At 39.8% G+C, this 57,671-nt stretch carries 53 protein-coding genes and 1 pseudogene (2 of these 54 cut by a window edge); 25 read left to right on the top strand and 29 right to left on the bottom strand.

Going from position 1 to position 57,671, the window contains the following annotated elements; all coding sequences use genetic code 11:
• Positions 1 to 372, top strand: the 3' portion of a protein-coding gene (locus HYG93_RS04980) for an SOS response-associated peptidase family protein (protein WP_117007578.1). It extends 288 nt beyond the left edge of the window; the window shows 372 of its 660 coding nt (coding positions 289-660); the start codon falls outside the window, past its left edge; the stop codon is at positions 370 to 372.
• 25 nt (positions 373 to 397) lie between these two features.
• Here HYG93_RS04980 and HYG93_RS04985 read toward each other — a convergent pair whose 3' ends face one another.
• Entirely contained in the window at positions 398 to 862 is a 465-nt protein-coding gene (locus tag HYG93_RS04985; protein WP_106985782.1) for a MarR family winged helix-turn-helix transcriptional regulator, read from the bottom strand.
• A gap of 770 nt (positions 863 to 1,632) precedes the next feature.
• On the opposite strand from HYG93_RS04985, the gene HYG93_RS04990 reads away from it, so the two are divergent.
• Positions 1,633 to 3,153: a TerC family protein gene (locus HYG93_RS04990; protein WP_106986763.1), complete on the top strand. Its 1,521-nt coding sequence runs from the start codon at positions 1,633 to 1,635 to the stop codon at positions 3,151 to 3,153.
• A 286-nt stretch (positions 3,154 to 3,439) separates the two neighbouring features.
• Positions 3,440 to 4,171 carry a hypothetical protein gene (locus HYG93_RS04995; protein ID WP_117007579.1) on the top strand — a complete coding sequence of 244 codons (732 nt, stop codon included), beginning with the start codon at positions 3,440 to 3,442 and terminating at the stop codon, positions 4,169 to 4,171.
• A 76-nt stretch (positions 4,172 to 4,247) separates the two neighbouring features.
• On the opposite strand, the gene thiM is transcribed toward HYG93_RS04995, so the two are convergent.
• The 3 genes from thiM to HYG93_RS05010 all read right to left on the bottom strand — a co-directional run bounded on the left by thiM (position 4,248) and on the right by HYG93_RS05010 (position 6,799).
• A complete protein-coding gene (thiM, locus tag HYG93_RS05000) occupies positions 4,248 to 5,117 on the bottom strand; it encodes a hydroxyethylthiazole kinase (RefSeq protein WP_120363609.1) in 870 nt (289 codons plus the stop codon).
• A gap of 13 nt (positions 5,118 to 5,130) precedes the next feature.
• A complete protein-coding gene (locus tag HYG93_RS05005) occupies positions 5,131 to 6,288 on the bottom strand; it encodes a hypothetical protein (protein WP_178961929.1) in 1,158 nt (385 codons plus the stop codon).
• Positions 6,289 to 6,535: 247 nt separating this feature from the next.
• Complete coding sequence (locus HYG93_RS05010) at positions 6,536 to 6,799, bottom strand: hypothetical protein (RefSeq protein WP_106984926.1); 264 nt, start codon at positions 6,797 to 6,799, stop codon at positions 6,536 to 6,538.
• A gap of 684 nt (positions 6,800 to 7,483) precedes the next feature.
• Here HYG93_RS05010 and pepN point away from each other — a divergent pair.
• From pepN to HYG93_RS05025, 3 genes and pseudogenes are all read left to right on the top strand, one after another.
• Entirely contained in the window at positions 7,484 to 10,093 is a 2,610-nt protein-coding gene (gene pepN, locus HYG93_RS05015) for an aminopeptidase N (protein WP_121531277.1), read from the top strand.
• 327 nt (positions 10,094 to 10,420) lie between these two features.
• Positions 10,421 to 10,627, top strand: coding sequence for a hypothetical protein (locus tag HYG93_RS05020; RefSeq protein ID WP_106984924.1), 207 nt, complete (start codon positions 10,421 to 10,423; stop codon positions 10,625 to 10,627).
• Positions 10,628 to 10,751: 124 nt separating this feature from the next.
• A pseudogene (locus tag HYG93_RS05025) lies at positions 10,752 to 11,185 on the top strand (RDD family protein).
• 212 nt (positions 11,186 to 11,397) lie between these two features.
• Here HYG93_RS05025 and HYG93_RS05030 read toward each other — a convergent pair.
• The gene (locus tag HYG93_RS05030; RefSeq protein ID WP_106984922.1) at positions 11,398 to 11,844 is read right to left on the bottom strand and encodes a universal stress protein; all 447 of its coding nucleotides are present in this window, start codon (positions 11,842 to 11,844) and stop codon (positions 11,398 to 11,400) included.
• A gap of 117 nt (positions 11,845 to 11,961) precedes the next feature.
• Entirely contained in the window at positions 11,962 to 12,405 is a 444-nt protein-coding gene (locus tag HYG93_RS05035) for a universal stress protein (protein WP_106984921.1), read from the bottom strand.
• 254 nt (positions 12,406 to 12,659) lie between these two features.
• On the opposite strand from HYG93_RS05035, the gene HYG93_RS05040 reads away from it, so the two are divergent.
• From HYG93_RS05040 to HYG93_RS05050, 3 genes are all read left to right on the top strand, one after another.
• Complete coding sequence (locus tag HYG93_RS05040; protein WP_372658587.1) at positions 12,660 to 13,679, top strand: alpha/beta hydrolase; 1,020 nt, start codon at positions 12,660 to 12,662, stop codon at positions 13,677 to 13,679.
• A 108-nt stretch (positions 13,680 to 13,787) separates the two neighbouring features.
• A complete protein-coding gene (locus HYG93_RS05045; protein WP_117007584.1) occupies positions 13,788 to 14,132 on the top strand; it encodes an SMR family transporter in 345 nt (114 codons plus the stop codon).
• The gene (locus tag HYG93_RS05050; protein WP_120365467.1) at positions 14,132 to 14,695 is read left to right on the top strand and encodes a TetR/AcrR family transcriptional regulator; all 564 of its coding nucleotides are present in this window, start codon (positions 14,132 to 14,134) and stop codon (positions 14,693 to 14,695) included. The genes HYG93_RS05045 and HYG93_RS05050 overlap by 1 nt, the downstream gene beginning before the upstream one ends.
• 69 nt (positions 14,696 to 14,764) lie before the next feature.
• Here the strand turns inward: HYG93_RS05050 and leuE are convergent, their stop codons facing one another.
• From leuE to HYG93_RS05065, 3 genes are all read right to left on the bottom strand, one after another.
• A complete protein-coding gene (leuE, locus tag HYG93_RS05055) occupies positions 14,765 to 15,412 on the bottom strand; it encodes a leucine efflux protein LeuE (protein ID WP_178961930.1) in 648 nt (215 codons plus the stop codon).
• Between the two features lie 125 nt (positions 15,413 to 15,537).
• A complete protein-coding gene (tal, locus tag HYG93_RS05060) occupies positions 15,538 to 16,527 on the bottom strand; it encodes a transaldolase (protein WP_106984917.1) in 990 nt (329 codons plus the stop codon).
• An 89-nt stretch (positions 16,528 to 16,616) separates the two neighbouring features.
• On the bottom strand, positions 16,617 to 17,507 hold the full coding sequence (locus HYG93_RS05065) for a LysR family transcriptional regulator (RefSeq protein WP_120367794.1): 891 nt from the start codon (positions 17,505 to 17,507) through the stop codon (positions 16,617 to 16,619).
• Between the two features lie 125 nt (positions 17,508 to 17,632).
• Here HYG93_RS05065 and aceI point away from each other — a divergent pair, with 125 nt between their 5' ends.
• Entirely contained in the window at positions 17,633 to 18,064 is a 432-nt protein-coding gene (gene aceI / locus HYG93_RS05070; RefSeq protein WP_121594534.1) for a chlorhexidine efflux PACE transporter AceI, read from the top strand.
• Positions 18,065 to 18,155: 91 nt separating this feature from the next.
• On the opposite strand, the gene HYG93_RS05075 is transcribed toward aceI, so the two are convergent.
• Positions 18,156 to 19,679: an acetyl-CoA C-acetyltransferase gene (locus tag HYG93_RS05075; RefSeq protein ID WP_178961932.1), complete on the bottom strand. Its 1,524-nt coding sequence runs from the start codon at positions 19,677 to 19,679 to the stop codon at positions 18,156 to 18,158.
• A 241-nt stretch (positions 19,680 to 19,920) separates the two neighbouring features.
• On the opposite strand from HYG93_RS05075, the gene HYG93_RS05080 reads away from it, so the two are divergent.
• From HYG93_RS05080 to dnaX, 6 genes are all read left to right on the top strand, one after another.
• On the top strand, positions 19,921 to 21,312 hold the full coding sequence (locus HYG93_RS05080) for a 3-oxoacyl-ACP reductase (protein WP_106984913.1): 1,392 nt from the start codon (positions 19,921 to 19,923) through the stop codon (positions 21,310 to 21,312).
• Positions 21,313 to 21,467: 155 nt separating this feature from the next.
• Positions 21,468 to 22,322, top strand: coding sequence for a MaoC/PaaZ C-terminal domain-containing protein (locus HYG93_RS05085; protein WP_106984912.1), 855 nt, complete (start codon positions 21,468 to 21,470; stop codon positions 22,320 to 22,322).
• A 96-nt stretch (positions 22,323 to 22,418) separates the two neighbouring features.
• Positions 22,419 to 23,678 (top strand): serine hydrolase, encoded by a 1,260-nt coding sequence (locus tag HYG93_RS05090; protein WP_120365465.1) that lies wholly within the window; start codon positions 22,419 to 22,421, stop codon positions 23,676 to 23,678.
• Positions 23,679 to 23,761: 83 nt separating this feature from the next.
• Positions 23,762 to 24,220: a copper resistance protein NlpE N-terminal domain-containing protein gene (locus tag HYG93_RS05095; protein ID WP_120365464.1), complete on the top strand. Its 459-nt coding sequence runs from the start codon at positions 23,762 to 23,764 to the stop codon at positions 24,218 to 24,220.
• A 96-nt stretch (positions 24,221 to 24,316) separates the two neighbouring features.
• Positions 24,317 to 24,943 carry a hypothetical protein gene (locus HYG93_RS05100; RefSeq protein WP_120365463.1) on the top strand — a complete coding sequence of 209 codons (627 nt, stop codon included), beginning with the start codon at positions 24,317 to 24,319 and terminating at the stop codon, positions 24,941 to 24,943.
• Between the two features lie 182 nt (positions 24,944 to 25,125).
• A complete protein-coding gene (gene dnaX, locus HYG93_RS05105) occupies positions 25,126 to 27,351 on the top strand; it encodes a DNA polymerase III subunit gamma/tau (protein WP_178961934.1) in 2,226 nt (741 codons plus the stop codon).
• A 14-nt stretch (positions 27,352 to 27,365) separates the two neighbouring features.
• Here dnaX and HYG93_RS05110 read toward each other — a convergent pair whose 3' ends face one another.
• The 3 genes from HYG93_RS05110 to HYG93_RS05120 all read right to left on the bottom strand — a co-directional run bounded on the left by HYG93_RS05110 (position 27,366) and on the right by HYG93_RS05120 (position 30,247).
• On the bottom strand, positions 27,366 to 27,815 hold the full coding sequence (locus HYG93_RS05110; RefSeq protein ID WP_106984907.1) for a thioesterase family protein: 450 nt from the start codon (positions 27,813 to 27,815) through the stop codon (positions 27,366 to 27,368).
• Between the two features lie 148 nt (positions 27,816 to 27,963).
• On the bottom strand, positions 27,964 to 28,776 hold the full coding sequence (locus HYG93_RS05115; RefSeq protein WP_106984906.1) for an OmpW family protein: 813 nt from the start codon (positions 28,774 to 28,776) through the stop codon (positions 27,964 to 27,966).
• A gap of 310 nt (positions 28,777 to 29,086) precedes the next feature.
• A complete protein-coding gene (locus tag HYG93_RS05120) occupies positions 29,087 to 30,247 on the bottom strand; it encodes an iron-containing alcohol dehydrogenase (RefSeq protein ID WP_106984905.1) in 1,161 nt (386 codons plus the stop codon).
• 117 nt (positions 30,248 to 30,364) lie between these two features.
• Here HYG93_RS05120 and HYG93_RS05125 point away from each other — a divergent pair, with 117 nt between their 5' ends.
• Genes HYG93_RS05125 through HYG93_RS05140 form a run of 4 tightly spaced genes read left to right on the top strand, consistent with a single transcriptional unit; the run spans position 30,365 to position 34,104 of the window.
• Entirely contained in the window at positions 30,365 to 30,874 is a 510-nt protein-coding gene (locus HYG93_RS05125) for a low molecular weight protein-tyrosine-phosphatase (protein WP_106984904.1), read from the top strand.
• Between the two features lie 15 nt (positions 30,875 to 30,889).
• Positions 30,890 to 31,924, top strand: coding sequence for a UDP-N-acetylmuramate dehydrogenase (gene murB, locus HYG93_RS05130; protein WP_106984903.1), 1,035 nt, complete (start codon positions 30,890 to 30,892; stop codon positions 31,922 to 31,924).
• Between the two features lie 3 nt (positions 31,925 to 31,927).
• Positions 31,928 to 33,067 carry a YdcF family protein gene (locus tag HYG93_RS05135; protein ID WP_106984902.1) on the top strand — a complete coding sequence of 380 codons (1,140 nt, stop codon included), beginning with the start codon at positions 31,928 to 31,930 and terminating at the stop codon, positions 33,065 to 33,067.
• Entirely contained in the window at positions 33,067 to 34,104 is a 1,038-nt protein-coding gene (locus HYG93_RS05140) for an alpha/beta hydrolase (protein WP_106984901.1), read from the top strand. The genes HYG93_RS05135 and HYG93_RS05140 overlap by 1 nt, the downstream gene beginning before the upstream one ends.
• A gap of 85 nt (positions 34,105 to 34,189) precedes the next feature.
• Here HYG93_RS05140 and HYG93_RS05145 read toward each other — a convergent pair whose 3' ends face one another.
• Both HYG93_RS05145 and HYG93_RS05150 read right to left on the bottom strand, forming a co-directional pair.
• A complete protein-coding gene (locus HYG93_RS05145) occupies positions 34,190 to 35,860 on the bottom strand; it encodes an FMN-binding glutamate synthase family protein (RefSeq protein WP_106984900.1) in 1,671 nt (556 codons plus the stop codon).
• A gap of 565 nt (positions 35,861 to 36,425) precedes the next feature.
• Positions 36,426 to 37,427: a YafY family protein gene (locus HYG93_RS05150; RefSeq protein WP_106984899.1), complete on the bottom strand. Its 1,002-nt coding sequence runs from the start codon at positions 37,425 to 37,427 to the stop codon at positions 36,426 to 36,428.
• Between the two features lie 246 nt (positions 37,428 to 37,673).
• Here HYG93_RS05150 and HYG93_RS05155 point away from each other — a divergent pair, with 246 nt between their 5' ends.
• The 5 genes from HYG93_RS05155 (at position 37,674) to HYG93_RS05175 (ending at position 41,903) form a co-directional block, all read left to right on the top strand.
• Positions 37,674 to 39,215, top strand: coding sequence for a circularly permuted type 2 ATP-grasp protein (locus HYG93_RS05155; protein WP_106984898.1), 1,542 nt, complete (start codon positions 37,674 to 37,676; stop codon positions 39,213 to 39,215).
• A 28-nt stretch (positions 39,216 to 39,243) separates the two neighbouring features.
• Positions 39,244 to 39,846, top strand: coding sequence for a hypothetical protein (locus tag HYG93_RS05160; protein WP_178961936.1), 603 nt, complete (start codon positions 39,244 to 39,246; stop codon positions 39,844 to 39,846).
• Positions 39,843 to 40,625, top strand: a complete 783-nt coding sequence (locus HYG93_RS05165) for a transglutaminase family protein (RefSeq protein WP_178961938.1) — start codon at positions 39,843 to 39,845, stop codon at positions 40,623 to 40,625. Before HYG93_RS05160 ends, HYG93_RS05165 begins: the two co-directional genes overlap by 4 nt.
• Before the next feature lie 18 nt (positions 40,626 to 40,643).
• Positions 40,644 to 41,378, top strand: coding sequence for a proteasome-type protease (locus HYG93_RS05170; protein ID WP_106984895.1), 735 nt, complete (start codon positions 40,644 to 40,646; stop codon positions 41,376 to 41,378).
• 102 nt (positions 41,379 to 41,480) lie between these two features.
• Positions 41,481 to 41,903, top strand: coding sequence for a BLUF domain-containing protein (locus tag HYG93_RS05175; RefSeq protein ID WP_121531253.1), 423 nt, complete (start codon positions 41,481 to 41,483; stop codon positions 41,901 to 41,903).
• Positions 41,904 to 41,969: 66 nt separating this feature from the next.
• Here the strand turns inward: HYG93_RS05175 and alr are convergent, their stop codons facing one another.
• The 14 genes from alr to ppsA form a co-directional block, all read right to left on the bottom strand.
• Positions 41,970 to 43,043 (bottom strand): alanine racemase, encoded by a 1,074-nt coding sequence (gene alr, locus HYG93_RS05180; RefSeq protein ID WP_121531251.1) that lies wholly within the window; start codon positions 43,041 to 43,043, stop codon positions 41,970 to 41,972.
• 289 nt (positions 43,044 to 43,332) lie between these two features.
• Positions 43,333 to 44,772, bottom strand: a complete 1,440-nt coding sequence (gene dnaB / locus HYG93_RS05185) for a replicative DNA helicase (protein ID WP_106984893.1) — start codon at positions 44,770 to 44,772, stop codon at positions 43,333 to 43,335.
• A 238-nt stretch (positions 44,773 to 45,010) separates the two neighbouring features.
• Entirely contained in the window at positions 45,011 to 45,457 is a 447-nt protein-coding gene (rplI, locus tag HYG93_RS05190; RefSeq protein WP_106984892.1) for a 50S ribosomal protein L9, read from the bottom strand.
• Between the two features lie 9 nt (positions 45,458 to 45,466).
• On the bottom strand, positions 45,467 to 45,694 hold the full coding sequence (gene rpsR, locus HYG93_RS05195; RefSeq protein ID WP_004278792.1) for a 30S ribosomal protein S18: 228 nt from the start codon (positions 45,692 to 45,694) through the stop codon (positions 45,467 to 45,469).
• 12 nt (positions 45,695 to 45,706) lie between these two features.
• Positions 45,707 to 46,093, bottom strand: a complete 387-nt coding sequence (gene rpsF, locus HYG93_RS05200; RefSeq protein ID WP_120365457.1) for a 30S ribosomal protein S6 — start codon at positions 46,091 to 46,093, stop codon at positions 45,707 to 45,709.
• Between the two features lie 244 nt (positions 46,094 to 46,337).
• Positions 46,338 to 47,087, bottom strand: coding sequence for a DUF3142 domain-containing protein (locus tag HYG93_RS05205; protein ID WP_121531249.1), 750 nt, complete (start codon positions 47,085 to 47,087; stop codon positions 46,338 to 46,340).
• A 6-nt stretch (positions 47,088 to 47,093) separates the two neighbouring features.
• Positions 47,094 to 49,208 (bottom strand): hypothetical protein, encoded by a 2,115-nt coding sequence (locus HYG93_RS05210; protein ID WP_171406609.1) that lies wholly within the window; start codon positions 49,206 to 49,208, stop codon positions 47,094 to 47,096.
• Positions 49,209 to 49,318: 110 nt separating this feature from the next.
• Positions 49,319 to 50,197, bottom strand: a complete 879-nt coding sequence (gene cyoE, locus HYG93_RS05215) for a heme o synthase (protein ID WP_121531247.1) — start codon at positions 50,195 to 50,197, stop codon at positions 49,319 to 49,321.
• A 10-nt stretch (positions 50,198 to 50,207) separates the two neighbouring features.
• Positions 50,208 to 50,537: a cytochrome o ubiquinol oxidase subunit IV gene (locus HYG93_RS05220; protein WP_171356355.1), complete on the bottom strand. Its 330-nt coding sequence runs from the start codon at positions 50,535 to 50,537 to the stop codon at positions 50,208 to 50,210.
• A complete protein-coding gene (cyoC, locus tag HYG93_RS05225) occupies positions 50,534 to 51,154 on the bottom strand; it encodes a cytochrome o ubiquinol oxidase subunit III (protein ID WP_106984886.1) in 621 nt (206 codons plus the stop codon). Before cyoC ends, HYG93_RS05220 begins: the two co-directional genes overlap by 4 nt.
• Positions 51,155 to 51,158: 4 nt before the next feature.
• Positions 51,159 to 53,147 carry a cytochrome o ubiquinol oxidase subunit I gene (gene cyoB, locus HYG93_RS05230; RefSeq protein WP_106984885.1) on the bottom strand — a complete coding sequence of 663 codons (1,989 nt, stop codon included), beginning with the start codon at positions 53,145 to 53,147 and terminating at the stop codon, positions 51,159 to 51,161.
• Positions 53,148 to 53,150: 3 nt separating this feature from the next.
• Positions 53,151 to 54,227 carry a ubiquinol oxidase subunit II gene (cyoA, locus tag HYG93_RS05235; protein WP_106984884.1) on the bottom strand — a complete coding sequence of 359 codons (1,077 nt, stop codon included), beginning with the start codon at positions 54,225 to 54,227 and terminating at the stop codon, positions 53,151 to 53,153.
• Positions 54,228 to 54,524: 297 nt separating this feature from the next.
• A complete protein-coding gene (locus tag HYG93_RS05240; protein WP_121531245.1) occupies positions 54,525 to 55,301 on the bottom strand; it encodes an RDD family protein in 777 nt (258 codons plus the stop codon).
• Positions 55,302 to 55,383: 82 nt separating this feature from the next.
• Positions 55,384 to 57,671, bottom strand: the 3' portion of a protein-coding gene (gene ppsA, locus HYG93_RS05245; protein WP_121531242.1) for a phosphoenolpyruvate synthase. 91 nt of this gene lie beyond the right edge of the window; only the last 2,288 of its 2,379 coding nucleotides appear in the window; the start codon falls outside the window, past its right edge — the gene reads right to left on this strand; its stop codon occupies positions 55,384 to 55,386.

The raw sequence follows: 57,671 nt of genomic DNA on the forward strand, positions 1-57,671 counted from the left end.
GCAGAGTTTTATGAATCAAAATATATCGATAATAAACCCCAGCGTTGGGGTGTGCGTCGTAAAGACGGGCAGGCATTTTATATTGCTGCGCTCTATGATATTTGTCAGCAAGGTTCTGAAGTTATACGGTCAAGTACAATGATCACAATGAATGCCATAGACCATCCTATGATGAAGGACTTTCATGAGCCTGGTGATGTAAAGCGTTCAGTTATAGTTATACCGCATGCACGTTTAGAAGAGTGGTTAAACTGGAAATCGCCGAATATCCAGAGTTTTGTGGAAGGCTTTCCAGTAGAAGAATTTGAATGTTCACACGTACCCAAAATAAAAGTCGAAAAAATTAGTCCCCAACTAAATTTTTTCGACTGATATTTGAGAATGTAGTGAGATATATTTAACGAGACAAGTTCTTAAATATATGACGTAGGCTTTCCATGGTTTTTTCAATTTGAAGGGGAGTAAGGCCTTCGAATGATTGCTCCAATACAATATTGGTTAAATCATTAATCTTTTGCGTCATTAGATTGCCTTTTTCAGTGAGTACAACGCGCGTAATACGTGCATCATCTTCACATGAATAAGTGTCTACTAATCCTTCATCTTTTAAGCGATAGACAATCTTGGTTGTGGTGGACATTTTAGACACCACCATTTCAGATAAATCCGATACGCTTGCATGTGGCTTAGACTTCAATGCAAGGAGAATACGTCGACGTGAGTTATCAACACCATACTTCTTAAGTGCATGATCTACATTAAGAACATATTGTGCATGAACCTGAGTTACCCAATAATATGGGAAATTTTCTAAGTTGAAGTCGTCAGTCGTTGGTAAAAATTTAGAATACTTTTTCGTCATGAAATGCCCCAAGTCAAATTTTTTGTAATTTTATTTAATCTGTCGTTATTCTAAGTAAAAAGTGTGTTCAATATCAATAGATATTTTTAGAATTCACAACAAGTAAAAGAAATTTAATCATTTGATTATAGTTAAATGATTTTTCAAATGATAGATGCACCAGAATATTCGGATAAATGGCTTTAAGTTTAACTGTTAAATCAGTTTTTTACTGTCCGTCATCTATAACAAATATTGATTTTATAATATATAGGTCATGAATAGTGTCAGAGTGATAGTTGGTTTCTAAGTAACTGTATATTTTAAATATTAGTATTAATCTTTGTTTTATTGGTTGAATACAAAGTTTTGTAGTATGTGTATATATGTGTTTGGATGATTTAATTTAAGTATTTATTTGAAAAATATTTTACATATATAAAATTGGATTTTTATAACGATTGATATAAATAAATATGAATAAATTAAATGTTTTATTGAGCTTGTAATAAATTATTAAGGTATTAAATTTTTCAATTTAAAGTCCAGTTTAGCCCAGCATACTTAATTTAGTTGTTTACACTACAGTAACTGAACACATATAAAGTAAGTTTTTACTCTGCGTGAAATTTGAGCTTTAACTCAAAAAAATTACAAAAAAATCATTACAAAATCTTAAGTTTGTGCATAATAAATTTATCTATAGTAACAAAGGCTTCAAATATGGATCCGTCGCCGTGCGCAGATCTGCTTAGTACCTACCAAACTCAATACTGCGGAGTAAATAACTAATGGAATTTTTTATGGATCCTGGGTTATGGGTTGGTTTAATTACATTAATCATTTTAGAAATTGTATTAGGTATTGATAACCTAGTCTTTATTGCCATTTTGGCAGAAAAACTTCCTCCTTCACAACGTGATAAAGCACGTGTACTTGGTTTAACGCTCGCATTGTTCATGCGTTTAGGCTTGTTGTTTGCTATTTCTTGGTTAGTCACCCTGACTGAACCTCTCATTAATATATTTGATCATCCTTTTTCTGGGCGAGACCTTATCCTGTTGGGTGGTGGTTTATTCCTTGTGTATAAAGCGGTTTCTGAATTACACGAAAAAATTGAAGGTAAGCCAGAAGTCAAAGTGTCGAATAATGTAGTCTATGCGAGCTTTGCTGCAGTTGTCGCGCAAATTGTCGTGTTAGATGCAGTGTTCTCTTTAGACTCTGTAATTACTGCTATTGGTATGGTGGATGATATCCGCATTATGATGGCAGCAATGATTGTCGCTATGGCAGTCATGTTATTGGCATCTAAACCTTTAACTGCATTTGTGAACCGTCATCAAACGGTGGTGATTTTGTGTTTGAGCTTCTTACTATTAATTGGTATCAGCTTAATTGCAGAAGGATTTGGTTTCCATATTCCTAAAGGTTATATCTATTCGGGTATTGGCGTAGCCATTGCGATTGAAGCTTTTAACCAATTTGGTCAACGTAATGTTGCCAAACATGCATCTAAAATTCCTTTGCGTCATCGGACTGCAGACTCCATTTTAAAATTAATGGGTGGTCGTGTTGAAACTACGGATGATCGTGTTGTCTTACAAGCACAAGAAGCATTTGCTGATGAAGAGCGTTATATGATTGGTGGGGTTTTAACCCTAGCAGAACGTTCAGTTGCATCAATTATGACACCGCGTAGCCAAATTTCGTGGGTCGATCTTGATGACACAGCAGAGCAAATTCGTGAAAAGGTTTTATCGGTACCACATAGTTTATTCCCTGTGTGTCGAGGTAGTTTAGATAAAGTCATTAGTGTGGTGCGCGCCAAGGATTTATTGGATGTACTTGATGACGAAACGGAACTCAAAGCTTTAATTAAACGCCACCGCCCAATTTATATTTTCGAAAAAATGAAAGTGATTGATGCGATTAATACTTTGAGAACTTCAAAAGGTTCTTTGGTGATGGTGAGTGATGAGTTTGGTAATGTGCAAGGCTTAGTTTCTCCACTGGACGTCTTTGAAGCAATCGCAGGGGAATTCCCTGATGCAGACGAGCAACTTGATTTAGTTAAATTAGATGAACACACATGGCGTGCTTCGGGCTTGCTAGATGTTTATCAGTTAGAACTTGAATTGGGCATGTTGGACTTGGTTGAAGAAGATGCAGGCTACATTAGTGTGTCTGGTTTAATTCTAGACAAGATGCAGGGTGTGGTCGATATTGGCACACAGCTTGAATATCAGGGCGTTGTATTTGAAGTCACTGAGATGGATGAAAATCGCATTAAAACGGTTCTAATACGTCATTAAACACGCTTCACATACTTATTTAAAAAGCTGGTAGTTATCTACCAGCTTTTTTTATAGGGCTTGAATGAAGATTTTTGTTATACGCTTAGGTATGATTTAGTTTTTTGTTCAATATGTACAGGGTAGATTGTCTATTGTATAAATAGCCCAAAAGTTCTGGATATTGGGTCATAGTTTTATGCGTGAAAGTTATTATGCTTAAGACAAATAGACTCATTAGAGTCATATATATTTTAAATTAAAAAAATATTTTTTATTATAAAGTTAAATGCAGTGAGTGCATCTTATGAAAATCACAGAACGAGTGACTGATTTTGTGCAGCTCTCTGTAGAGCAAAAGCATTTGTTTTTTCAACAAATTTGGGCATTTGATCAGCAAATTTTTCCACACACTGAAATTGAAAACTTATATCAATTTGTATATGACTTAGATGCCGTTTCAGTTCAAGTGGTTCAGTATTTTCACAAAAACATTTTGGTTGGGCAAAATATTATTGCCATTTTAAAATTAAAATTAGATCACCAGCCTATTTTTGTGGTGATGTCACGTGCTGGATTTTTAGCTCAGTATCGTCGTCGCAATTTATCTTTACGTTCTGCAATTCGAGTTGCATTTCATCATCGCTTACGTCATCCCAGTGTTCCATTATGGTTTGTCACTACGCTTATGCAACCTAAAGTCTATTCTCTATTTGCTTCGCGCTCGGTAAACTTTTATCCGCGTAATGGACGAAAAATGAGTTCAGATCATTTGAGAGTACTAAAAATGGTGATGTCGCGTAAATCACAAGTTGAGAAACGTGATGATGAGGTATTTACACATTATTGTGATATTCCAAAAATTACGCCTGAGCAATTGATTCGACTGCGTAATAAACAGGACACGCATCATCAATTTTTTATGCAACATGTGCCTGATTATTTTGATGGGATGGGCATGATGTGTGTATGTCAGTTAGATTTAAAAACCATTGTGGAAACGACGTTTAACCTAGCGATTGGGCGTAAGGTGCGTTAAGCATACTGGCTGGGTATGCTTATGCACGATTAAAAACCAAGTCGTTGATACATATTGCTTGGGTATTAAGCCTCACTTATAAGGCTGTTATGTATAGGTCTTGATATTGATGCAGGCTATCTGCATCTAAGCAATGTAGTTCATCTAAAAATGCAACATTAAAACTTCCAACCGTATTGGCACGTTCATAGGCTTTTTTACCTGCAATTGCAAAATGTATATGTGCGGCCACAGTGCCTACCGTAGCGTTACTGACTGCACAATAGGCAGCTGTTAATGCACCTAATGCGCAGCCTGATGCTGTAATTTTCGGTTGTAGGAAAGAACCGCCTTTAACTTGAATAACTGCATTCAGTTCTTTAGATAAAATATAATCTGACTCACCTGAAATGGCGATGCAACTTGCATATTCGAGTAATGATGTCGCTTGTAAATAAGCTTCAGCGCTGTCTAAGGTACTGTCTACACCTTTGGATTCGACTTGATTACCTGCAAGTGCACTAATTTCAGAAGCATTGCCTCGAATCACAGTTGGTGCATATTGAATCAGCTGATTGGTCATTTCTGAGCGCCAAGGCAGAGCAGGTCCATAACCAACTGGGTCAAGTACCCAAGGCTTTGCCATGTGTTGTGCCGTTTGTGCCGCAATTTGCATGGCTTGCATCTGCTCAGAAGTGGGCATGCCTAAATTTATATTTAAAGCACCCGCAATTCGTACAAAACTTTCTGCCTCGAAAGGGTTATCAATCATAGCTGGCGATGCGCCTGCAGCCAAAAGCACATTTGCAACATAATTATTGGCAACCCCATTGGTAATAATATGTACCAAAGGCTGTTGGGTTTGTAATTGTGTCCATGCTTCACAGACTTGCTCCATTAAGGGAGCGCTGAGGTCGCTTAAATGTTCAGTCGTGTTTAAGGGAAGCAAGGTTTCGAGTTGGTTCATGGGCTGATTGTCCCTAACGCGTGAAATAGTGATCTTGATGTTTACAATTGCGACAGAAAAGCGTGACATAATCAGAGGCATCGTAATCGACAGAGAGTTCTTCAGAGCCACAGTGGATGCAACGTTTGTTGGAATGGAAACTCAAGCGCGCTTCAATTTTTTTCCAAGAACGCCATACTGGCTGGAAAAAAATCCGTTCGTCATAGCCCAGAAAGCGGTAAAACAAAATTTGGCTCATTTTGCTCAATGGCATTTGGGGTGGGCGTGGCAGGGTGCTGGTTTCCCATTTTTCTGTCAGGCTACGCTCTCGATATTGCTGTAAGGTTTTTTTTAATAAGTTGGTATTAATAAAGTTTTCGTTACGCGCTTGCAGTGCATTTTTTTGATACAAGTATTCTAAGGCCGTTTGGATTAGGTAATAAATTTGTCCAATTGCTAGCCCATCCATTAATTGATAACAAAATGCACGGAAGGTTTTATTGCCCGCAATTTGGATTCCCCACGAGCGACAATAAAACTGCATAAATTGAATAATTTCTTGATACAAAACCGTGTAAAGAGCATCTTTCACTTCTTCGGCATTTTTAAATGGCACACCCATAGAGAGGTTTTCATAAAACCATAACCGTAATTGGTGCGTAATGCTAAATAGGCTTGGTTCTGAGTAGCCATCTAAGCGAATATTCAGGTAATACTGCTGTGCTTGGGCAGCAAAGTCTTTGCAGATTAATACTTGCTCTTTCACTAGATATTTAATAATTGAGTTCTGAAAGAGATAATTTGGCGTTATTGGGTAGTATTTGATTTGATCCCAATCAATAAACTCGTGATGTGTTGTATGTTCTTGCACTAGGTGATCTAAAAGCGCTAATAAAAACAGCTTTTGCATAAAGCTCAATTGACTGAGTTCATATTCATGCTGATCTTTTTGGCGTAGCTTACGTTGCTCCTGTAATCGGGATTCCGCCATCAGCTTTTTACGCTGTGCTAAGCATTTTTCACAGTGGCATGTGCGTTGTTGCTCTGGAAATATTTGGTGCTGACAGTGACTACATTCAAAATAATTGATTTCTTGATCGTATTGTTCGGCTTCCGTCCAAAACATTGCAGCATGGCAGAGTGGGCACGTTGTGCTCGCATCCAGCTGTTTTTGTAGAACGTTTAAAGTCATAACCTAAGTCATCAAATCAAAGAGAAAGTGAATTGATTATACACCGTTGTCATTCGGTGCTAAGGGTTAAATTTAAGCGCCTATAAAGGATGAATCCTGTATAAAGCGACGTATAAAAATCAGCTTTACACAGGGTATGCGTGGTTTAAGCGTACTAAGGTCATAGCATTAGATGTCCTTTAGCACTTTTCATATCTTGGCAATCCTTTATCTCCTGATCAGTTAGTAGAGACTGCTGTAACTGTTTTTAGTAAGCTGCAGGGCATGGTAATGATTCATCTTCCTCACCGAGTTGTTTTGCATCAATCAATGCTTGGACTTTCTTTGTGGGGATTTTTTTGCCTCCTAAATGCTCATAGCTATTTAATATTGCGCTAACTTCATAGGTTTGTAGGGGAATACCTTCGCAGCTCATAAACATAGCAATCACTTTGTGATCAATATTTGCTGCATCCAGTGCTTGTAGTGCTTTCACGTTTTCTACGCGTACAATGTGATCTTTTAAATACATGGTGCACCTCTTTTTTGTTTTCAGTAAATTTTATTGTGAACTTTGTTCAGCTAGATAAAAGCAATAACTGTGCACAAAATGTACGAATTAAGAAATTTAGCGTGAATTAATTTTAATTATGTTGCTAAGTTGTTTAAAAATAAAAACTATTTATTGGGTGATACTTTAAAATTCAACATTTTAAAGCTTTGGAATTTATAGGATTGAGTTTAAATGCTGGCTGAACTCCAGCAGCTTTGTCATCTAGATGCACCATGAAAAGAATAAAATGATATGGCTTGGTGCATGTACGGTGTTGCTATGAGCTTGCTTCAATCAGAGTAAATTTTGCCTAGAATTAGATACTAGATTTGCATGAAATTTGACCTGGATAACGTGTGTATTTTCCTAAAGTTTTAGTGAATTTGTTATTTAGGTGTATGTTCGCTGATAAAACTTAATTAGCGTGCTTAAGAGCTGTTGCGCTTACAATTGTATTGTGAGCTTGGTTTTTAATCTGCGCAAATATACAGCGGGCATCATAAATATTCAGCGAAAGCAATTGAAATGAGTGCGCTTTATTCCCATATACATTACAAATGAAATGCACAGACAGCTAGAAAAACTTATCGTATGATCTAATGCATTGCCCATTTTAAGAATCGTCAGCTGTCTAGACGTTTAAATAAAGGATTAGGACTCTATATGAATATTGCAGCACATCCAGTAGTTGAAGCAGACCAAACTGTTTATTTAAAAGATTATCAAAAGCCGTCTTTCCTTGTAGATTCTATTCAGCTAGATATTCAAGTCTTTGATGACAAAACGCATGTTTACGCCAAACTCGATATGCAACGCCAAACGGCAGGCGATCTTGTTCTTTTAGGCCGAGACTTGCAACTACAATCCATCAAAGTGAATGGTCAAGTTTTAGCAGAAAATGAATATCAACTCGACACAGAACAACTGTCAATTGCGAATGCACCTGAACATGCTGTAATTGAAACGCATGTCATTATTCATCCAGAATCGAATACACAACTTGAAGGTTTATATTTGGCGGGTGGTGATTTATTCGTTACCCAAAATGAGCCTGAAGGTTTCCGTAAAATTACCTTTTACCCAGACCGTCCAGATGTGTTGTCGGTATTTACCACACGCGTAGAGGCAGATAAAAAATTCCCTGTGCTTTTGGCTAATGGTAACTTGATTGAAGCTGGTGAGGCGGGTGAAGGTCGTCACTATACGGTATGGCAAGATCCAACCAAAAAACCTGCTTATTTATTTGCCTGCGTTATTGGTGATTTAGCTGTATTAAAAGACTCATACGTCACTTCTGAAGGGCGTAATGTTGCCTTAGAAATTTATGCAGAAGAAAAAGATATCGCGAAATGTCATATTGCGATGGAAGCCTTAAAGCACTCTATGCGTTGGGATGAAGAACACTACGGTCGTCCTTATGACTTAGATAACTATATGATTGTCGCGACTAGCGCTTTCAATATGGGCGCAATGGAAAATAAAGGCCTGAATATTTTTAATACTTCATGTGTATTGGCAGATGAAGAATATACAACGGATGCCGCCATTATGCGTGTGCAGTCTGTGATTGCGCATGAATACTTCCACAACTGGACAGGTAACCGTATTACTTGCCGTGACTGGTTCCAATTGTGCTTAAAAGAGGGTTTGACCGTTTTTCGTGACCAGTCTTTCTCTGAAGACCTACAATCAGCTGCGGTACAGCGTATTGATGATGTTGCTGTACTTAAAGCACATCAATTCCCAGAAGATTCAGGCCCGCTGTCACATCCGCCACGTCCTGACCATTTTGTTGAAATTAATAACTTTTATACGGCAACAGTCTATGAAAAAGGCGCTGAAATTAACCGCATGATGGCGACTTTGCTCGGCAAAGAAAAATTCCGTGCGGGTACAGATGAATACTTCAAGCGCCATGATGGCCAAGCAGTAACTGTCGAAGATTGGGTAGCTGCTTTAACTGCAGGTTCGGGTGTAGATTTATCAAGCTTCCTGATCTGGTATAACCAACCAGGTACACCAAAATTAGAAGCGCAGGGTGAATACGATGCAACTGCACAAACTTACCGTTTAAGCTTAAAGCAAAGCCTAAAAGCACATCCTAAATATCCAAATTTAAAAGCAGTGCCGATTCCTGTGGCGCTTGCACTCTTTAATAAAGCGTCTGGCGAGCAATTGGTGTTAAATTCTGATGCATTGTTTGAAAACGCCGTAAAAGATGGTGTGTATTTATTTGATCAAGATGAAGCTGTGATCGAATTTACAGGCGTAAAAGCACAACCTGTTGTTTCATTGCTACGTAGTTTCTCCGCGCCGGTAAATCTGGAATTCAACTATTCAGATGAAGAGCTTGCATTCCTTCTGCAGTATGAAACCAATGGCTTTAACCAATGGCAGGCGGCGCAGAGCCTGGTCGAAAACATTCTACTGAAAGATCATGATGCGCAAATTTATTTAGATGCGATCAGTTCGCCTAAGCTGCTGCCTCAATTGGTCTGCAAAGATCCGTTATTGGCTTCACGCTTGTTGGATGTTCCGGCTGAGGGCTATTTGGGCAGCCGTATTGATGAGAACTACAATCCAGCCATGATCCAAGAAAAGCGCAATGCTTTACTTACCGCTGTTGCGCTGTCATTTACCGGTTTTTGGAAAAATATTTATCAAACATTAGAAGCGCCTGCAGAGTTCAGTCAGGCAATGGGTGTGCGCGCGCTGAAAAATATCGCTTTGAATATGATGGCGCGTCAGGGGGATGAGTCAGTATTTGATTTAGCCTTTGAACAGTTTAAAACCACGCAAAATATGTCTGAACGTTTAGGCGCTTTAAAAGTGCTGGTTTGGAATGATGCGCCGCAAGCCAAAGAAGCATTGGCGGATTTCTATGCACGCTTTAAAGGTGAAGCGCTGTCGATGGATCAATGGTTCATGGTGCAGGCAGCGCATCCGAAAGCGACAGCTGAATCTATTCAGGCATTAACGCAGCATCCGGATTATGATTTGAAAGTGCCGAACCGTATCCGCGCAGTATCCGGCGGCTTGAATGCCAATCCTGTAAATACATGGAGCTTTGGCGTGCAGCATTTTATTGGGCTTGCGAAGTACCTTGATGAGAAAAACCCAATTGTCGGTTCACGTTTATTGCAAGCGTTGTCACGTTGGTACACTTTGGCAGAACCACAGCGCTCGGTGGTAAAAGCGGAATTGGAGGCTTTAAAACCTCAAGTAAAATCTAAAAACGTATCAGAAACTCTGAACAGTATGTTAAGCGTATAGTGTGAAAGGGTTAGCTTAAAGCCGGATGTTCGCATCCGGTTTTTTTATGTCTATTGTGTATATAAAGTTAATTTAAAGAATAAATTTAAACTTATGAAATAAAAAACATCTTGTAAAAATGATATTTTTTTAAATGAGGTATATTGAATAATTCATTGTTTTAATAATGCTAAATTATTAAACTTACGTGAAAAGTGTTATGTATTTCACATTTTAGGAGTACAATTATTTAAATACATTACATTTTATAGTGTCTGACTGTAATAAATGTATCAAGTGAAAGAGTTGATGAGACTCAGTTAGTGTGAGCGAAATTTTGAGGCTGTTATGTTAGTTAAAGTTGAAGATGGCTTTTATTTAAATACCCAACATATTATTGCAGTGCGAATTTCTAAGAGTCAAAGTGGCGGTTTTACCGTTGCAACAGAGTACACCCCAAACAGCGTGCAAAAAAATGCAGTATTCGAAAAGCATTTTGATACTGGCTTAGAAGCAGAAGTATTTTTGCAACATTTGCATAAAGCTATGAGTTAATTCAAATTTCAAGTGATATTAAAAATCCTTCAATAGAAGGATTTTTTTATACAAAATTACAATTTAGTCTGTAAATAGACTGCTTTATAGTAAGTGAATAAAACAAAAAACAAGGATAATTCACATGCTTCAGGAACCTTCTCAATATGCAGGATTTTGGATCCGTACAGGCGCGTGTATTATCGATTCCTGTATTTTATTGATTATCATGTTGTTTCTTCTTTTTTGGTTTTACCAAGGGGATTGGGATTTAATTTTAGATACGGGACGTTCTGAGCAATTATCCGTATTATGGTTTGATGTCACGATTAATTATATTTTACCTTTTATTTTAACTTTATTGGTCTGGCACATTTGGTCGGCATCGCCTGGGAAAATCCTTTTGGGGCTTAAAATTGTAGATGCCACCACAGGTGACAAAATAAAACCCTTACAATCGTTGATACGTTATTTGGGCTATTTCCCTTCATCCTTGGTATTTGGGTTGCATTTGATCAAAAGAAACAAGGTTGGCATGACAAAATGGCCAATACCGTTGTTATTAAAAGCAATGAATAAATTGTAGTTTGGTCAAAAAATGAATAAAACTTTGATTGAAATGAATCGCAATAAATTAATCTGCGGGATAGGATTATTGTAAGTCACTAGATTCTAAAAAAGCATTTTCTACATTGGCACGAGTAAAGCTTTAAATTTTATGCTGTTATTTAGATGTAAAAAGCCCAATCGAAAAGGATTGGGCTTTTTTTAATTATATTTTTTGCTTGAATTTAGACTTTGACAATTAGTACAGGAATTGGTGATTGGGTCAGAACATTTTGAGCCACACTGCCGAGCATAACTTTTTGAATACCTCTGCGACCATGAGACCCCATAATAATTAAGTCTGCATTGACTTCATCAGCCACTTGAATAATACCTTGTGAAGGAGATACCCCATGAATAAGTTTGATATTCACACTGAGGCCATCACGAACAAAAGATTGTTTTACATCTTCTAGGCGCTCTTTGGCATTCTTTTCTGCTTGCATAAAGTAGTCCGTAATTGCTGGGGCAACTTTATAAAAATCGACACCAACAAAGGGATCAATTGCAATCACGCTCATGATAGTGACTTGACTTTTTAGGTCTTGTGCCAAGCTTAAGGCTTGTTCTACAGCAGCATAAGCCATAGGGGATTCATCTAAAGCAACAAGAATGTGTGAATATGCGCTCATGTTAGACTCCTTAAGTCATCACATTATTATGGTTTTGAATTCATGAAAAATCGTGTGATTTCTGCATTATTATAAATCATGTAAAAACCGTGATTCATTTGTAGCTCATAGCAAATTTTAAGATTTTACAATCAGTACAGGTAATTCAGTATTACTTAATACATCTTGTGCAAAACTACCGAGCAAGATTTTTTGGAAACCTTTACGACCGTGTGAACCCATTACAATCAGATCGGCTTTGTATTGTTCGGCAGTTGCCACTACGCCTTCGGCAGAAACAAGACCTTTTACCACTTCTGTTGATGCATCTACGCCAAGATCTTTTGCAATTTGAGATGCTTCAAGCAATGCTTTTTCGGCATTTTCATAGGCTTGCACAAAGTAATCACGCATGATGGCAGTTGAGTAGTAGAAGTCAGCATCAGTAAATGGATCTTCTGCAACCAAGCTAATCAGCGTTAATTTACTATTGAAAGCAATAGCAAGTTGAGCTGCTTTTTTAACAGCAGAAAGAGAGATTTTTGAACCATCTACAGGGACTAAAATTTGTTGATAAGCCATGAGAAAAACTCCAATATTTATCTTTGCCAGTGTATTCTTTATACATAGCATATTGTGTGTGAAGGTTCAATTTTAAATAGAAAATAATATTTGAATTCATATAATTAAGTTTTTTTAAATGCCAATTGATTGGCAAATAATTCACAGTAAAAAGCTCAGCTTTTGACTAGATTGTTTTGGTTAGTCATTCAAATTAATTATTCTCTATTTAAAGGTATAATTTGTGTTTGGTATTATTTGTTGTGAGTGGAAGCATGCATAGAACTGGGATGGCAATTTTAAGTATTTTGTTGATGTTACAGTTGTCTGCATGTCAATCTACAAAGTCCAATGGCCGTGTAATTGCAGGTGTATTTAATGCATCGACTCAAATTCAAAAAAAATTCATTGATCGACACGCACCTCAACATATCAAGGTATATAACAATATTCCTTATATGCAAACACCAGAGCTTGGGCTTGATTTATATCATTCTGCTCATGTAGCGCAATTAGCACCACGCCCCGTCATTGTTTGGATACATGGCGGCGGTTGGATTTCTGGCGATAAAGAACATGCACGTGGCTATTTTAAACGTCTTGCAGATGCTGGTTATAACGTGGTGTCTGTACAATATCAATTTGCACCTGAAGCAATTTATCCCACACAGTTACATCAAATAAACCAAGCGATTGCTTATATTCAAAAGCATGCGACTCAATACCATTTAAATGCACAACAGATCTTTTTAGCTGGAGATTCGGCTGGGGCAAACATGGCTAGCCACTACGCCAGTTTTGTGAGTAATCCTGGATATGCACAATCTCAAAACTTTCAACCCGTTTTAGAACAAACAGATTTAAAAGGTCTGATTTTGCATTGTGGCATTTATGATTTAAGTGATTTTGTACACATGGCCCCAGAAGAAATTAAATTATTAGAATGGGGGATTGTCAATTTAGTACAAGCTTATACAGGGGATCGAATGCAGGATGTTGATTTCTTAGCCAGTATTTCACCACGTCAGCATTTGAGCGCAGCGTATCCGCCTGTCTTTATCAGCGGGGGAAATAAGGACTTTTTAACCCAAAGCCAATCCATGCCATTTGTGCAAAGTTTAAAACAGGTTAATGTTCCCGTAACTGAAGTTTTTTACCCAGAGAGCAAAGAATTATTGGTTCATGAATATCAATTTATGATGGGTAAAAAAGCAAGCCAACAAACTTTGCAAAAAACCTTTGAATTTTTAGCGCAATATGCGCCTGAAGATCATTTAGAAACCACATTAAAGTAGCCATCTTTACACGAAGTCGTGATTCACAGTTACACGTGTGGACTTGCATTATTTTTATAAAAATATAACATACCGACCATGCGGTATGTTTTGGTGAGTGTATATACAATGAATCCGATTTATATGGCTTATGCCATGCTGGCCTTAGCCATTATTACTGAGGTCACAGGTTCTACTTTTTTGGTAAAATCTGAAGGCTTTACAAAATTTTGGCCATCGATAGCTGTTGTTGTGCTGTTTTGTATTGCATTTTATTTACTGTCACAAGTAATTAAGGTTATTCCATTGGGCATTGCTTATGCCATTTGGGCGGGTGTGGGTATTATTTTAACTGCAGCAGTGGGCTATTTTATTTTTAAACAAAATTTGGACTTGCCTGCAATGCTGGGTATCGCACTGATTGTTTCAGGCGTATTGGTGATTAACTTATTTTCAAATTCAACGGGGCATTAATGGATAATCCTTACAAGCGGAAAAAAGAACCTGAGCGAGTCCGACAACGTATTTTAGATGTGGCTATTCAGCTGACAGCAGATAAAGGTTTATCTGGTGTTTCTTTGCAAGCTGTGGCTGATTTATCGGGTGTGACGAAAGGTGGGTTGCTACATCATTTTCCGAATAAACCCGCTTTAATACGTGCAGTCGTCAGTACTGTGCTACAAAGACTTGATCAGGCTTTTGATGAGTATATGGCACGCGATCCTGAGCCTTATGGACGGTTTACCCGTGCTTTTATTCATTTTACCTTACAGCGTGATGTGCAGGAAATTGGCAGTTTATGGACGGCTATTTCTATGGTCATGCTGACGGATCAGGCTTTTAATGCACAATGGATTGAATGGTTAAATGGACGTTTGGTTTTACATGCAGAGACAGACAGTGGCATTGAGTTGCAACTTTTACGCTGTGCGGCTGACGGTCTTTGGCTGACTATGTTTACAGGGGTAGATGATCCAGATGAAACACAGCGTTTAGAGTTGGAGATGATGCGCCGTACTTACCGCAATGCGCCATAATTTCAGTTAGGGACAAATGATTGTTGTTGTTAAAAGATCCCTAATTTATCTTCACTATGGCTTCAGTGTTTAGAGTGATGAAAATGCCAATTTCAGCCCAAAACCGCAAAATAAAATTCCCACACTTGCAACACAGCTGGCAGTTAAGCGTTTACGTGCAGTAAAGTAAGACGCCAATTTTGCGCCTGAAAAAATTAAAATAGTTAAATAGCTCATGCTAATGATTTGCAGAACGATAGCTAACATAATGAATGTTAAAGCAGGGTACGGGTAATTGGGATCTGCAAACTGTACGAAAAAAGACAGATAAAACAAAATTGCTTTGGGATTTAAAACGCTGATGGTGAGCGCAGTTCGGAAGGGCTTTAATGACGAAAGATCTTCTTTTTGCTGTACAGCTTGAGGTGCATCGGAAGTGCGCCAAGTGTCATAGGCAGCCTTTAAAAGCTTAATACCTAAGTAGCTTAGATATGTAGCGCCCACAATTTTTAATAAAATAAACAGCCAAGGAAATGCATGCAGTAAAGATGCTGCACCTAAAGCCGTTAAAATAATCAGAATTAAATCGCCACTATAAACACCAAAAGCACCTTTATAGCCAGCGCGAATACCGTAGCGTGAAGCGATGGTCATTACATAGATGGAATTTGGACCCGGAAGTAACACAATCAATGTTGTGCCAATAATAAAGGTCGTTAAGTCTGTAATGCCAAACACGTGATTTTGCCAATAAAAAACTGATGCCGTCAGTATAACAACATCAGTTTTAGAGTGGACAAGATATGTAGATAAATTGGAAAACTCACCTGATTTATAAAAGCTTCTATGCGAAAAGCAGAGAATTAAGCTTTAATTTCTTGTGATTCACCAAAAGCTTGGCGTAACAACTGGCTCAGCTGTTCGCGTGCTTTAATAAATCCGTCAATACCACCTTGCAGTAATTGGAATGACATTAAGTCTTTTTCCAGCTGTGCTTTAAATCCAGTTTCTGTGAGCGGACTGATTGGGTGTTCAGTGTGCGGATGTGTATGATCTGCAGAAAGTTGCGCTTCTACTGTACGTTGATCTTGCGCTAATGCATCTAATAGGTTCGGAGAGACGGTCAGTAAATCACATCCAGCTAAGCCTAGCACTTGATCGACGCTACGGAAGCTTGCCCCCATAATTTCAGTGCGGATGCCATGCTGTTTATAGTAGTGGTAGATTTGTTTTACAGACAATACGCCAGGATCTTTTTCAATCGGATAGCTGTCCACATTTTCTGCTTTTTTGTACCAGTCTAAAATACGACCTACAAAAGGCGAAATGAGCGTAACCTTTGCATCTGCACAGGCTTGAGCTTGGTGTAAGCCGAATAACAGCGTCAGGTTGCAGTGAATACCTTCAGCCTCTAATACTTTGGCTGCTTGTATGCCTTCCCATGTAGATGCAATTTTAATCAAAATACGGTTTTGGTCTACACCGTACTGTGCATAAAGTGCCAACAACTCTTTAGCTTTTGAAATTGTAGCTTCAGTGTCATAAGACAGCGCTGCATCAACTTCTGTTGATACGCGACCTTCGACCAGCTTTAAAATTTCCGCGCCAAATTTTACCGTTAAAATATCAATAGTACGCTCAATCAAAGCATCATGCTGTAAACCTTCTTGCTGTGCCTGCAGATAAGCGGCCTCAATTAAAGCCATATTTTCAGGTTGGTTTGCGGCCGCAGTAATTAAAGAAGGATTAGTTGTTGCATCCAGTGGACGGAATTTTTCAATCGCAGTTAAGTCACTGCTGTCTGCAACGATCGTTGTTAAATTTTTTAATTGAGTTAAAGCTGAATGTGTCATTTAAATCTAGTTCTTAAAGTTATTGCCCTTGATTTAGTTATATCATAAAGACTGTACAGCAAAAGTGCCTGTGGCTATTTTTAAGACATTTAAACGGTATTTTTACGCAGTTTTTTTACATAATCTATTAAAAAACGTGCAGCCGTGCCCTGAAGGCTTTCTCTATTCCATACTAAATCTACAAAATACTCAAACTTTGGGGTGAAATCTGAAAAGTTTAAAACTTTAAGTTGTTTTTTCAGAAATGGATTTTCATCCAGCATTTCGACAGGTAAAACTCCCCAGCCAAGGTTTTGTAAAATCATGGCACAGGCTGAGTGATGGTTGTCTGTACGCCAGTAATTTTTTGAAAATAAGAGTTCAGGCCGAATATTGCGGTCACGACTGGCAACGACAATTTGTCTACTTTGTAAAATTTGTTCAAAACTTTGCTGTGTAAATTGTGCAAGGGCGTAGTTCTTCGCTGCCACAGGAATTAAAGCTTGTTGTTTAAGTTCAATGAACTGCTCATTGCTTTCCAATTGTTCACGTTCAAACATCAATGCAAATTGAGCTGTACCATTAATCAGCATTTTTTGTGCATCTTCTTGGGGTGCTGTAAAGATATTAATTTGCAGTGTGGGAAATTGGGCTTCCAGTGCAGCAATATAATCCGTCCAGCGGGTGTGCAGTAACTCAGATACGACAACAATATTCAATTCAGATTCAAGTCCCGTGCTGAGCGACCGTGCAAGCTGTTTCCATTGATTCATTTCGATGAGTAGCTGTTCAGCTTTTTCATATAATATTTTTGCATGTGAAGTAGGGACTGGCTCACGGCCAATACGTTCAAACAGCTGCAGATTTAAATCAATTTCTAAGTTGGCAATGGACATGCTGACAGCAGAAGGTACTTTTCCTAAAGCACGCGCAGCGGCAGAAAAAGAACCTGTTTCCATGACTTTTTTAAAAATAATCAATTGTTCTTGGTTCAGATTCATAGGAATCTCTTGTGAAGCTAAATTAAAGTTAATCTATCAAAAAAAATGAAAGAATCTAACTCGATCAATCAAAATTATACAAATAAAATGGCTGAACCTTAAACAAACAAGCTGAGTAATTAAAAATGTTGATTTCCAAGAGAAGGATTGTTCATGCGCTAAGCTATGAAATCATCCTGTTGGTGATCATTGCAATTGCGCTGAGTTTTATTTTTAAAATGCCGATGGAAGTTACAGGCACTTTGGGTATTGCCATGGCTGTAACGTCGGTGATTTGGAATATGATTTTTAACCATTTTTTTGAAAAATTTGAAGCAAAACGTAAACTGAAAAGAACAGTAGGTGTCCGTGTTTTACACGCAATTGGGTTTGAAGGTGGCTTAATGCTTGCGACTATCCCTATGGTGGCGTATGCGTTGAATATGTCTTTAGCCCAAGCCTTTATCACTGATTTAGTACTTACAATGTGTATTTTGGTTTATACCTTTATTTTCCAATGGTGTTATGACTACATTGAAGCTCAATTAGGCTATCAGCCTGCGCATAGATCTTCATAATGGACAGCGCAAAATAGTGAGTACATCAAGAAATATTGTAAAAATAAAAAAGCACCTCAATTGAGGTGCTTTTTAAAATCTATTATGCAAATTATTTTTCTACAATTGCTGTTACGCCTTGGCCACCAGCAGCACAGATCGAGATTAATACGCGACCTGAACCTTTTTCATTTAGCAGTTTTGCAGCCGTTGCTAAAATACGTCCGCCAGTTGCAGCAAATGGATGACCTGCAGCAAGTGAAGAACCTTTAACGTTTAATTTAGTGCGGTCAATTGAACCTAATGGCGCATCTAGGCCTAAACGTTCTTTACAGAATTTAGGATCTTCCCAAGCTTTAAGTGTAGACAATACTTGAGATGCAAAAGCTTCATGAATTTCATAGTAGTCGAAATCTTGAAGGCTAATGCCAGCACGCTCAAGCATACGCGGTACTGCATAAGCAGGCGCCATCAATAGGCCTTCTTTCGTGCCAACAAAATCTACAGCAGCAGTTTCTTGGAAAGTTAAGTAAGCTAATACTTCGTGACCATTTGCTTTAGCCCATTCTTCAGAAGCTAAAAGAACACAAGATGCGCCGTCTGTTAATGGTGTAGAGTTACCCGCAGTCATTGTACGGCCGTCACCTTTACCGAATACTGGCTTAAGTTTCGCAAGTTTTTCTACAGATGAATCTGGGCGCAAGTTGTTGTCACGGTCTAAGCCTAGGAAAGGCGTGATCAAGTCATCGAAGAAACCTTCTTCGTATGCTTTCGCCATTTTTTGATGAGAAGTCGCAGCAAGTTCATCTTGAGCTTCGCGTGGAATACCCCATTCAAGCGCTGTAATCGCTTGGTGGTCACCCATAGAAAGGCCAGTACGCGGCTCACCATTCTTAGGTGCATCCATCAAATCTTTGACATTAATTTTAGTTAATGCTTTCAGGCGGTCTTTACCCGTTTTTGCAATGTTTAATTCAAGCAATGCTTTACGTAAGCCATCACCAAATGCGATTGGCGCATCAGATGTTGTATCTACACCGCCAGCAACGCCAACGTCAATTTGACCTAAAGCAATTTTGTTTGCTACAAGGAATGCAGCTTGCAAGCCAGTACCGCATGCTTGCTGAATATCGTAAGCAGGTGTTTCTGGAGCAAGTTCAGTATTTAACACGCATTCACGTGTCATGTTAAAGTCACGGCTGTGTTTTAACACTGCGCCTGCAACAACTTCGCCTAAGCGTTGACCTTGCAGGTTGAAACGTTCAACCAAGCCATTTAAAGCAGCTGTAAACATGTCAGTGTTAGAAGCTGTGAAAAAAGCGCCATTTGAACGTGCAAATGGAATGCGGTTACCGCCAATGATTGCTACGCGGCGAACTGTATTTTGGCTCATGTGTTTTTCCTGTTGAACAGAAGTTTGAGTTGTTTGTTTTGAAGCTGTAGTTTTAGACGCTGTACTTTTACTGCTGCTACGCGGCGCTGCTGAGCGTGTGCTGGCAGGTTTAGCGCTTGCTGCTGATTTGGCCGTTGTACTGGTTTTTCGAGCGGTGCGGCTAGATGCGGTTTTTGATGGTTTTGACACATCTTGTTCAGCAGAAGTTTCGACTGCTGGATTTTCTTGAGTAGTCTTGCTCATAAGGCTTTTCCAAGCATGTAAAAGTGTTTCTGAAGGCTACATTATCATAAACTCAGCAGTGCTGAATTGACTAGAATGACAGTGCCGAATACATTCAGGTCAAGTCATATCAGCATTAACTCAAGTATGATTCAATGGAAACTGGTGGATCTATTGAAATATAAGGCCAATAACATCATATTGAAGTTTAAAGGATATCTTCAAAGCCATCAAAAAATTAATTTATTCGAGAGATACAAACATGACTGACCAATACCAAGCATTTTCAAAATCTCCAATTGGTAAATTTGTCATTAAAAATTTAGGATTGCCAGCACCGACTTTCCTAGAGCGTTTTGAATCTGCTTCTCCTGTGGTGAAAGGCGCAATTTTAGTTGGCGCTGCGCCAAACAGCACCTTGGCTGGTTCTATTGCTCAAGTTTTGGCAAATGTGCATGCAAATGGCTATGCAGGCAACAATACTGAATTGCAGCAAGCTGCAGCAAAAGCAGGTTTGAACTTAAGCGCATTTAATGAAGGCGACAAAGAATCTAAATTTAAAGTTGTTGTTTTTGATGCATCAGGCATTGAAAACTCAGAGCAGCTTCATGAGCTATATGCATTCTTTAACCCTATTGCACGTCAGGTTCAAGCATCTGGCCGTGTTGTAGTTGTTGGTACAACACCAGAAACTGCAAAAACTGCAAAACAGGCTATTGCTCAGCGTGCGCTCGAAGGTTTTGTGAAATCTGTAGGTAAAGAATTTAAAAAAGGCATTGCGGCTAATCTTGTCTATGTAGATGCAGGCGCTGAAGCGAACCTTGAGTCTGCGCTTCGTTTCGCAATTTCACCGCGTTCAGCTTATGTTTCAGGTCAAGTGATCCGCGTGTCGAAAGCAGACACAGTAGATATTGACTGGACTAAGCCGCTTGCAGGTAAGACTGCTGTAGTGACAGGTGCAAGCCGCGGTATTGGTGAAGCGATTGCGCATGTGCTTTCTCGTGATGGCGCGCATGTGATTTGTTTAGACGTTCCGCAGCAGCAAGCTGACCTTGACCGTGTAGCTGGTGCAATTGGCGGTTCAACGCTTGCGATTGACATTACAGCAGGCGATGCTGGTGAAAAAATTAAAGCTGCGGCAGCTGCGCAAGGCGGTTTAGATATTATTGTGCATAACGCAGGTATTACACGTGACAAAACTTTGGCAAATATGAAGCCTGAGCTTTGGGACTTGGTAATTAACATCAACTTGTCTGCCATTGAACGTGTGAATGACTATTTGTTAGCGAATGACGGTTTTAATGCGAATGGCCGTATTGTTTGTGTATCGTCTATTTCAGGCATCGCAGGTAATTTGGGTCAAACTAACTATGCTGCTTCTAAAGCAGGTGTAATTGGTGTGGTTAAATTTACAGCACCTACACTAACTAATGGTGTGACCATTAATGCCGTTGCGCCAGGTTTCATTGAAACGCAAATGACCGCTGCTATTCCATTTGCAATCCGTGAAGCGGGTCGCCGTATGAACTCGATGAGTCAAGGCGGTTTGCCAGTCGATGTTGCAGAGACGATTGCATTGTTTGCTTCAACTGCATCTACAGGTCTAAATGGCAACGTAGTACGTGTTTGCGGTCAAAGCCTGTTAGGGGCTTAATGCATCCCTCTTAAAATTCCCTCTCCTTTAAGGAGAGGGCTAGGGAGAGGTAAAATTTACTATAAAGGGACATGAGGCTACCCTCATCCCAGCCTTCTCCCAGAGGGAGAAGGGGCTTTTAAGACATTGAAATAAAAACTTCTCAAAGGTTCAGTATGAATACTCGCCATTTTAGTCAACTTCCAAAACCTTATTTGGCTTATCCAAAAGTCATCCAAGGCTTGATTTTTAAAAAGCCGAAAGGTGAAAAAGTGCTGCCGCAAGTTGAATATGTGGTGGATTCATTTCAAGTCGATGCAAAACACTTAAAAGCGTATAACGAAGTTTGCGGTTTTAAAAACAACGGCTATATTCCTGCAATTTACTTGGCGGTGCTGTCGCAAAGCCTGCAAATGCACATGATGACTACCGAAGCATTTCCATTTGCAATTTTAGGCTTGGTGCACATTCGTAACCAAGTGAAGCAAACCCGTAAAGTCGGTGTAAATGAACAGCTAAGCCTGTCTTGCAAGTTTGGCGAATTAAAGCCGCATGATAAAGGCGTACAGTTTGACTTTATTACCACTGCAAAAGTAGGTAATGATGTTGTTGTAGAGTCGCTGACCACTTATTTAGCGCGTCAAAAAACCGATGTAAAAGCTGCAGCAAAAACGGCTGAGAGCAAAACACCAAACTATCAGCTGGTTGCGGAGTGGGGGGTTTCTGAAAATACAGGACGTCGTTATGCAATTACCTCTGGTGATTTTAACCTGATTCATATTCATGCTGTTACAGCAAAAGCATTTGGCTTTAAACAAGCCATTGCACATGGTATGTGGAGCAAAGCGAAAGCATTGGCGAATTTAAGCCTGCCAGATGCGTATGATGCAGATGTTTGGTTTAAACTGCCGATGTACCTGCCGTCAAAAGTAGAATTTTTAACTGCGGTGAATTCATCTGAAACAGACTTTATGATTCGTAGTGCAAAAAATAAAAAACCGCATGTGACGGGTACAGTCACAGCGCTATAAGCCAAAAAAGCCTGATGTCTTCATTGCATCAGGCTTTTTTTCTGTCCGAAAATATGTCATATCATTTATGCCTTATAGCATTGGAGTTCAAAGGATATGAACCAGCTCAAAGAAGTTTTATTTGCAAGTACTGATCATTATTCAGGTGAAGCTGATGCATCTTTTCAAGATGCAGCAAAGCTGTTTAGTCGCTTACAGGATGCGCGTAGCACGCAAGGTGGCGCTGCGCTATGTGTCTATTTTAAGGGGCGTAAAGTACTGGATATTTTTACAGGTCAAAAATCGGCAGATGAAAAATGGCAGTCAGATACACTTTCAATCTGCTATTCCACAGGTAAGGGTGTGCTCTCAACCTTGGCGCATATTTTAGTCAGTGAAGGCTTTATTGACTATGACGTACCAATTGCTAATTATTGGCCTGAATTTGCAAAAAATGGTAAATCTCATATAACGCTTAGACATATCTTGAGCCATCAAAGCGGTTTATATGACATCCGTAATAATATTGATCAGGCCGTTGAAATGGCAGATTGGCAACACATGCTCCAAGTAATGGAAAATATGACGCCACGTTTTGGTTTGGGTGAAGACATGGCATATCAGCCTCTAACCTTTGGCTGGCTGGTGGGTGGTGTACTGGAAAAAGCGACCAAGCGAAGTTTATCTGAGTTAATGCAACAGTATTTGGTCGGACCTTTGGCTTTGGACGGCGCGTATTTTGGTGTACCGCAGGATCAGTTTGAGCGCGTAGCTCGTCCATTGCCCAAAGCGCCACGTTCAAATGTAGCGCAGCCACAAAAATCTTCAGATCACTCGAAACAGCGTAAGACATCACCGATGGATAAGTTGATTGAGCTGAGTGGCCAGAATCCGCAAGATTTTCAGGATGCGATGATTCCTAAAGGCATGAAGCATTTTAGTTTCTTTAGTGATGAAGGCATGCAGGCCGTCATACCGGCAGCCAATGGCACTTTTACAGCAGGAAGTTTAGCTAAAATGTACGCCATGCTGGCAAATAATGGTGTGTGGAATGGTCAAAAGTTGATTAAACCAGAAGTGTATCGAGTCCTGAGTACAATCCAGAGTAAAAAGCGTGACCGAATTATGCCATTGCCGATGCATTGGAGACTGGGCTATCACCGAGTACTGAGTTTAGGAAAATCATCCAATGGTTTTGGTCATATTGGTTTTAATGGCTCAGGTGCATGGTGTGACCCAGAGCGTGATTTAAGCTTTGCATATACACATAACTTTCCAACAGGCTCACTGACGGGGGATTACCGTTTATGGGCGTTGACGCAGGAAACACTCCGCTGTGCAGACCGTGTGCTAAAAGGGCGGAAAGGCTGGCTTTAATTGCACATGCTGTACATTAATGGACGACGTATCGGTTTGTTTGTGCTATTTTTCCCGCCGAATGTATGACAGGCAGGCAACACATGAATAAGTCGATCTTAATTCCCTTAGTTTCTCTTTCTAGTTTGACTGTGACTGGTTTGGTGGGTTGCGAGCGTGCCTCCGAGACTGTAAAGCAAACAGAAGCTGTGCAGGTGAAACACATCGTCCCAGCTTGGGTTGGTAGTTATAGCGGGCATACGCCATGCATGAGTTGTAGCGCATTGTGTGAAGATTGTGAGGGAATGGCGGTTAAACTGACTTTAAATGCTGATATGACCTATACTTTAGACCGTCAAAGCATGAGTGGAAATGATGTATCTGAAATATTGACTGGTCGGATGCTCTTTAAAGATGAAGACAAAACTGAGCTGGAACTTGTTGGCGTAGCTAAGCGTAATCTTTTATTGGTGAATTCAGCAAAGCATGAAGTGGAGATTAGAATGGATCAAACAGCAAATCCTTATGCAATATCAGATGAATTTCTGTTAAGTCAAACCTAAAAACTAATTGTTATAAGTAACATGGATGAATTGTAAAGAATGCATTTTAATTTTTATAAGAAATTCATTAATTAATTGTTTAGTAAAGGGTGGTTTGTGAACTTTAAGAATCGTAAGTTGGGCTCGCAATTTTCTGGTTTTATTATTGCAGCTGTAATTGTCGGAAGTTTGTATTTTTTTTTCGCTGACAAAAATGTTAACCATTCTGTTGCATTAGAAAAATCATATTCATCTGTTGAAAATAAAGATCATCCAAATGCTTTAGAAAGTATAGAAAAAGATGATGAAAGACATAAGGCAGAGTTGAACAAAAATGCTCAACCTTTCGTCGCAAAAGTAATGATCCGTTATTCAGATAATGGTTCTGTTTTAGGGCCAGTGCAATTGAAAGCATCTAACAATAAAGATGCTGTTTTTATTGTTAGAAATAAATTGAGCAACGCAATTATGGCGATTGTACAGGTTCCAAGACAAAGCATTGAAAAAATTATGTTGCCAATTGGTGATTATTCAATTGAATTTGCACAAGGTGATAGCTTTTGGCAGGGGCTTGGTGAGTTTTGGGGGCCAAGTACAAAATTTCATAAAAGTACATTGGATCATTATGTAACCCAAGAATTTACTCAAACTGGTTCTAAGATAAGAGGTATTGGAATACAAGTAGGTACGGATGAGGGAACGATGTCGGAAAGAATTTCAAAAAAGCAATTCGTTAGTGAATAAATGATTTTTTAATAAACTTATCTTGCTGCTTGTAAAATAGCCAAATCAGAATGTTGAAAAACAAATCCAATATTAAAGTCGTTAAATTTGAAGAAATCGATCGAATTACTTCCACAGATTGAGATCTTCATTCACTCTTCGTCAAAAAAACAGTATCCTTATGCATGTGAAAAGGAGCATACATGTATCAAGTACTTGCGCGAAAATACCGTCCACGCAATTTTAATGAGTTGGTTGGCCAAAACCATGTCTCACGCGCATTAACCAGCGCTTTAGACCGTGGTCGCCTGCATCATGCCTATTTGTTTACAGGGACTCGCGGTGTAGGTAAAACCACAATTGCGCGTATTTTGGCGAAGTGCTTGAACTGTGAAACAGGGATTACTTCTACGCCATGTGAAGTTTGCGCGACCTGTAAGTCTGTCAATGAAGGGCGTTTTATCGACCTGATTGAAATTGATGCAGCATCGCGTACAAAAGTAGAAGATACACGCGAACTTTTAGATAATGTTCCTTATGCGCCTACGCAAGGACGCTTTAAGGTTTATCTGATTGACGAAGTGCACATGCTGTCTACGCATTCATTTAACGCACTTTTGAAAACGCTGGAAGAACCGCCTGAGCATGTAAAATTCCTGTTTGCGACGACAGATCCACAAAAATTGCCAATTACCGTCATTTCGCGTTGCTTGCAATTTACCTTACGTCCGCTGGCTGTAGATGAAATTACAACGCATTTAACTGATGTGTTACACAAAGAAAGCATCGAAGCAGAGCAGGATGCGATTTGGCAAATTGCAGAGTCTGCGCAAGGCTCACTTCGTGATGCGATGTCATTGACAGACCAAGCAATTGCTTATGGGCAGGGTGCTATTCATCACCAAGATGTCAAAGACATGTTGGGTCTGATTGATCGTACGATTATTTATGATTTGATTTTAGCGATACATCAAAATCAGCAAGCGCGGATTAGCCAGTTGTTAATGCAATTCCGCCAGCAAGCACTTGATGTTTCTATGGTGCTGGATCAATTGATTTCGACACTGCATGAATTGGCATTACTACAGTATTTGCCAGATTTAGCTTTAAAATACAGTGCTGAAATTAACCAAAAAATTATGCGTTTATCAGCGCAAGTCACAGCACAAGATTTGCAATTATATTATCAAATTGCTTGTAAAGGTCGAGCTGATCTACAGCTAGCAGTGACACAAGAGCAGGGTTTTGAGATGACCGTGCTACGTTTGCTTGCTTTCCGTCCAATTCAACCGAATGAAATATCTGCATCAGCACCAGTACAAACAGCTCAACCAGTTGCACATGTTGAACCAGCACCTGTAAGCGAAGCGCTAACACCACATAACAGTCAGGTGGAAGTAAATGCATCACCATTAGCAACAGATGCCCCTTTAACGCAGGATGAAAAAAACGAAGCGCTAAATTCTGATGGTTTCTTCTCTGATGAATATGATGATGAGCAAGGTGACTTTAGATCGCAAGCAACTGTGAATGAGCCTTCATCAGATGATTTTTTGGATGAAGCTGAATTTGAGCTGTCTCCAGAGCCTGAAGGTACGAAACTTCAGCTAGAGTCTGAGGTTCTAGTCGATGTTCAAATAAGCACTGAAGCACATACGCAAAATGCGGATTCATCTCAAATAGATCAAATACAGTCACCTGATCAAAATCAAATTATTTTTGACCCATCGAATGGTGAAACATTATTTGGTTTAGATGCTTTGGCAGGGGCAGATCAAGTTGTAGATCTAACACCTGATTATGCCTTTGAATCTATTGCTCCCTTAGAAACGGTTATTAAAAATAGCCCTGTAACTGAAGCGCAAGCTGAGCCAGATCAAGACGGTGCAGAGGCTGGTTTATTTGCACAAGACATGACAGTTGCAGCTGTAGTAGAAAGTTTTGTACAGGAAGAAATAGTACAGCAACCTCAAAACTCAGTCACGGTATCATCTGCATCTGTTAGCCATCTTATGCCACAGGATATTTTGAAACTGCCTGTACAAGACCTACAAGGTGAATGGACAGTCGATAAGTGGGAATACTGGTTCCGTCATAGTGATTTGTCACCTGCTGTACAGGAGTTAGCACAACATGGGGTGATGATTGGCACAATTGATGGTGAGAGCAACTTCCATATTCCTAAAAAATATGAACAGTTGCTGACTCAAATGCAACACCTGTTGGAGCAAGCATTACACAGTGCTTGGCCAGCAACACGCTTTAATGTGGTGTATGGCGATGTGAGTGAGCGTACGCCTTATGTGTTGTTAAATGCACGTAAAGAGCAAGCGTATGTTCGCGCCTCAGAGTTATTGCATAGTGAGCCTACCGTGAAATCTTTAATCCAAGCATTTAATGGTGAACTACATAATATTCAACTGAAATAATCAGGTGGAATACATTATTCTTCATTAATTAAATCAATTAGATAATGTTTTAAGGCATCTCGCATTTCTGGTGGAATCGGGGTGCTTTTTTTATATTCACGTTCAACAAAAACATGTACAAAATTACCTTGTGCAGCGGCGTGATTTTGTCCTTGTTTAAAAATTGCCAAGTCATAGCTTAAAGAGGAATTTCCAATTTTTTGAATGGCAACACCGACTTCAATAATCTCAGGGTAACTGAGTTCTTGCATAAAGTTGCAAGAAGAGCTCACCACTAGACCTATGATGGGAGAGTGGTGAATATTAAAGCCTGCTTTTTGAATTAATAAGGCATTGGCTGCTGTGTCAAAGTAACTATAATAGGTAACGTTATTGACATGCCCGTACAAGTCGTTATCTGCCCAGCGGGTTTGAATAGGAAATATAAAGCGATATTGATTGCGTTGTCTGATCGTTGGTTTCATTTGGGTCGGTATTGTTATCAAGCATCATGTGTTTTTACTTTGCTATGCCAGTTTATTCAAGTAAAAAAAAGCCATTCAAGCAATTTGAATGGCTATGGCAAAATGAAAGCTTAAAAATTAAAACAATAATTTTTTCTGTATTTTTGAGTTAGAAACGATAGCCAAGGCCTAAGTAGGTGACAACTGGATTGATTTCAATTTTACTTGATCCAAGTAACACCGTGTCACGGTCACCTGTGTTGCTATTACCAATGACATTAAGTTTTGCATCTGTCGAGAGATGAGCATAGCTGACAGACGCCGTACCAAACCAATTTTTAGTCAAATTCACATCAACACCTACCGTAGCAACGGGTGCAAAAGCATCATCGACTTTAATTTTGCCTAATTCAGGTTTAAGTAAACCACCTACAAGCGGATTATGCGTCTGTAGTTCTGTATTGATGGCAGGATCTGCTTTTACATTGCTGAAATGTGCGTACATTACACCTGCGCCCACATAAGGCCGAATACGGTTATTAATTGAGCCAAAGTGATAGCGTGCAGTGAAGGTTGGGGTATATGCATCTGTTGTTGCAATTTTATTAAATTGCTCTAAGTTTGCGACTGATCCAACAACTGGGAGGCTAATTTCACCTTTACCAGATAAATCCATTTTTGGCGGTGCACCTAAAACTAGTTCGAGAGAAACATTGTCATTAACAAAGTAATCAAGCATTAAGCCAGCAGTATCCGCATTTTGTACTTCAAAGCCAGCATTTGGAGAGGAGGCCTGTTGAGCGCCTAAAATAGGTGTTTTATCTGTTGTACTTCCTGAAACACCTTGCGCGCTACTTTGAGGCATGATGTGCAACCAACCTGCTGAAACAGCCCATGTTTTTCCATCAGATGTAGAGGCATGAACCAAAGGCATTGCACCACATAGTGCGACCAATAATGCTGATTTTTTAATATGATTCATTTGCTTTTCCTTAGTCTGTATTGCGTCATACCAATTCAAATCCTGAAGTGGTTTTAGATATAAGTGTATGCAGTTAATACATGAAAAAGCTTAATAAATAAGAAAAATTACAATGTAAATGAAGCTATTTTAAAATATAAAAGTAATAAAAAGTGTTTAAAAACAATATGGTTTTTGGTGATTGATTTTTAATCAACATCTAATGTGTTGAATTCGAATGTATAAATAAATCACCATTTCACTGATTTAATAAACAGTAAAAGTGTAGGAATGTCGAATTCATCACAGCTAGACAGTCATAAATTATTATTTAAGCGTAAATTGCGTTGTAAATCTGTAGAGCATCCTGTTGTTGTAAGGGGCGTGGGTTGTTTTGCAGGAGGCGAGTTTGCAACATAGCATCTGTAGCCAACTCAGTTAATTTGGTATGTGGAATATCGAGCTGTTGCAATTTAAGCGTTAGACCACTCTGATCTAGATGGTTTTGCATGTGATCAATAAATAAATCACATAAGCCTGCTGTACATCCAGTGCTATAAGGGTCAAGCCATTGCATAAGCTCTGCGTAATGGCCTTTGGCTTCTGGTGCGTTAAATTTTAGAACTTCAGTCAGTACTAAAGCATTGCTATGTCCATGTGAAATGTGAAAATGCCCACCAAGCGGATAGGCTAAGGCATGTACTGCACCTACGGGTGCATTCGCAAATGCTTGTCCAGCGAGCATTGAGCCAACCAGCATGTTTTGTCGTGCTTCAAGATTATTTCCATCGTTGAGTACCAACGGAAGATTTTTATTTAATAAGCGAAGCGCTTGCTTGGCCAACATATCTGCATAAGGATTTTTCTTTATTTTAGAAGTGTAAGCTTCGATGGCATGCACCATAGCATCTATACCTGTGGCAGCTGTAATTGAAGCAGGTAAATTTTGCGTAAAGTGAGCATCCAAAATAGCGACATCTGCATATAACACAGGCGAAACAATGCCAGTTTTGGTGGTTTCACCTGTGGTGACGATAGAAATAGGAGTAACTTCTGAACCGGTTCCTGCCGTGGTTGGAACTAAGATCAGAGGCAGGCGTGGTCGCTTGGCATTGCCTACACCGTATAGGTCTTGAATAGTTTGATGCTGTTGAGGGTGCGCTAAGATCGCAATCACTTTAGCCACATCTAAAGAACTACCGCCGCCAAAGCCAAGTACGAGATCAATTTTTTCATTTTGCGCAAATTGTACTGCATCGAGAACCAAATGCTCAGGAGGATCTGCTTGTACATTGGCATAAATTACATAGTCTTGTTTAAGCGTTTCCAATATTTCGACAATGGGTAAATGCAACTGATGAAGCAACATACCTGGATCAGTCACAATTAATACGCGCTTCGGTTTAAAGTCATTGAGCAGATTTTTAAGCTCAAGAATTGAACCCAACCCCGAAATAATATTACTCACCGTTTGAAACTGAAATTGGCTCATGACTTTATCCTTAATTTTTATATCTAAATGCGCATTATTGTTGAGGGTTGATATAGGATTCATCCTTTAAATAACTTAACATAAGATGCTTGAAATAAAAGTAACATTGAGGTTCTTATGTCATCCCAAACGCCCTATCAGGTGTTATGTGTTTGTCTAGGTAATATTTGCCGCTCTCCTACGGCTGAAGCTGTGTTCAGGCACTTATGTGATGAAGCGAACTTGAATGTTGCAATTGATTCTGCAGGTACCAGCAATTACCATCCTGGTAAGGCACCAGATTCTAGAAGCCAGCAACATGCTAAAAAGCGTGGCTATGATTTGTCTGCCTTACGTGCACGTCAGCTTAAAACTCAAGATTTTGTAGAATTCGATTTGATTCTTGCCATGGATTATGAAAACTTAGCGAATATTCAAGCTTTAAAGATCCAAGCACAGCAAGAATTTGGTGCAAATGCCTTACGTGCTGATATTGCACTCATGAGTCAGCATGATCCTGACTTTTTTGAACAAGCTGTTCCAGATCCGTATTATGGTGGTGCAAATGGTTTTGAGTTGGTACTTGACCAGTGTGAATCCAGCAGTCGTGCCTGGATTCAGGTTCTTCAGAAAAAATTAAAATATTAAGGTTTAAGATTCGATATGCATATCCAGACTCAAGTACAACTTAAGCCTTTTAATACGCTCAATTTAAATTCGATTGCTTCTCATTATGTTCAAGTGTCTTCAAAACAAGACCTGTTAGAAGCATTGGCTTTTGCAGAGGCAGAGCAACTGAATGTATTTATACTTTCAGGGGGCAGTAATATGCTCCTGCCAGAGCACATCAATGCTTTGGTATTGCACATGCACATAATGGGGATTGAAACTCTCGCAGAAGATGAGCATACCCGCACGTTGTGTGTGGGTGCTGGTCAGGTATGGCATGACTTTGTGTTATGGACGACGACACAGCAGTTGTATGGCTTACAAAATTTGGCTTTGATCCCTGGGCTTGTAGGCGCGGCACCTGTACAAAATATTGGTGCTTATGGTGTTGAAGCAGGTGAATTTATTGATACGGTTGAAGTCTATGATCGTAATCAGAAAAAATTTACATGTATTGCATCGGCAGACTGTGATTTTGCATACCGTCATAGTGTATTTAAAGACGATCCAAACCGTTACATTATCTGTGCGGTTCAATTTAAGCTGTTGAAAACACCAGAACTGAAATTACAGTATGGTGATTTAAAAGCAGCAGTAGGTGATGAGCTCACCGCTGAAAATTTACAACGTCAGGTGATTCATATTCGACAGGCTAAATTACCAGATCCTAAAGAATTTCCAAATGTGGGTAGTTTTTTTAAAAACCCAGTCATTTCTCAGCAGGATTATGAAGCAATTGCAATAAAACATCCTAACTTACCGCATTATCCTCAAGCGAATGGGCAGGTCAAAATTGCAGCAGGCTGGCTAATTGATCAAGCGGGTTGGAAAGGCAAAAAGTTAGGTGTTGTAGGAATGTTTCATAAGCAAGCTTTGGTGCTGGTAAATTATGCTGATGCAACTTTGCACGATGTACGCCGTACCTATCAAGCTGTGCAAAATGATGTATATCATCAGTTTGGAATTGACTTAGAACCCGAACCTGTGTTGTTTAGTCAGCAAGGTTTAATCCGTTCACATCAGGACTAAAAAATGAAAAAAACGCCATGGATAGTCCGTTTGGTGCAAATAGTCGCTTTACTATTTGCGCTTTTCGGCTGTCTGATCGTTTTTATTTATACGCCTTTTTATTCTAGCTTGATCGTACGTGCGCTGAATTATTTTGTACCTGTAGAAGTGAATGAGGTGGCTGCCAAAAGTCAAAAAATGGCTTCTTTAAGTGACCACGAAAGCTATGAGCCAGGCTCAGATATGTGGATTGCACGTCAAGCGTATTTAAAAGTGATGGAAGAAGCGATCCAAACTAAAAATGCACAAGATTTGATGTTGGTACAGGCACGTTATAAAGCACTGCAAAAAAATATCGAAGAAGACATTCAAAAAGAAGTTGAAGAGAAAAATCGCCCTCAGGTCCCATTATTGGCGCCTGTGGTTGATCAAGCAGAGGCAAGTAGTGCATCTGAAGCGACAGTGGCAAATGTTTTTGACTTCAATGCAAAACTTGATGATGAACAGATGCAATATTATATTAAGTTTTTAAAAACACATCCTGTTGAAATGGCTGCTTCAGAGCCTGTGGATGATGAAATATTTAAAGATATTGCCCTGATTCAGAACCAAAATGAAAATGAGAAAAAAGCCACACAAGCAAAGCCAACGCACTTGTCTGAACCTTATGCAATTGTGGTGTTAGGTGGTGGTTTAACACTCGATAAAAATGGTAAAGATATTGTTGTAAATGACTATACACGCTTACGTTTAGAAAAAACGCTCACAGTAGAACAGCGGTATAAATTGCCAATTGTACTGAGTGGTGTAGAAGCACCTTATATGCAACGTTGGTTGGCTGAGCGTGGTGTAGAAGCCAAATTGCTTGAAGACCGTAGTATGAATACCTGTGAAAACACACGTTTTAGCTCTTTGCTCTTGCAGAAAAAAGGTGGTGCACCTACAGTAATGCTCATTACAGATCGTTATCACATGCCAAGAACTCGACGTTTATTTGCACTCAATGGCATTGAAACAATCGCTATAGAAGCGCCAATGCCAACGCATTTAACCCGATGGCGCCCAAGTGAAAAAAATTATGACCATAGTCGCCGTGCCAATTATGAAATGTTGGCGACAATGCGCGACATGTGGGTAGGTACAGAATGCAGGGAGGTACCTTAATGTCTGATATACCTTTTTTAAATCCTGCAATTTTAAAGCAATTAGAGTTGCCTATACCGAGCCGTGAAACTACGCCTCTGTTATTAGAACAATTAAATTTAAATCGGCCTTATACGCCGACTTTGGAAATTCAAGCTTATCGTCGTTTGTATGGTTTAGATGCTTTGAATTGTGAGCATTGGCAAGGTGCAATTGAAATGCCTTTGTTTAAGCTACATGTACAGGTCTTTCAACCCAAATTAGAACAAGGTCAACAGAGTAAGGGGACGGTATTTTTATTGCATGGCTATTTAGAGCATAGCGGTATTTATCAACCGATAATTCGAGAAATACTTGAGCAAGGCTACAGTATTTTGACCTATGACTTACCTGGGCATGGTTTAAGCAATGGCTCACCTGCGAGTATTCAAAATTTTGATCATTACCAAGCCGTATTAGACGCCGTATACCGTTATGTAAAACATGCTTCGCAATTGCCTCAGCCATGGTTAGGCATTGGTCAAAGCACGGGTGGCGCAATTTGGTTGCATCACTTGCTTGCCTTTGCTGAGCGTCGTGAAAACCCGTATGTAGATCGCGTATTGTTGTTATCGCCACTAATTCGTCCAGCCAAAACTGCTTGGTGGCACAATTCGGTTGGTTTGGGCATTATTCGCCGTATTAAGCGTGAAGTGCCTCGTCATTTTCGCCGCAATAACCATAATCCTGAGTTTTTACGCTTTGTACGCCTAAAAGATCCACTACAGCCACGTATGATGGGTATGGATTGGATTTTAGCAATGTCGAAGTGGATGCAGGAAATGGAAGATCGTCCAGCATGTCGCATTCCAGTGTGGTTAGCACAAGGTGCGCAGGATCAGACGGTTGACTGGCGTTACAATATTGAGTTTATTCGCCGAAAGTTCCGTTTACAAACGCTACTCATGTTAGAAGAAGGCTCTCATCAGTTAATTAACGAGCGTGCAGATATTCGCGCTGCGCTAACAGGTTTAATTCCTGCTTTTTTAAATGCAAATAGCAGTAAAAGTTATTACTAAGTTGCAGGTTTAGCCTTGAGTTTTTGTTGATCAAAAACATAAAAAAAGTAGCAATATGCTACTTTTTTTATGTTCATTCAGTTGTTTAAAAACGCTCGGCGCTTGCCATATTCCACATGCGATAATAAAAATTTTCTTGATCTTTATTCTCACAGTGTAGAAGTTCACCCTCTTTTAGCCAAAAATGGAGCTGGGCATAGTTTTTAATTTCACGATCGTTAATGCGCTGCGCTAAATGATGTGCCTTTAAATCCGCAGGGTGGCTTAAGCCGGCTGAGGCTAACATTTCAGACAAGCCATGCAGGGTGTTTTTATGAAAGTTATAGACCCGTTCTGCTTTGGTGGGTACATGAATCGCTTTTTGGCGGTCTGGGTCTTGCGTGGCAACGCCTACAGGGCATTGGTTGGTGTGGCAACTTTGCGCTTGTATACAACCAACGGCAAACATAAAGCCACGAGCAGAATTGACCCAATCAGCGCCAATCGCCATTGTGCTGGAAATATCAAAAGCGCTAATGATTTTACCGCTGGCGCCAATTTTAATTTTATCGCGTAAACCAGCACCCACTAAGCTGTTGTGTACAAAGAGTAGACCTTCTCGTAGCGGTGTACCCATATAGTTAATTAGCTCGACAGGGGCTGCGCCAGTGCCACCTTCAGAGCCATCGACCACAATAAAATCTGGCAAAATTTGGGTTTGAAGCATGGCTTTAACAATACCCATGAATTGCCAAGGTTGGCCGAGGCAAAGTTTAAAGCCTACAGGTTTACCATTGGAAAGCTCTCGTAATTGTTGAATAAAATGCATCAATTCGAGGGGGGTACTAAAAGCAGGATGGCTTGACGGCGATACGCAATCATGATCGCGACTAACACCACGGATTTGAGCAATTTCAGCAGAAATTTTATCTTTAGGCAAAATGCCACCGTGACCAGGTTTAGCGCCCTGAGACAGCTTAATTTCAATCATTTTGACTTGAGGAAGTTTGGCTTGTTCTGCAAAACGAACAGGGTCAAATTGACCATCTAGTGTGCGACAACCAAAATAGCCACTTCCTAGTTCCCAAACAATATCGCCTCCATGTTCTAAATGATATGGGCTAATGCTACCTTCACCAGTGTCATGGTAAAACTGTCCCATCTGTGCACCTTTGTTGAGTGCACGAATGGCATTAGCACTTAAACTTCCGAAGCTCATGGCTGAAATGTTTAAAATTGATGCACTATAAGGTTGAGTACATTGTGGCCCACCAATGCTGATTCTAAAGTCTGCAGGATTTGCAGGTTTACATGGGCTGAGTGAATGGGTAATGAAGCGATAATTATCCTGATAAACATCTAAAATAGAACCAAAGGGTTTATCTGCATTTTCATTTTTTGCACGTTGGTAAACCAAGCTACGTTGCATGCGAGAGAAAGGAAGGGCATCTTGATCAGCTTCAATAAAATATTGGCGAATTTCAGGACGGAACTCTTCAAATAAAAAACGAAAATGCCCCATGATTGGGTAATTTTTTAAGATGGAGTGTTTATTTTGAAGCACGTCATACAAACCAATCAAACTTAAGATTGCCGTGATAACCCAAACACTATTGAGCAAGGTTTTGGGAACAAAATAATAAATATAGCGAGGCTCATAGCCAATATGGAATGACGTGACCAGCAAACAAATAAAAATACACAAGAACCAAATAGAATGGCGTGAAAAAAATGTATTGAGCAGTTTATGTCGTATAGATTGTGTTGGGCTTGGCATATAAAAATTTATCCATAGACTGCATTAAGCTTTTAATGTGCCGATTTTGTTAGCAATTCTCAAGTTTTAGTTTGTTGATTGAATGTAGTTCTGTGCAAATTAATATGCGAAATTCATGAGCTATACGCATGGTTATTTGCAAAGAGTGGACTAAGTTTTTCTGAAAAATTGTTTAGGTTTTGATCTGCTATACAAAGCAATTCTTATGATTTCACCCACTAAGATTTTTTAGATAAATTGATTTTACCCCAGCAAAAGGAGCAATAAAGATGACTAAAAAATCGATCCGTTTTAACAATGCAGATCTAGCATGCTTATGCTAATCAAGATCTCTAAACTGACTTTAACTTACCAATACCGTATGCAGTGGGGAAAGCAACTGAATACGGTATTTCAATCAGCCAATCAACGCTAAGAATGACAATAACATTTTAAGAAATTATCAGTCCCAGTTTTGGGACTTTTTTCTATGCAGCCTTATGCTTGTAAAATGGCTAGATAAGCTTGGCCATACCGCCTCATTCAAAGCTTAGCTTGAATACAGTATTTGGATTTTTTTAGCGTTTTAAGGTTCATTGATTTGTTGTACTGCATGTAAAACATATTCGGGTTCAATATTTTGAATACGTTTTCCAAAGCTACGTAACCACCAAACCAATTGCGAGGTATAGGGTACAGTTGCAGTAATTAAAATCTGTCCATTATCTAGTTTTTGTATGGTTTGGTCTCTACTGAGCTGAGATTCTTCAAAGTAGCCTGCATCTTGTTCTGTAACAGTGAGGCGAAGCTCGATATTCTCAGTAGGTTGATTAAAATCAACCCTAAAGCCCAATGCACCAGATTCTATATAAGCATCTATATCAAAATTGACTGGATGCAATGCACGTGAATTAAGCACTTGCGCAGATTTAAAGCGGTGCAAAGCGAATGTTTGGATGTCGGTTTTGTCATGTCGGGTGCACACTAAATAAATGATTGCACCTTTTTGAACCAATGCCAGTGGATTTAAGATGTAGGTCTTTTCCTCACTTTGTAAACCACGGCCTTGATATACACATTCTAATTGCTTGTCTTGGAGTAAGCCTTCATAAATCGTTTGTTGTGATGTTTTATCTACAGTTGGCGGTATAAGAGGCTGATTGGCCGGCACAATACGAACACGGTTGATCCATTGGCGCACACTGTTTTGGGTGGAAAGACTTCGGCGAGCCAAATCAAACCAAGGATTCATTTCCTCTATGAGGCTAGGCGGCAGTAAATGTTTAAGATGTTCCTCAACCATCATAAAAGTTACAGCCTGAGAACTGGTCATGTGTGGCAAGCTTTGAATAGGTGCATCAGCCCGCCAACGCCAGCCCTGAGGCGATGTTTTGCTACTTTCAATTGGAAAGCGCTGGGCAATTTGGTTTAAATCACGCTGAATGGTGCGCAAACTAATATCGATACCTTCGCGTACCAAGCTTTCTTGCAATTCACGTGTCCCAATCCACTTTCCTGTGGGTAATCGCGACAAAATTTGCCATTGGCGATAGAGACTGTTGGATGTTTCTTTTTCTTGTGAGGACATAATGTAGACAATAACTAATCTAGTAGTGAGATGGGCAACGCCAAAATACACAATAAAAAAACTGGATTTATTTCGCAAGTCTTTGACTTAAAAAAAACAGCACAATTTGAAACAAGATGGCGCAATTTTAGTCTTGTGTACATGTTGGAAATGATCAATAAATGTAAGACAAGGTGGTAATTTATACAGCTGGCATGCTTATTGCTTTGATTTGCTTACAATAGATTACAAAGAGAAGAGGTTGGTATGTTGAAAGAAAATATACACGATACAGCTTCCAGTACATCCTTAGAGGCGTATGCATCATCTGTATCTACCATGAGTAGAAATACAGCGACAGCACAGTCCTATGCGTTGTTTGAACATTTGAAGTCAAATTTTTTTAATGAAATGCGTGATGATCGATTGATCTCGGGTGAAGCATGCCAAAACATAGAACATTGGCTATCGCAGCATAATTTAGATGAATTAAAAGCATTAAACCAACGTGCAAAAGAACATTTTTTATATGAAGGTATTACCTTTAATGTTTATGGTGAGGCTGAGGGGACCGAACGTACAATTCCTTATGACTTAATTCCACGTGTGATTGCGAAGAAACAATGGAATACCGTAGCCACTGGTTGTGCTCAACGTGTTCGTGCACTCAATTTATTTTTACATGATATCTATCATCAACAAGAAATTTTAAAGGCGGGTATTGTTCCTGAGTTACAAGTGTTGTCGCATGAGGCATATTTGCCTCAAATGGTACAGCACCATTTAAAAGGTCAGGTCTATAGCCAGATTAGTGGTGTTGATATTATCCGTGATCGTCATGGTGAGTTTTATGTGCTTGAAGATAACTTACGTACACCATCAGGTGTGTCATATATGTTGGAGTCACGCAAAATAAGCCAAAAACTCATGCCCGATTTATGTGCAAAGAGCAATATTTTGGGCATAGAGCAATATCCAAGCTTGCTCAGACAAATACTTGAAGAAAATGCTTATTGTGATCATCCATTTATCGTGATTTTAACGCCAGGTCGCTATAACAGTGCCTATTATGAACATGCTTTCTTGGCACGTGAAATGGATGTACCGTTAGTAACTTCTGCGGATTTATTTGTAGAAAATGACGTGGTCTATGTCAAAACCATTAAAGGTCGTCAACGGGTAGATGTGATCTATCGTCGTTTAGATGATGCGTTTTTGGATCCATTAACGTTTAGACCAGACAGTACCTTGGGTGTTGCAGGTTTAATGTCGGCTTATCATCAACATAATGTTGTGATTGCCAATGCACCGGGTACTGGTGTGGCAGATGATAAATCAATTTATCCGTATGTAGATAAAATGATTCAGTTCTATCTAGGTGAGCAAGCCATTTTAAAAAATGTGCCCACTTACCAATGCCGTGAAGCAGCAGATTTAGATTATGTGTTGAGTCATTTAGAACAATTGGTGGTAAAAGAAGCACAAGGTTCTGGTGGATACGGCATGTTAATTGGGCCCCAAGCGTCTGAACAGCAAATTCATGAATTTAGAAAGAAAATAAGCCTTACGCCACATTTATATATTGCACAGCCTACTTTGGATTTATCTGTGTGCCCAACGCTGACTGCGCATGGGGCTGCAGAAAGACACATTGATTTACGTCCTTTTGTGCTGAGTTCACCTTATCGCACAGAAATTGTGCCTGGTGGTTTGACGCGTGTAGCCATGCAAGCGGGTTCATTGGTGGTCAATTCATCTCAGGGTGGAGGGATTAAGGATACTTGGGTGGTGGATAACCTACATGTGTGATGCCTTATACCAATAAAAGGAAAATGAGATGATTTTGTTAAAAAGTAATGTACAAAATATTTTTTGGTTGGGGCGATATTTAACACGTATACAGTACTTATGTGCTCAATTTCCTTTTCAAGTAGACGAAGAAGCAGCGCAGTATGCACATGCATTTGCTTTAAATGCTGAGGATGCAATTGAGTTAAATGAGCTATTGTTAGATCCAACACAGGTGGCCTCATTTTCTTATCAGTTTGAATGTGCAAAAAACAATATTCAAGATTTACGCGCAGTGCTAAGTGCAGTGAATTATGCAGAATTAAGTTTGTTGATAAAAAATGCCAATGAAAATCGAGGCTATATTTGTGATGTGGCATCTGAATGCCAAGATATTTTAGAAACTGAATCTGAAACTATTTTTCTATTTTTTAGTTTGGGGCAAGGTATAGAGGAACTCGATCGACAGTTACGTTTACAACAAGATGAAACAACGACTTTAGCGAAGGTTGGTCATATTGTGAGCTCATTGGAGTACTTAGGTTGGTCTGATTTAGAACAAACATGGGCACAATTGCAGCAAGTTCCTAATAACACGCATTTTTTTCATTTTTATGACTCGATTCAACGGATATTTGAGGCTGATACATGAAATTCATGGTGAATCATCAAACGCATTATAGTTATTCTGCGGATGTAAATCGGAGCATTCAATATATTCGTATGACACCACCCAGTAATGTCCATCAAAAGGTACATCATTGGGCGGTCAGTGTGCCTGGTCAATCTATTGCGAAACACGATGCATTTGAAAATATTTGGTTGACCAGCTCACAATACGAACCTTATAGCCAGTTGACGATTATGGCGCAGGGAATTGTGGAGTTGAATGTAAATAATAGTTTGGGTGTAGATTTGGCACATATCTCACCTGCTATGTTTTTACAGCCAACAGATCGTACCTTGTGCAATACGGAAATGCAGTGCTTCGCACATCAGTATGTTCCAACTCCGACACATCAAAACTTAGTGGCTTTGGCTGAGGCAATTTTACAGTGTATTCCGTACACACCTGCAAGAACCTCAGTACATACCACAGCAATAGAAGCTTTTTTGCATGGTGAAGGCGTTTGTCAGGACCATAGTCATGTGTTTATTGCAATGTGTAAGTATTTGGGTATCCCAGCACGTTATGTATCGGGGTATTTATATGTACCACAAATAGCACATCTGGCCAGTCATGCATGGGCTGAAGCATTTATAGACAATGCATGGTATTGTTTTGATATTAGTAATCAATTGTTTAAACCAAATGCGCATATTTATGTCGCAATTGGCCGTGATTATTGGGATGTTGCTCCCGTGCGGGGGGTACGGGAAAAAGGCGGTATTGAATCAATGAGTTCGATTGTGCAAGTACTTCGCTGTTGAAAAAAAGAAGGATTAAAAATGACTTATTGTTGTGCGATGCGCTTACAGGATGGCATGGTGTTTATTAGTGATACGCGTACTAATGCGGGCGTAGATCATATTTCTGTATTTCGCAAATTATATACCTTTGGTGTAAGCAATGAGCGCTTCATTGTGATACAAACCTCAGGCAATTTAGCCACAACGCAAGCCGTGATTGGTCATCTACAAAATCAGTTGGAGCTGAAAATAGAGCCTAATTTGTATAGCTTAAATACGATGTTTGAGGTTGCTGAATTGGTTGGGCATACCTTAAGAAAAGTCATTGCAGATGTCACTTCAGATACAGTTGAGCAAAGTAATTACTTTTGTAGTTTGTTGGTCGGTGGGCAAATTGGTCGTGCTGATATGCAATTGTATAATATTTATCCGCAGGGCAATTTTATCAGTGCAACTTCGGATACACCATATTTCCAAATTGGTGAAAGTAAGTATGGTAAGCCTATTTTAGACCGTGCATTACGTTATGACATGCCTTTAGATGAAGCGATGCGTTGTAGCCTAATTTCATTTGATTCGACCATTCGTTCTAATGTGTCTGTGGGTTTGCCATTGGATGCACTTATTTATAAAAAAGATAGTCTTGTCATTCCTAATGGAAAGCGAATTTATGAAGAAGACCCATATTTTACAATGATTAGTAAAGGTTGGTCTGATGTATTACGCAATGGTTTAGTTGGCCTAGCAAAGCCGACAGAAGATTATTTTAATTAATTGATCCGTTGAAGAATGCTATGTTAAAACTGTATTGGAACGATAAGATTCCAATGCAGTTTTTATTTTTTAGGGGCTAAAAAAGCTGAGGGCAGTTCGAACATGAAGCAACTTTGTTATGCCAGCTGTTCAGCATCTTCTCCGGTGACATTGCTGGAAGATTTAAGAAACATCCTGAGTGAAGCACGAGATTTTAACCATCGTCATGCAGTGACAGGTGTGCTGTATTATGCAGATGGCCACTTTTTTCAGTGTTTGGAAGGTAGTGAGCCGGTGCTTGAACTGTTGGTAGAAAAGCTAAGCAAAGATTCTCGGCATCGTGAGATTATGATCTATGGATTTAAGAGCATTGATCAAGCACATTTTGCAGACTGGTCGATGAAATATGTGAGTAGAAGCAGTCATGCGCTCCAATATCTGAATCAACAAGGGCAGGAAAAATTTAGGCCATTTGCTTTGAATGCTGATCAGGTGGAAGCCTTTTTGGTGCATTTGTATGATGCACAGCCTGATGAAGCTGCTTAAATCAAAAAGCCCAAGATTGACTTGGGCTTTTTGTGGAAATGATCTAGAAATAGATTTTCTATCTTTTTAAACCGTTTTACGGATTGGGCGCGCACTCATACGGCAAAGTAATTCATAGCCAATCGTACCATTGGCTTCTGCGACATCATCTACTAGACGGTCTTTGCCCCAAAGCTCTACGGTCGTGCCAATTGGTGCATTTAAGCCAGTCACATCAATCGCAATCATATCCATTGCAACACGGCCAATCACACGGCTTGCTTGACCATTAACATGGACGTAGTTTTGTTTTGGGAAGGCCCGTGGATAACCATCACCATAACCAATAGAGACAATAGCTAACTGCATGGTTTGTTCAGCCACAAAAGTTGAACCATAGCCTACTGATTCACCGGCTTGAATAGTATTTAAAGCGATGATATCTGCTGTAAACGTCATGACAGGTTTAAGGTCAAGCTCATGAACTGTTTTGTCGGCAAAAGGTGTTGCACCATAAAGCATGATGCCAGGGCGGACAAAATCAAAGTTTAATTCAGGCCATTTAAAAATAGCAGCTGAGTTACAGCAAGAGCCTAAAATAGGCGCACAAGCTTGTTTTACGTGCAGGAATTGGTCACGCTGTTGCTCATTTAATGGATGATTGTCTACATCTGCATTGGCAAAATGCATAGCAAGTACGCAAGTAAAACCTTCCGCTTTGAGTGAGTTAATGACCTCAATGATTTCAGGCACTTTAAAGCCTAAGCGATTCATTCCGCTGTTGAGTTTGACCCAAACTTTTAGGTTTTTTGCAATGTATGCATCTTTGTTTGCCAGTAGCCATTCCAACTGTGGTTGATGGTGCACAACAACTTCGATATTGTGCGCTAACACGGCAGTCATTTCATCCGCGTTGAAAATACCTTCAATCAACGTAATCGGTTGTAGATAACCTAATTCACGAATTTCTAAAGCTTCTTCTAGGCAGGCAACACCGAAGGCATCGGTTTCTGTTAAGGCTGCTAAGCAGTCTTTTACACCGTGTCCGTAAGCATTGGCTTTCACCATGCTGACAATTTTCGCAGTTGGGGCAAGTTGTTTGACGCGGTTTAAATTATATTGAAGTGCAGATTGATCAATATAGACAGTTGCTTGGCGCACCCTAATAACTCCTTAGGATTGGTTTGCTCGCTATAGATTGATTATGCTAAGCGAGTGAAGCCATAAAATATATTTGGCCTGTAAGTTTACGCTAATTTGGTTTAAAGCGCAGGCCAAAGACGTTCTTGATGCACTATTTTAGTGAATTTTAAGCAAAATGATGCGAGTAAATTTGATTGGAAATACTGTGCAGATCAAGTATTTAAATTGGTTTTTTTAAAGTAATTATTTGAACAAAAAGTTAAAAAATATACATATAAAAAAGCAGGCCTAAGCCTGCTTCTATTGATTATTCTTCATCGTCATATTGTGCATAGAACTCAGGCGATAAATTACTAAAACGCGTATATTGACCTTCAAAGGCAAGACGAACAGTACCAATTGGACCATTACGCTGTTTACCAATGATAATTTCCGCCGTACCAGCTTCCTTAGATTCTTTGTTATAGACCTCATCACGATAAATAAACATGATTAAGTCGGCATCCTGCTCGATCGCACCAGATTCACGCAAATCTGACATCACAGGTCGTTTATTTGGGCGGTTTTCCAGTGAGCGGTTGAGCTGTGAAAGGGCAATTACAGGGCACATCATTTCTTTTGCCAAAGCTTTTAAGCTTCGAGAGATTTCCGAAATCTCACCCACACGGTTATCACCCATGCCTGGAACTTTCATCAGCTGTAAGTAATCGACCATAATACAGCCGAGCTTACCACCATGCTGTTTGGCAATACGACGCGCACGTGCACGTACCTCTGTTGGAGGAAGTGCAGATGAGTCATCAATATACAGTTTCTTTTCTTGTAACTGTAAGATGGTACCAGTCACTTTAGACCATTCATCACCATCTAATTTACCCGAACGTAAATGCCCTTGATGTACCTTACCGTAAGACGAAATTAAACGCATTGCGATAGAGTCGGCAGGCATCTCCATTGAATAAACCAAAGCTGGCAAGTCATTATTAAAGAGCACACTTTCAACCAAATTCATGGCAAAAGTGGTTTTACCCATAGAAGGGCGGGCCGCGACAATAATTAGATCGCCGGCTTGCATACCAGAGGTTTTATTGTCGAGCTCTAAGAATCCTGTTGTTAAGCCTGTAATGTTTCCTTCCATTTGTGACAATTCATTTAATTTGTCAAAAACGTCTGCAACGACAGTATTAATTGCTTTAGGGCCTTGAGCTTTCGCGTTGTTATTGTGCTGTTCTGCAATCGAGAAAATATTGGTTTCTGCAAGATCTAAAATTTCACTGACTGTACGACCTTTGGTGTCATAGGCATTTTGTAAAATTTCAGAGCTGACTTTAATCATATTTCTTAAAGTTGAAAATTCTTTAATTTTAGATGCATAGGTTTCTAAGTTGTAGAAACTTGATGGTGAGTCAGCCATCAATTGCATTAAATATTCCTCGCCACCCACTGCATCCAATAGGTTTTGCTTAGTCAGCCAGTCATGCACTAAAACGGCATCATAAGGTGAGCTGTCTTTGGAGAGCTGATCAATGGCGCGAAAAATATATTTATGACGTGTTGCATAGAAGTCATTTTCAACGAGCGTATCACCCACTTGTTCAAATGATTCAGCCACAGTCATGAGGGCTGCAAGCACAGCTTGTTCAATGGCAAGATTATGTGGAGGCGTACGAAATTCTTTAAGTTGTCCTGACTCTGATGTAGGTGTAGGAGCTGATTTTTGTTTCGTATCGGCATTGGCCTGAGACATAGATATTCCGTTTAACAGTCAATACTTGGGCTTAAATATTTATAGCAGATAAATAGGGTATATAGCAGTAGATCATACGCTTTCTACCATAGAAATACGATCATCTATACTGAGGATTCATCTTATATTGAGGTGTATCTGTATATGAATATTTGTGTGAATAGTTTTGTTAAGACTATGACAAAATGTACAGATAAAAAAAGAGCATGCAAATGCATGCTCTTTTTTTGGTGCGAAATTACTCTGCTACGATAGTAACAAGAACTTCTGCAACAACATCATGGTGCAATTGGATTGCGATGTTGAATTCACCAGTGTGGCGAAGCGCGCCATTTGGCAAACGTACTTCTGAACGATCTACCACTAGACCAGCGTTAGTTAACGCGTCAGCGATGTCACGAGTACCGATTGAACCGAATAGTTTACCTTCGTCACCAGCTTTAGCAGTGATAACGATGTTAACTTCGTTCAATTGGTCAGCACGAGCTTGAGCAGCAGCTAAAATTTCAGCTTCTTCTTTCTCAAGTTCTGCACGACGAGCTTCAAAAGCAGCAGTGTTAGCTTCTGTTGCAGCAACAGCCTTACCTTGTGGGATAAGGAAGTTACGGCCGTAACCAGCTTTAACTGAAACTTTGTCACCTAGTTTACCTAGGTTTTTAATGCGTTGTAGTAAGATAATATCCACAGCTCAACCTCACTTATGATTGTCAGTGTAAGGGATCAAAGACAAGTAACGCGCTTGTTTAATAGCTAACGCTAATTGACGTTGGTAACGAGCTTTAGTACCTGTAATACGGCTAGGAACAATCTTGCCGTTTTCAGTGATGTACTGTTTTAAAGTGTCGATATCTTTGTAGTCGATGTACGTAACGTTCTCAGCTGTAAAGCGGCAGAACTTGCGACGACGGTAAAAACGTGCCATTTAATGTTCTCCTTATGCTTCAGCAGAGTCTTGAGCTTGTTGTGCTTCTTCACGTTGAGCTTTACGCGCACGTTTTTCTTCAGCACTCTTAGCCAATAGTGACTCTTCAGTGATAGCGTTTTCACGACGGATGATCAGGCTGCGAATAATTGCATCGTTGTAACGGAACAATTCTTCTAGCTCGTCAAGAGTAGTTTGACCACACTCAACATTCATAAGAATGTAGTGAGCTTTGTGGATCTTGTTGATTGGGTAAGCCAATTGACGACGGCCCCAGTCTTCAAGACGGTGGATTTGACCTTCAGCTTCTTTGATTTGTGAGATATAGCGTTCAACCATACCCACAACTTGATCGCTTTGATCTGGGTGTACTAAAAGTACGATTTCGTAATGACGCATTGTCAGCTCCTTACGGTTTAGACAGCCCCTAACGTAATTGTTAGAAGCAAGGAGGCATAACTACTATAAAATAGTTATGTCGCAGTGTGTGCGAGGCACAGATTTTAGAGGGTTTGCTATTGGAATACAAGGTGTTTAGCTAAAAAGCCTGTATTTTTTATGGTTTTAGCATAAGTGGGGTTGTTGTTTGTACAGATGTGTTGAAAAGCGACATGCATGTATGAGCAGATCTGACTGGATATTTTTAGTGAGGCGCTTCACGCAACAAAAAAACAATATAGCCTTTGAAATTAGGATTTTTTTTAAAATCAATGCTTTTATCCCATTGGCCATGCTGTACCAAGCCAATTTTAAAGGGCAAGTTTAGCGCTGCAATTTTACTTAAATATGCGCGATAATGCGGAATAGTTGTGGAGCCTTGATAAGTTTGAATTGCAATTTCATCAATAGTGCTTTGGAGTAACTGGAGCGTTTTTGTGTTTTGAAGATTACTCCAGTCCATCAGTCCAGTAATACTTAACTTGTATTTTTGAGGCAACTGAGATCTAAGCAGTGTCAGAAATAAAGCATAATCGTGTAGATTCTTGGTTTTAGCATCAAAATCAATTTGAATGCCTTCAATATTGCTTCCCATATTTTCCCAGCGTTTTACACGCTTTAATATGCTATTGAGTTCATTGTTGTTCCAATTTAAATGGTGATTGCGGTAGACCAGCCATATTTTTTGATGTGGCATGCTCATTGGAGCAATACCTTGTACGCTAAGTACTGACTGCTGGGTATGTTGCTCGAGATAAATATTGCCCTGCAGTATATAGAGTTCTTTGGCTTGACTGAGGTAGGGGGCAGATTTGATATTGCCCCAAATCCAGAATGAATCGTAGCTGTTGGCATTGATATAATCACTTGCCTGAGCAGATTGACTTGGCTTACATGCCGTCAGCGTAAATATGTAGCATAAAATAATGCAAACTGCTGTTAGCCAAGTTTTCATTTTTAATTACCAATAGTATTTCAGCGATTTAGCCCAGCTGGTCTCTGGATAATCACGCTTAATTTGGTCAAACCATTGTTTGCGTACGGATTTAGCCACGTCAGCATCCTGACAGTCATTAAGCCCACCTGGTGAGTAACACATGATTGCACGGTACAGTGCGTAGGCTTTTAAATCGGCATTGGACGTTGATTTGATTATATCCTTATAGACTTGACCGCGTGCGAAGATTGGCCCTTGCAAGGTACTGCGCTGTTTTTCATCTTCTGTGATACTGCTTAAACGGTAAGCTTTATCTGAACGAATATATTCACCTAGACAGAGCTTTAAGCTCAAATCTTTTGGTGCAACTTGCAGTTTTTGCGTAAGACTATAAAGATCTGGGCAGCTGAGCTTGGAGTTTATGGTTGAACCTTTCCAGACAAAATTACCCAGTGGAGGCTGTTTTTTATAAGATATGTAGTCGGTGTCACTAAAAACATATTGCGCAGCATTTTTTGGCAGTAGTGTGTAGGCTTGATTAAACAAGCTGTAGTTTTGATGAATCAAGGATTTTTCTAGCACCGTATTTAGCGCTAGATTTTTTTGATCTTCGCTGGCAGATTTGTCCTGCACAATATGTATTAAGCTGTTTTCGTTGGCTTGTTCGGTAATGAAGTTACGTTGTAGAAAACGCGCTTTAATTTTTGAGTTTTCGCTGGCAAAAAAGCTGGCATTTTGTTGCTTGGCATAATATGGATACAGCATAAGCTCAAACAGTCCGCGTTGCTCTGGTGTTTTTGCTTTGGTTAGTAAGTTTTCCCAGTATTGCTGCGTATTTGCAGATTGTCCGGCTTTTTCCATAACCCTACCTTTGAGCAATATTTGACTCAGAGCTAGGTAACTGTTTGAATTGCCAACCTGAGGGTTAGACAAATAATTCAAGGCTTCATTGGGTTTGTTTTGCACATAAAATAAATGCGTAGCTTGTAAATATTGGAATAGTTCTGGTTGTGTTTTAAATACAGTTTTTTGGCTGTTTAATTCATTCCAATTTATTACGCGGTCTTCCGCCGACTCAGGTTTGCGCATTCGCATTAAATCATATATGGCTAACAAGAAAGGATCTTTTAAATACTGCGCTTTGAACAATGGGGATTGGAAAACGTGACGGTCAATTTCATAGGCCAAATTACTCATTTCTAGATTATAAAATGGCGATTTGGGATTGTTAATTTGCCAAGTGATTTCATTTATCAATAACTGCTGTTGCCCACCAATCCAGTAACAGCGACGCAGTAGACCACGCGCGCTGGCTGCATATCTGCCCGATGGATACAGTTTTAAATACTGGCTAATGCTGTCATAAGTATTTTTGAGTAATTGCTGATTAATTTTGGACTGATCCAAATCGCCATATTCCCCTAAGCCGGTTTGATAGGTTGCGTTGAGATTGCTACGAATTAGCATGTATTGCGCAGTTTCTTTAATCCATGGTTGATCTGCGGAAGTTAAAGCTGAATAAATCTTAGAAGCTGTGGAAAAGTTAGTATTGTAGAAGGCTATACTGCCATTTAGATAAGAAGCAAATTGGCGTGCAGTCACGGACCAATGAGGATCTACGGTAATCAAACTGATGTGGTCGTCGCAAGTTTTGAGCTGGCTACGCGCTTTGATCAGAAAATCACGCTCTGTACTGGACAGTTTTTTATCTGCTTTAACCTGCTGAATAAAATCTTGATGGCTGTTCAGAATGGTGTTGCAGTATTCTGAATTTGAACCATCTAGTGCTTTGTTGGGTTGTCGCGCATTTTTGGCCAAATTGACGGCGGATGCTGTGAGTGCTTTGGTTTCAAATGGAACAGTGCTTGATGATGTGTACCATAAGGTTTCAGTATCGGTAGCAAATTTTAATTTGGCTAAGCCTAAGTCGCTAAGTAACAAGAGCATGTTGACTTGGTTGTCATTGGCTGGTGTTAGTGCAGGGAGGGCATTGCACGCGGTATATTCATTATTTTGAATCTGAGCTGAAGTCTCGCAATAGATGTCTACACCAGAAAAAGCATGTGTGCTGTACATTAGAGCAAAAGGAAATGTAGAAATAAAAAGTGAAGTTTTAAAAGCTGTAGGGATTAATTTCATTATTGAGCGGTAGGTTATTATTGTGCTCGCTATGGTATCAATTAGAAAATAAGACTCAAGAATTTTTTTAGGGGTATAAAGAAAAAAGATAGAGTAAAACTCTATCTTTTTTAAAACAGCGGTAAATGCGGTGCAGGTGAGATATAGCTGAAACTGAAGCTGAAACTTAAAACGGTAATTAAAATCACTGAATATAAGAAATAGCGTTTCGCCCAAACCTGATCGTTTTCGGCTTTAAAACCTATGATTGAAAGATAAACCCAGTATGCGCACATTGCATTGAAGGTCACTAAGAAAAATAAGTTGGTATAGCCAAAACAATACAAACCATTGAGTACCAGAGCAAACAAAATCACGTAAATCAGGCTTTCGACCTTGGTACGGTAAATTGAGCGAGCGACAGGTAAAATAGGAATGCCTGCATTTTTATAGTCATCAAAACGATAAACTGCAATTCCCCATGAATGTGGCATTTGCCATAGTGCATACGCTAAAAAGATTAGCAATGCTGCAACATCAAATTCATTTGAAACAGCGGTGTAGCCAATGACTGGAGGGCTTGCGCCAGAAATACTGCCAATCACCGTTTGGTGAATTGAAGTACGTTTGCTCCAAAGACTATAAAAAACTACATAAACCACAAAACCAAGTACAGCAAAGCCAAAAGCATAAGCATTCACAAAAAACCAAAGTAGGGCAAAGCCTAAAATTCCAAGTACCGCAGAGAAAGTCAATGCAACAGTTGGGCTAATGGTTTTTTTAACGAGTGCTCGGTTCATCGTCCGTTCCATCTTTTGATCAATATCTTGATCAATGACGTTATTGACGACACAGCCAGAGGCTACAACTAAGGTTGTACCAAGTAGGGTGATAAGAAGGAGGAGGAAATCTACAGACCCCTGAGCGGCTAAAAAGAAGCCGCCCAGAGTGGTAACGAAGTTACCAAAGAGAATTCCTGGCTTAGTCAGGAATAAATACTTTTTCAGCATGACGAACAGTTTAGATCATCATGTTGTAGTGTAAGTAGTTCATGATCCATACAGAACCAACCAATAAGATTGCAACTGTAAGAATTGTATAGATGAACGCAATAACATTCCAGCGTTGCTCTGAAGAAGAGTTCATGTGCAGGAAGTAAACTAACTGTACAAGAATCTGAGCAACTGCAGTGATTGCAATTGTCGCAACAACTAAACCACGGCTAAAACCGCCCATCATAACCATACCAAAAGGAATGATTGTTAAAGCAACAGACAGGATGAAGCCAATTGTATATTGCTTAGTATTGCCGTGTGCAGCACCAGCTGAGTTATGGTCGTGACTCATTATAGAACTCCCATTAAGTAAACTACGCTGAATACACAGATCCAAACGATGTCAAGGAAGTGCCAGAACAAGCTTAGGCAAGCAAGACGACGAGTGTTTGGAAGTGTCAAACCATATTTCTTGATTTGGAACATCAACACAAGCATCCATACCAAACCAGAAGTTACGTGAATACCGTGCGTACCAACTAGAGTAAAGAACGCAGATAAGAACGCACTTGTGCTTGGACCATGACCAGCGTGTACAAGGTGATTGAACTCATAAAGCTCCATGCCGATGAAGGCAGCACCAAATACCCAAGTAATTGCTAACCAAGTTAAAACTTTTGAAACGTCTTTTTTGTATGCAGCAAGTACAGCAAAACCAAACGTTACAGAAGAGATTAAGAGAGCAAAAGTTTCTGTTAGAACGAAACCTAAAGTATCGCCAAACAATTCTTTTGCACTTGGAGTGTCCACAGGAACGTGACTGCTTAAAACAGCAAACGCAATGAAGAGTGTACCGAATAGGATCAAGTCACTCATCAAGTAAGACCAGAAACCAAAGACTGTGATGTCTGTATCATCGTGGTGATGATGTTCATCGTGTCCGTGGTTATCGTGATGAAGTACTTCAGCCATTGTCTTAGTCCTTCTTCAAGTGTTTTTCAAGAATTGCGTAACGTTCGTTTTCAATACGCTCAACTTCAGCTGCAGGAACATAGTAGTCCACTTTCTTCGTGAATGAAGAAACAATGAAGCTGATGATTGAAGCAATGAACGTAACAACAACTAACCACCAAATGTGCCAGATCAAACCAAAGCCCATAACTGTAATAAACATTGCAATTACGAAACCTGCCGCACGGTTAGTCGGCATGTGGATGTCTTCATATTTAGTAGGTTTAGCGTACGCGATGCCGTTTTCTTTGTCAGTCCAGAAAGTATCAATACCATTGATCTTTGGAAGGTGAGCAAAGTTATAGAACGGAGCAGGAGATGAAGTTGCCCATTCAAGAACACGGCCATCCCATGGGTCACCAGTAACGTCCATATTGTCTTTGCGTTGAAGGAAACCAACAACAATTTGCATAACAAAACAGAAGATACCGATTGCAACAAGTACAGAACCGAAGAAAGCAATCGCTAAGTACGGATCCCATTCAGGGTTGTCATATGTATTCAAACGACGAGTCATACCCATGAAACCAAGGATATAAAGTGGCATGAATGCAAAGTAGAAACCGAAGAACCAGAACCAGAATGCAGCTTTACCCCAAGCTTCATTTAATTTCCAACCAAACATTTTTGGCCAGTAGAAAATGATGCCGGCGAACATTGCGAATACTACACCACCAATAATTACGTTATGGAAGTGAGCAATCAAGAACAATGAGTTATGTACAAGGAAGTCAGCTGGTGGAACTGCCATTAATACGCCAGTTAAACCGCCGATACCGAAAGTCACAAGGAAGCCAAGTGTCCAGTACATTGGAGTTGTAAACGTGATGCGGCCCTTGTACATGGTGAATAACCAAGAGAAGATTTTCACACCAGTAGGGATCGCAATGATCATTGTCATGATACCGAAGAACGCGTTTACGTTCGCACCTGCACCCATTGTAAAGAAGTGGTGAACCCACACAACGAATGAAAGAACGGTAATGGCAATAGTCGCATAAACCATTGACTTGTAGCCAAATAGTGTTTTGCGAGAGAACGTTGAAGTTACTTCTGAGTAAATACCAAAAGCAGGTAATACAAGAATATAAACTTCTGGGTGACCCCAAGTCCAAATCAAGTTCACGTACAACATTGGACTACCGCCCATGTCATTGGTGAAGAAATGGAAACCGAAGTAACGGTCAAGGGAAAGCATTGCAATTGTAGCTGTTAACACAGGGAATGCAGCGATAATTAGTACCGCAGTACAAAGCGCAGTCCAAGTGAAAATCGGCATGTCCATAAGTTTCATGCCAGGAGCACGCATTTTAATGATGGTAACAAAGAAGTTAACACCAGTTAAAAGAGTACCAAGACCTGAAATCTGAAGTGCCCAGATGTAGTAGTCCACACCCACGCCTGGAGAGTATTCAATGCCTGATAGTGGAGGGTAAGCCATCCAACCAGTTGCAGCGAATTCACCAATCGCAAGAGATGCCATCATTAAACCAGCAGCGCCTGCGAATAACCAGAAGCTTAAAGAGTTTAATAATGGGAAGGCTACGTCACGTGCACCAATTTGAAGTGGTACAGAAACGTTCATTAAGCCAACAACAAGACCCATCGCTACGAAGAAGATCATGATCACGCCGTGGGCAGTGAAGATCTGGTCATAGTGTTCTGGGTGTAAGTAACCTTCGCCGCCACCTTTTGCAAGGAACAACTGAAGACGCATCATGATCGCATCGGCAAAACCACGCACAAGCATGATAATCGATACGAAGATATACATGATACCAATTTTTTTATGGTCTACAGATGTGAACCATTCAGTCCACAAGTAGTTCCATTTTTTGAAGTAGGTGATACCCGCAACAACTGCGATACCGCCTAGGATCATCATAGCCACAGTCACCAACACGATTGGATCGTGTGGGATTGAATCCGGGCCTAACTTACCTAATAAGCTCATGTCTTATTCCCCTACAGAAGCAGTCGCATGATCTGCATTTGCATGAGCTTCAGAAGCTACTGCTTCATGACCAGCAGCTGAGTGATCAGCACCGTGGTAGTTGCTCATGTATTTGTTAATTACAGATTCGAACAATTTAGGTTCTACTGAAGAGTAATAAGTCACAGGGTGTGGCTTAGTAGGATAAGGACCTTCTGCTTCAGCTAGAGCTGCTGCTTCTTTTTGCTTTTCAGTTTCAGCGTGTGCAACCATCATTTCAATTTGATGCTTAGAACGGTTGCCGTCACGTAAGGTTGCAAATTCAGCTTGGTCTAAAACAGTTTTTTGAACTGCTTCAGGATTTACTGAAGTACCATTGCCTGCTTTCACAGCCGCAACCCATTCAGCAAACTGAGCATCTGTCACAGAATGAGCACGGAAGCGCATTTGTGAGAAGCCGTAACCTGAGTAGTTAGAAGAGAAACCGCGGAAGCCTTCAGCTGGGCTAGTTTCGTCTGCCAATAAGTTCAGGTGAGTTTGCATACCTGCCATTGCATAGATCTGACCAGACAATGCAGGAATGAAGAATGAGTTCATTGTGAAGTTAGAAGTCAAACGAAGGCTTACTGGAGTTTTCTCTGGGAAGCGTAGTTCGTTAACAGTCGCAATGTTTTGCTCTGGATAGATGAAGATCCATTTAAATTGTTCAGCGATAACTTGAACAGTTAAAGGAGCTTTATCTGATTCTAGCGGACGGTACGGGTCATATTTGTGGGAACCCCACCATGTTAAGTACGCAAGAATACCAATAATAATGATAGGAACACCCCATACTACAACTTCAATTGCAGTTGAATGTGCCCATGTTGGTTTATAGTCTGCATCTTTATTTGACGCGCGATATTTCCAACCAAACCATAACGCCATAAGTGCTGATGGAATCACCACTAAAAGCATTAAATAGATCGCAGTCATCATCAAGTCAGATTGACCTTGAGCAACTGGACCTTTCGAGTTTAGAAGTACCATATCACCACCGCAACCTGTTAACAGTGCGGCGATCGCAGATAAAGACAATACAGCTAAAATTGTTTGTCTCATTTTACAACCTCGGTGAAGAGTCCCATTCCCTAATTAAATTATGGGATAGCGATTATAGTGTCGCATGATTGAGAATATTCTTATTAGACATAGAAAATCCTTCCCAATCATGAGACACCGCTACGTTGTTGGGCATTATGCCTCATATCTGGAAACTAAGCTATACATAAAGCGGGTTTAAATGACTGTATTAAAAACCTATTTTGTCAGTCGGAATTCATAAATGCTGTTAATAATTTTATTTTAATTTCAAAGGAATGAATAAAAAAGGGATGAAAACTCATCCCTTAATTTATGTTATTTTTGCTGCTTAATCACCTTAGTTTTCGCTAATTTATCATGTAAAGTTTGACGTTTCGCGCCAAAAGCGAATAAATAATCAACAATAGCCACCATTAAGAACATAAAGTTGATTAAAATAAATACGATGCTGCGCAGGGTAAATGCACGTAAGGTTGAAACTTGTTCACCTGATTCGGCATCTACGATTTGAATTTTGGTGATTTTTTTACCAATGCTTTGCCCTGACTTGGTAATAAAGTAAGCCTGAACCATAAGCATGATGACAAGATATGCTGTCATTGCCATCCATGCTTGTTGTGAAAACATATCAAAAATTTGATTTTGCAAATTTTGAATGACCGTTGGATTTGTACTTGCATCCATAACAGCGGTAATAAATTGCTCATTCAGTTTGTTGAATGCTTCAGTTTCTTGAGCGCTAAAGAAAGATGTCAAAATGTAGGTTGCAGGTAGCCAAAGCAATAAGTCAATAATTTTTGCTAATGCGCGACTTGGAATAGAGGCAAGTGTTTGCGATGCAACATTTGTGCTTTTTTGTGCCGTGGCAACAGGTTGTTGGAATGCCGTAGGTGCAGGTGTTGGGGGGGTGTAACCTGCAGGTTGGTATGTAAGTTGTCCTTGAGTGAGTTCACCTAAAGCCTTCCATTCAGTCATACCTTGGTGCCAAGCCAAATCTGTCAGTAAAACTTGTTGGCTTGAGAGCATTTGATTAAGTTGCTCTAAAGTGTATGGTCCAGCTTGTTGATTATTTCGTGCCAAGTAAATCTGCATAAAAATACAATCTCAAAAACGTATATAAAAAGTATAGGTGAAAAAAAAGACCCAAATGTGGGTCTTTTTTTAACACAGATTTTTAAGCTTGTTGAGCTTTTTCTTCTGATAAGAAGAACCAAGTGTCTAATACTGAGTCTGGGTTCAATGAAACAGATTCAATACCTTGTTCCATTAACCATAAAGCAAGGTCTGGGTGATCCGAAGGACCTTGACCACAAATACCTACGTATTTGCCAGCTTTACGACATGCTTGGATTGCCATAGAAAGTAAAACTTTTACAGCTGCATCACGTTCGTCAAATAGGTGAGAAACAATACCTGAGTCACGGTCTAAACCAAGTGTAAGCTGAGTTAAGTCGTTTGAACCGATAGAGAAACCATCGAAGTGTTCAAGGAATTGGTCAGCTAACAATGCGTTGGTTGGTAATTCGCACATCATGATCACTTTAAGGCCGTTTTCACCGCGCTTAAGACCATTTAGAGCAAGTAATTCAATTACACGTTTCGCTTCGTTTACAGTACGAACGAATGGAATCATGATTTGAATGTTTGTTAAGCCCATTTCGTCACGAACTTTCTTCAATGCACGGCATTCTAATTCGAAGCAGTCACGGAAGTTGTCAGATACATAACGGCTTGCACCACGGAAGCCCAACATTGGGTTTTCTTCTTCTGGTTCGTACAACTTACCACCGATCAAGTTTGCATATTCGTTTGACTTAAAGTCAGACATACGCACGATCACTGGTTTGTCAGCGAAAGCAGCTGCAAGTGTAGAAATACCTTCAACGAGTTTTTCAACATAGAATTCGATTGGAGATGCATAACCAGCAGTACGCGCCATAACTGCAGCACGTGTTTCACGTGGAAGGCTGTCAATATTAAGCAATGCTTTAGGGTGAACACCAATCATACGGTTGATGATGAACTCTAAACGTGCAAGACCAATACCTTCGTTTGGAATTTGAGCGAAGTCAAATGCGCGGTCTGGGTTACCTACGTTCATCATTACTTTGAACGGAAGAGCAGGCATAGATTCGATAGAGTTACGCTGAACTTCAAAATCTAAAGAACCTTCGTAGATGAAGCCAGTGTCACCTTCAGCACATGAAACAGTCACTTCTTGACCGTCTACAAGTACTTCAGTTGCATTACCACAACCTACAATTGCAGGTACACCTAATTCACGTGCAATGATTGCCGCGTGACAAGTACGACCACCACGGTTGGTGACAATCGCAGCTGCACGTTTCATTACTGGTTCCCAATCCGGGTCAGTCATGTCAGAGACAAGAACGTCACCGTCTTGTACTTTGTCCATTTCTTTAATTGAAGAAACGATACGTACTTTACCAGAACCGATACGTTGACCAATTGAACGACCTTCACAAATCACAGTACCTTTTTGTTTTAAAAGGTAACGTTCCATAGTACCGACATTTTCACGGCTTTTTACAGTTTCTGGACGTGCTTGAACGATATAAATTAAACCGTCATCGCCATCTTTAGCCCATTCGATGTCCATTGGAGAACCATAGTGGTTTTCAATGATCAAGGCTTGTTTAGCAAGTTCTTGTAATTCGTGATCGTTCAATGCGAATTGTTGACGTTCAGCTTTGTCTACATCAACAACAACAACAGATTTACCTGCAGCGCCTTCTTCACCGTAAATCATTTTTTGGTGTTTAGAGCCAAGGTTACGACGAAGAATCGCGTGTTTACCTGCATTTAGAAGCGGTTTTGATACGTAGAATTCGTCAGGGTTAACTGCGCCTTGTACAACCATTTCACCCAAGCCATAAGATGCTGTAATAAATACTGCATCACGGAAGCCTGACTCTGTATCTAGTGTAAACATTACACCAGCAGCACCAGTTTCAGAGCGAACCATACGCTGGATACCAGCAGACAATGCAACAACATCGTGTGCAAAGTTTTGGTGTACGCGGTAAGAAATTGCGCGGTCGTTATAAAGTGAAGCAAAAACTTCTTTAATCGCGATCAGAATGTTATCGATACCGCGAATGTTTAAGAAAGTTTCTTGTTGGCCAGCAAATGAAGCATCTGGTAAGTCTTCTGCAGTTGCAGATGAACGAACGGCAACCGCGATGTCAGGGTTGCCGTTTGAAAGTGCTTCGAATGCTGTGCGGATTTCTTTTTCAAGCTCTGCTGTAAGCGGAGTGTCAACAATCCATTGGCGAATTTTAGCGCCTGTTTCAGCGAGAGCAATCACGTCATCAACATTGAGTGCTGCGAGCTCTGCGTTAATTTTAGCGTTTAGGCCACTTTGCTCAAGGAATTCACGATAAGCTTGTGCTGTTGTCGCAAAACCACCCGGGACAGATACACCAGCATTTGATAGATGGC

This window comes from Acinetobacter sp. SwsAc6, assembly GCF_013391565.1.
Classification (GTDB): Bacteria; Pseudomonadota; Gammaproteobacteria; order Pseudomonadales; family Moraxellaceae; genus Acinetobacter; species Acinetobacter cumulans.

Bases quoted from the DNA above. Each gene is read 5' to 3' on its own strand.
- HYG93_RS04985 (WP_106985782.1), bottom strand. From the start codon at position 862: ATGACGAAAAAGTATTCTAAATTTTTACCAACGACTGACGACTTCAAC.
- HYG93_RS04990 (WP_106986763.1), top strand. From the start codon at position 1,633: ATGGAATTTTTTATGGATCCTGGGTTATGGGTTGGTTTAATTACATTA.
- HYG93_RS04995 (WP_117007579.1), top strand. From the start codon at position 3,440: ATGAAAATCACAGAACGAGTGACTGATTTTGTGCAGCTCTCTGTAGAG.
- thiM (WP_120363609.1), bottom strand. From the start codon at position 5,117: ATGAACCAACTCGAAACCTTGCTTCCCTTAAACACGACTGAACATTTA.
- HYG93_RS05005 (WP_178961929.1), bottom strand. From the start codon at position 6,288: ATGACTTTAAACGTTCTACAAAAACAGCTGGATGCGAGCACAACGTGC.
- HYG93_RS05010 (WP_106984926.1), bottom strand. From the start codon at position 6,799: ATGTATTTAAAAGATCACATTGTACGCGTAGAAAACGTGAAAGCACTA.
- pepN (WP_121531277.1), top strand. From the start codon at position 7,484: ATGAATATTGCAGCACATCCAGTAGTTGAAGCAGACCAAACTGTTTAT.
- HYG93_RS05020 (WP_106984924.1), top strand. From the start codon at position 10,421: ATGTTAGTTAAAGTTGAAGATGGCTTTTATTTAAATACCCAACATATT.
- HYG93_RS05030 (WP_106984922.1), bottom strand. From the start codon at position 11,844: ATGAGCGCATATTCACACATTCTTGTTGCTTTAGATGAATCCCCTATG.
- HYG93_RS05035 (WP_106984921.1), bottom strand. From the start codon at position 12,405: ATGGCTTATCAACAAATTTTAGTCCCTGTAGATGGTTCAAAAATCTCT.
- HYG93_RS05040 (WP_372658587.1), top strand. From the start codon at position 12,660: ATGCATAGAACTGGGATGGCAATTTTAAGTATTTTGTTGATGTTACAG.
- HYG93_RS05045 (WP_117007584.1), top strand. From the start codon at position 13,788: ATGAATCCGATTTATATGGCTTATGCCATGCTGGCCTTAGCCATTATT.
- HYG93_RS05050 (WP_120365467.1), top strand. From the start codon at position 14,132: ATGGATAATCCTTACAAGCGGAAAAAAGAACCTGAGCGAGTCCGACAA.
- tal (WP_106984917.1), bottom strand. From the start codon at position 16,527: ATGACACATTCAGCTTTAACTCAATTAAAAAATTTAACAACGATCGTT.
- HYG93_RS05065 (WP_120367794.1), bottom strand. From the start codon at position 17,507: ATGAATCTGAACCAAGAACAATTGATTATTTTTAAAAAAGTCATGGAA.
- aceI (WP_121594534.1), top strand. From the start codon at position 17,633: ATGTTGATTTCCAAGAGAAGGATTGTTCATGCGCTAAGCTATGAAATC.
- HYG93_RS05075 (WP_178961932.1), bottom strand. From the start codon at position 19,679: ATGAGCAAGACTACTCAAGAAAATCCAGCAGTCGAAACTTCTGCTGAA.
- HYG93_RS05080 (WP_106984913.1), top strand. From the start codon at position 19,921: ATGACTGACCAATACCAAGCATTTTCAAAATCTCCAATTGGTAAATTT.
- HYG93_RS05085 (WP_106984912.1), top strand. From the start codon at position 21,468: ATGAATACTCGCCATTTTAGTCAACTTCCAAAACCTTATTTGGCTTAT.
- HYG93_RS05090 (WP_120365465.1), top strand. From the start codon at position 22,419: ATGAACCAGCTCAAAGAAGTTTTATTTGCAAGTACTGATCATTATTCA.
- HYG93_RS05095 (WP_120365464.1), top strand. From the start codon at position 23,762: ATGAATAAGTCGATCTTAATTCCCTTAGTTTCTCTTTCTAGTTTGACT.
- dnaX (WP_178961934.1), top strand. From the start codon at position 25,126: ATGTATCAAGTACTTGCGCGAAAATACCGTCCACGCAATTTTAATGAG.
- HYG93_RS05110 (WP_106984907.1), bottom strand. From the start codon at position 27,815: ATGAAACCAACGATCAGACAACGCAATCAATATCGCTTTATATTTCCT.
- HYG93_RS05115 (WP_106984906.1), bottom strand. From the start codon at position 28,776: ATGAATCATATTAAAAAATCAGCATTATTGGTCGCACTATGTGGTGCA.
- HYG93_RS05120 (WP_106984905.1), bottom strand. From the start codon at position 30,247: ATGAGCCAATTTCAGTTTCAAACGGTGAGTAATATTATTTCGGGGTTG.
- HYG93_RS05125 (WP_106984904.1), top strand. From the start codon at position 30,365: ATGTCATCCCAAACGCCCTATCAGGTGTTATGTGTTTGTCTAGGTAAT.
- murB (WP_106984903.1), top strand. From the start codon at position 30,890: ATGCATATCCAGACTCAAGTACAACTTAAGCCTTTTAATACGCTCAAT.
- HYG93_RS05135 (WP_106984902.1), top strand. From the start codon at position 31,928: ATGAAAAAAACGCCATGGATAGTCCGTTTGGTGCAAATAGTCGCTTTA.
- HYG93_RS05140 (WP_106984901.1), top strand. From the start codon at position 33,067: ATGTCTGATATACCTTTTTTAAATCCTGCAATTTTAAAGCAATTAGAG.
- HYG93_RS05145 (WP_106984900.1), bottom strand. From the start codon at position 35,860: ATGCCAAGCCCAACACAATCTATACGACATAAACTGCTCAATACATTT.
- HYG93_RS05150 (WP_106984899.1), bottom strand. From the start codon at position 37,427: ATGTCCTCACAAGAAAAAGAAACATCCAACAGTCTCTATCGCCAATGG.
- HYG93_RS05155 (WP_106984898.1), top strand. From the start codon at position 37,674: ATGTTGAAAGAAAATATACACGATACAGCTTCCAGTACATCCTTAGAG.
- HYG93_RS05160 (WP_178961936.1), top strand. From the start codon at position 39,244: ATGATTTTGTTAAAAAGTAATGTACAAAATATTTTTTGGTTGGGGCGA.
- HYG93_RS05165 (WP_178961938.1), top strand. From the start codon at position 39,843: ATGAAATTCATGGTGAATCATCAAACGCATTATAGTTATTCTGCGGAT.
- HYG93_RS05170 (WP_106984895.1), top strand. From the start codon at position 40,644: ATGACTTATTGTTGTGCGATGCGCTTACAGGATGGCATGGTGTTTATT.
- HYG93_RS05175 (WP_121531253.1), top strand. From the start codon at position 41,481: ATGAAGCAACTTTGTTATGCCAGCTGTTCAGCATCTTCTCCGGTGACA.
- dnaB (WP_106984893.1), bottom strand. From the start codon at position 44,772: ATGTCTCAGGCCAATGCCGATACGAAACAAAAATCAGCTCCTACACCT.
- rpsR (WP_004278792.1), bottom strand. From the start codon at position 45,694: ATGGCACGTTTTTACCGTCGTCGCAAGTTCTGCCGCTTTACAGCTGAG.
- rpsF (WP_120365457.1), bottom strand. From the start codon at position 46,093: ATGCGTCATTACGAAATCGTACTTTTAGTACACCCAGATCAAAGCGAT.
- HYG93_RS05205 (WP_121531249.1), bottom strand. From the start codon at position 47,087: ATGAAAACTTGGCTAACAGCAGTTTGCATTATTTTATGCTACATATTT.
- HYG93_RS05210 (WP_171406609.1), bottom strand. From the start codon at position 49,208: ATGAAATTAATCCCTACAGCTTTTAAAACTTCACTTTTTATTTCTACA.
- cyoE (WP_121531247.1), bottom strand. From the start codon at position 50,197: ATGCTGAAAAAGTATTTATTCCTGACTAAGCCAGGAATTCTCTTTGGT.
- cyoC (WP_106984886.1), bottom strand. From the start codon at position 51,154: ATGGCTGAAGTACTTCATCACGATAACCACGGACACGATGAACATCAT.
- cyoB (WP_106984885.1), bottom strand. From the start codon at position 53,147: ATGAGCTTATTAGGTAAGTTAGGCCCGGATTCAATCCCACACGATCCA.
- cyoA (WP_106984884.1), bottom strand. From the start codon at position 54,227: ATGAGACAAACAATTTTAGCTGTATTGTCTTTATCTGCGATCGCCGCA.
- HYG93_RS05240 (WP_121531245.1), bottom strand. From the start codon at position 55,301: ATGCAGATTTACTTGGCACGAAATAATCAACAAGCTGGACCATACACT.